55 protein-coding genes, 1 other RNA gene and 1 pseudogene (2 of these 57 only partly in view) are annotated in these 56767 nt (G+C 55.8%); 21 read left to right on the top strand and 36 right to left on the bottom strand.

From position 1 onward, the window contains the following. Positions 1 to 718, bottom strand: partial view of a penicillin-binding protein activator gene (locus ACMYSO_RS11010; protein WP_434670524.1) — the 5' end (the start) only. The gene continues 1364 nt to the left of window position 1, outside the view; only the first 718 of its 2082 coding nucleotides appear in the window; its start codon is at positions 716 to 718; its stop codon lies beyond the left edge, outside the window. Between the two features lie 63 nt (positions 719 to 781). Here ACMYSO_RS11010 and rsmI point away from each other — a divergent pair, with 63 nt between their 5' ends. Continuing rightward, a complete protein-coding gene (rsmI, locus tag ACMYSO_RS11005; RefSeq protein WP_434670523.1) occupies positions 782 to 1645 on the top strand; it encodes a 16S rRNA (cytidine(1402)-2'-O)-methyltransferase in 864 nt (287 codons plus the stop codon). Positions 1646 to 1879: 234 nt separating this feature from the next. Here rsmI and ACMYSO_RS11000 read toward each other — a convergent pair whose 3' ends face one another. The 10 genes from ACMYSO_RS11000 to ACMYSO_RS10955 all read right to left on the bottom strand — a co-directional run bounded on the left by ACMYSO_RS11000 (position 1880) and on the right by ACMYSO_RS10955 (position 11517). Then, positions 1880 to 2653 carry a DeoR/GlpR family DNA-binding transcription regulator gene (locus ACMYSO_RS11000; RefSeq protein ID WP_434670522.1) on the bottom strand — a complete coding sequence of 258 codons (774 nt, stop codon included), beginning with the start codon at positions 2651 to 2653 and terminating at the stop codon, positions 1880 to 1882. Between the two features lie 110 nt (positions 2654 to 2763). Then, positions 2764 to 3807 (bottom strand): galactitol-1-phosphate 5-dehydrogenase, encoded by a 1044-nt coding sequence (gatD, locus tag ACMYSO_RS10995; RefSeq protein ID WP_434670521.1) that lies wholly within the window; start codon positions 3805 to 3807, stop codon positions 2764 to 2766. A 46-nt stretch (positions 3808 to 3853) separates the two neighbouring features. After that, complete coding sequence (locus tag ACMYSO_RS10990; RefSeq protein WP_434670520.1) at positions 3854 to 5227, bottom strand: galactitol-specific PTS transporter subunit IIC; 1374 nt, start codon at positions 5225 to 5227, stop codon at positions 3854 to 3856. Positions 5228 to 5232: 5 nt separating this feature from the next. Then, a complete protein-coding gene (gatB, locus tag ACMYSO_RS10985) occupies positions 5233 to 5517 on the bottom strand; it encodes a PTS galactitol transporter subunit IIB (protein WP_112213604.1) in 285 nt (94 codons plus the stop codon). 26 nt (positions 5518 to 5543) lie between these two features. Further along, positions 5544 to 6011, bottom strand: a complete 468-nt coding sequence (gene gatA / locus ACMYSO_RS10980; RefSeq protein ID WP_434670519.1) for a PTS galactitol transporter subunit IIA — start codon at positions 6009 to 6011, stop codon at positions 5544 to 5546. Between the two features lie 14 nt (positions 6012 to 6025). Next, positions 6026 to 7297, bottom strand: a complete 1272-nt coding sequence (gene gatZ, locus ACMYSO_RS10975) for a tagatose-bisphosphate aldolase subunit GatZ (protein WP_434670518.1) — start codon at positions 7295 to 7297, stop codon at positions 6026 to 6028. A gap of 177 nt (positions 7298 to 7474) precedes the next feature. Further along, complete coding sequence (locus ACMYSO_RS10970) at positions 7475 to 8290, bottom strand: HPr family phosphocarrier protein (RefSeq protein WP_434670516.1); 816 nt, start codon at positions 8288 to 8290, stop codon at positions 7475 to 7477. A 10-nt stretch (positions 8291 to 8300) separates the two neighbouring features. Then, positions 8301 to 9713, bottom strand: coding sequence for a PTS fructose transporter subunit IIC (locus ACMYSO_RS10965; RefSeq protein ID WP_434670515.1), 1413 nt, complete (start codon positions 9711 to 9713; stop codon positions 8301 to 8303). A 10-nt stretch (positions 9714 to 9723) separates the two neighbouring features. Next, a complete protein-coding gene (gene pfkB / locus ACMYSO_RS10960; protein ID WP_434670514.1) occupies positions 9724 to 10638 on the bottom strand; it encodes a 1-phosphofructokinase in 915 nt (304 codons plus the stop codon). Between the two features lie 24 nt (positions 10639 to 10662). Further along, entirely contained in the window at positions 10663 to 11517 is an 855-nt protein-coding gene (locus tag ACMYSO_RS10955; RefSeq protein ID WP_123756361.1) for a tagatose bisphosphate family class II aldolase, read from the bottom strand. A gap of 315 nt (positions 11518 to 11832) precedes the next feature. Here ACMYSO_RS10955 and ACMYSO_RS10950 point away from each other — a divergent pair, with 315 nt between their 5' ends. Then, positions 11833 to 12663, top strand: coding sequence for a DeoR/GlpR family DNA-binding transcription regulator (locus tag ACMYSO_RS10950; RefSeq protein ID WP_434670513.1), 831 nt, complete (start codon positions 11833 to 11835; stop codon positions 12661 to 12663). Between the two features lie 10 nt (positions 12664 to 12673). Then, complete coding sequence (locus ACMYSO_RS10945) at positions 12674 to 13621, top strand: sugar kinase (protein WP_434670512.1); 948 nt, start codon at positions 12674 to 12676, stop codon at positions 13619 to 13621. Between the two features lie 52 nt (positions 13622 to 13673). On the opposite strand, the gene garD is transcribed toward ACMYSO_RS10945, so the two are convergent. Then, complete coding sequence (gene garD, locus ACMYSO_RS10940; RefSeq protein WP_434670511.1) at positions 13674 to 15245, bottom strand: galactarate dehydratase; 1572 nt, start codon at positions 15243 to 15245, stop codon at positions 13674 to 13676. 394 nt (positions 15246 to 15639) lie between these two features. Here garD and garP point away from each other — a divergent pair, with 394 nt between their 5' ends. The 6 genes and pseudogenes from garP to mscS all read left to right on the top strand — a co-directional run bounded on the left by garP (position 15640) and on the right by mscS (position 21658). Then, positions 15640 to 16974, top strand: coding sequence for a galactarate/glucarate/glycerate transporter GarP (gene garP / locus ACMYSO_RS10935; protein ID WP_123756365.1), 1335 nt, complete (start codon positions 15640 to 15642; stop codon positions 16972 to 16974). A 28-nt stretch (positions 16975 to 17002) separates the two neighbouring features. Then, positions 17003 to 17773: a 2-dehydro-3-deoxyglucarate aldolase gene (garL, locus tag ACMYSO_RS10930; RefSeq protein WP_434582956.1), complete on the top strand. Its 771-nt coding sequence runs from the start codon at positions 17003 to 17005 to the stop codon at positions 17771 to 17773. A gap of 28 nt (positions 17774 to 17801) precedes the next feature. Continuing rightward, positions 17802 to 18692, top strand: a complete 891-nt coding sequence (garR, locus tag ACMYSO_RS10925; protein ID WP_123756367.1) for a 2-hydroxy-3-oxopropionate reductase — start codon at positions 17802 to 17804, stop codon at positions 18690 to 18692. A 65-nt stretch (positions 18693 to 18757) separates the two neighbouring features. After that, positions 18758 to 19903: a glycerate 2-kinase gene (gene garK, locus ACMYSO_RS10920; protein ID WP_434670509.1), complete on the top strand. Its 1146-nt coding sequence runs from the start codon at positions 18758 to 18760 to the stop codon at positions 19901 to 19903. Between the two features lie 32 nt (positions 19904 to 19935). Next, an RNA gene (gene rnpB / locus ACMYSO_RS10915) (RNase P RNA component class A) lies at positions 19936 to 20314 on the top strand. A gap of 471 nt (positions 20315 to 20785) precedes the next feature. After that, positions 20786 to 21658, top strand: a pseudogene (gene mscS, locus ACMYSO_RS10910) (small-conductance mechanosensitive channel MscS). A 44-nt stretch (positions 21659 to 21702) separates the two neighbouring features. Here the strand turns inward: mscS and ACMYSO_RS10905 are convergent. Both ACMYSO_RS10905 and ACMYSO_RS10900 read right to left on the bottom strand, forming a co-directional pair. Then, the gene (locus ACMYSO_RS10905) at positions 21703 to 21876 is read right to left on the bottom strand and encodes a hypothetical protein (protein WP_434587109.1); all 174 of its coding nucleotides are present in this window, start codon (positions 21874 to 21876) and stop codon (positions 21703 to 21705) included. Between the two features lie 18 nt (positions 21877 to 21894). Beyond that, on the bottom strand, positions 21895 to 22596 hold the full coding sequence (locus ACMYSO_RS10900; RefSeq protein ID WP_123756370.1) for a pirin family protein: 702 nt from the start codon (positions 22594 to 22596) through the stop codon (positions 21895 to 21897). A 104-nt stretch (positions 22597 to 22700) separates the two neighbouring features. Here ACMYSO_RS10900 and ACMYSO_RS10895 point away from each other — a divergent pair, with 104 nt between their 5' ends. Beyond that, complete coding sequence (locus ACMYSO_RS10895; protein WP_434670508.1) at positions 22701 to 23597, top strand: LysR family transcriptional regulator; 897 nt, start codon at positions 22701 to 22703, stop codon at positions 23595 to 23597. A gap of 38 nt (positions 23598 to 23635) precedes the next feature. Here the strand turns inward: ACMYSO_RS10895 and ACMYSO_RS10890 are convergent, their stop codons facing one another. The 11 genes from ACMYSO_RS10890 to ACMYSO_RS10840 all read right to left on the bottom strand — a co-directional run bounded on the left by ACMYSO_RS10890 (position 23636) and on the right by ACMYSO_RS10840 (position 30992). Next, positions 23636 to 24004, bottom strand: a complete 369-nt coding sequence (locus ACMYSO_RS10890) for a DUF805 domain-containing protein (protein WP_123756372.1) — start codon at positions 24002 to 24004, stop codon at positions 23636 to 23638. Positions 24005 to 24132: 128 nt separating this feature from the next. After that, complete coding sequence (locus tag ACMYSO_RS10885; RefSeq protein ID WP_434670507.1) at positions 24133 to 25119, bottom strand: glutathione S-transferase family protein; 987 nt, start codon at positions 25117 to 25119, stop codon at positions 24133 to 24135. Between the two features lie 77 nt (positions 25120 to 25196). Continuing rightward, positions 25197 to 25589 (bottom strand): DoxX family protein, encoded by a 393-nt coding sequence (locus ACMYSO_RS10880; protein ID WP_004867955.1) that lies wholly within the window; start codon positions 25587 to 25589, stop codon positions 25197 to 25199. A 252-nt stretch (positions 25590 to 25841) separates the two neighbouring features. Next, on the bottom strand, positions 25842 to 26138 hold the full coding sequence (locus ACMYSO_RS10875) for a YqjK-like family protein (RefSeq protein WP_434582966.1): 297 nt from the start codon (positions 26136 to 26138) through the stop codon (positions 25842 to 25844). Further along, on the bottom strand, positions 26135 to 26533 hold the full coding sequence (locus tag ACMYSO_RS10870; protein ID WP_434670506.1) for a phage holin family protein: 399 nt from the start codon (positions 26531 to 26533) through the stop codon (positions 26135 to 26137). Before ACMYSO_RS10870 ends, ACMYSO_RS10875 begins: the two co-directional genes overlap by 4 nt. A 1-nt stretch (position 26534) precedes the next feature. Continuing rightward, a complete protein-coding gene (locus ACMYSO_RS10865) occupies positions 26535 to 26840 on the bottom strand; it encodes a DUF883 family protein (protein ID WP_123756376.1) in 306 nt (101 codons plus the stop codon). Between the two features lie 45 nt (positions 26841 to 26885). Then, complete coding sequence (locus ACMYSO_RS10860) at positions 26886 to 27254, bottom strand: DUF1090 domain-containing protein (RefSeq protein ID WP_434670505.1); 369 nt, start codon at positions 27252 to 27254, stop codon at positions 26886 to 26888. 149 nt (positions 27255 to 27403) lie between these two features. Next, positions 27404 to 27787, bottom strand: a complete 384-nt coding sequence (mzrA, locus tag ACMYSO_RS10855; RefSeq protein WP_434670788.1) for an EnvZ/OmpR regulon moderator MzrA — start codon at positions 27785 to 27787, stop codon at positions 27404 to 27406. Positions 27788 to 27789: 2 nt separating this feature from the next. Continuing rightward, positions 27790 to 28452, bottom strand: a complete 663-nt coding sequence (yqjA, locus tag ACMYSO_RS10850; protein ID WP_123756378.1) for a DedA family general envelope maintenance protein YqjA — start codon at positions 28450 to 28452, stop codon at positions 27790 to 27792. A gap of 332 nt (positions 28453 to 28784) precedes the next feature. Next, positions 28785 to 29561: a transcriptional regulator ExuR gene (exuR, locus tag ACMYSO_RS10845; RefSeq protein WP_434670503.1), complete on the bottom strand. Its 777-nt coding sequence runs from the start codon at positions 29559 to 29561 to the stop codon at positions 28785 to 28787. A gap of 129 nt (positions 29562 to 29690) precedes the next feature. Then, positions 29691 to 30992 (bottom strand): MFS transporter, encoded by a 1302-nt coding sequence (locus ACMYSO_RS10840; protein WP_434670502.1) that lies wholly within the window; start codon positions 30990 to 30992, stop codon positions 29691 to 29693. Between the two features lie 482 nt (positions 30993 to 31474). On the opposite strand from ACMYSO_RS10840, the gene uxaC reads away from it, so the two are divergent. The 3 genes from uxaC to ACMYSO_RS10825 all read left to right on the top strand — a co-directional run bounded on the left by uxaC (position 31475) and on the right by ACMYSO_RS10825 (position 35041). Further along, a complete protein-coding gene (gene uxaC / locus ACMYSO_RS10835) occupies positions 31475 to 32887 on the top strand; it encodes a glucuronate isomerase (RefSeq protein WP_123756381.1) in 1413 nt (470 codons plus the stop codon). Positions 32888 to 32905: 18 nt separating this feature from the next. After that, positions 32906 to 34393 (top strand): UxaA family hydrolase, encoded by a 1488-nt coding sequence (locus tag ACMYSO_RS10830; RefSeq protein ID WP_434670500.1) that lies wholly within the window; start codon positions 32906 to 32908, stop codon positions 34391 to 34393. 93 nt (positions 34394 to 34486) lie between these two features. Beyond that, positions 34487 to 35041 carry a YgjV family protein gene (locus tag ACMYSO_RS10825; RefSeq protein WP_434670499.1) on the top strand — a complete coding sequence of 185 codons (555 nt, stop codon included), beginning with the start codon at positions 34487 to 34489 and terminating at the stop codon, positions 35039 to 35041. Between the two features lie 18 nt (positions 35042 to 35059). Here the strand turns inward: ACMYSO_RS10825 and sstT are convergent, their stop codons facing one another. From sstT to ACMYSO_RS10805, 4 genes are all read right to left on the bottom strand, one after another. Then, positions 35060 to 36307, bottom strand: a complete 1248-nt coding sequence (gene sstT, locus ACMYSO_RS10820) for a serine/threonine transporter SstT (protein WP_434670498.1) — start codon at positions 36305 to 36307, stop codon at positions 35060 to 35062. Positions 36308 to 36560: 253 nt separating this feature from the next. Next, positions 36561 to 37529, bottom strand: a complete 969-nt coding sequence (locus ACMYSO_RS10815) for a TerC family protein (RefSeq protein ID WP_434670496.1) — start codon at positions 37527 to 37529, stop codon at positions 36561 to 36563. Positions 37530 to 37809: 280 nt separating this feature from the next. Next, entirely contained in the window at positions 37810 to 38799 is a 990-nt protein-coding gene (locus ACMYSO_RS10810; protein ID WP_434670495.1) for a Gfo/Idh/MocA family protein, read from the bottom strand. Positions 38800 to 38872: 73 nt separating this feature from the next. Then, on the bottom strand, positions 38873 to 39373 hold the full coding sequence (locus tag ACMYSO_RS10805) for a M48 metallopeptidase family protein (RefSeq protein ID WP_123756387.1): 501 nt from the start codon (positions 39371 to 39373) through the stop codon (positions 38873 to 38875). 136 nt (positions 39374 to 39509) lie between these two features. On the opposite strand from ACMYSO_RS10805, the gene rlmG reads away from it, so the two are divergent. Beyond that, positions 39510 to 40646 (top strand): 23S rRNA (guanine(1835)-N(2))-methyltransferase RlmG, encoded by a 1137-nt coding sequence (rlmG, locus tag ACMYSO_RS10800; RefSeq protein ID WP_434670493.1) that lies wholly within the window; start codon positions 39510 to 39512, stop codon positions 40644 to 40646. 60 nt (positions 40647 to 40706) lie between these two features. Here the strand turns inward: rlmG and ACMYSO_RS10795 are convergent, their stop codons facing one another. From ACMYSO_RS10795 to lsrR, 3 genes are all read right to left on the bottom strand, one after another. Beyond that, positions 40707 to 42728 carry an FAD-dependent oxidoreductase gene (locus tag ACMYSO_RS10795; protein ID WP_434670492.1) on the bottom strand — a complete coding sequence of 674 codons (2022 nt, stop codon included), beginning with the start codon at positions 42726 to 42728 and terminating at the stop codon, positions 40707 to 40709. A gap of 312 nt (positions 42729 to 43040) precedes the next feature. Next, positions 43041 to 44630 (bottom strand): autoinducer-2 kinase, encoded by a 1590-nt coding sequence (lsrK, locus tag ACMYSO_RS10790; protein WP_434670491.1) that lies wholly within the window; start codon positions 44628 to 44630, stop codon positions 43041 to 43043. Positions 44631 to 44667: 37 nt separating this feature from the next. Then, positions 44668 to 45639 carry a transcriptional regulator LsrR gene (gene lsrR, locus ACMYSO_RS10785; protein ID WP_434670490.1) on the bottom strand — a complete coding sequence of 324 codons (972 nt, stop codon included), beginning with the start codon at positions 45637 to 45639 and terminating at the stop codon, positions 44668 to 44670. A gap of 217 nt (positions 45640 to 45856) precedes the next feature. Here lsrR and lsrA point away from each other — a divergent pair, with 217 nt between their 5' ends. Genes lsrA through lsrG form a run of 6 tightly spaced genes read left to right on the top strand, consistent with a single transcriptional unit; the run spans position 45857 to position 51582 of the window. After that, the gene (gene lsrA / locus ACMYSO_RS10780) at positions 45857 to 47344 is read left to right on the top strand and encodes an autoinducer 2 ABC transporter ATP-binding protein LsrA (protein WP_434670489.1); all 1488 of its coding nucleotides are present in this window, start codon (positions 45857 to 45859) and stop codon (positions 47342 to 47344) included. Then, positions 47341 to 48375, top strand: coding sequence for an autoinducer 2 ABC transporter permease LsrC (gene lsrC / locus ACMYSO_RS10775; protein ID WP_434670488.1), 1035 nt, complete (start codon positions 47341 to 47343; stop codon positions 48373 to 48375). Before lsrA ends, lsrC begins: the two co-directional genes overlap by 4 nt. Continuing rightward, positions 48376 to 49380, top strand: coding sequence for an autoinducer 2 ABC transporter permease LsrD (gene lsrD, locus ACMYSO_RS10770; RefSeq protein ID WP_434582989.1), 1005 nt, complete (start codon positions 48376 to 48378; stop codon positions 49378 to 49380). It abuts the gene before it with no gap. Beyond that, on the top strand, positions 49377 to 50390 hold the full coding sequence (gene lsrB, locus ACMYSO_RS10765) for an autoinducer 2 ABC transporter substrate-binding protein LsrB (protein ID WP_434670487.1): 1014 nt from the start codon (positions 49377 to 49379) through the stop codon (positions 50388 to 50390). Before lsrD ends, lsrB begins: the two co-directional genes overlap by 4 nt. Positions 50391 to 50401: 11 nt before the next feature. Further along, positions 50402 to 51289 carry a 3-hydroxy-5-phosphonooxypentane-2,4-dione thiolase gene (gene lsrF / locus ACMYSO_RS10760; RefSeq protein ID WP_434670485.1) on the top strand — a complete coding sequence of 296 codons (888 nt, stop codon included), beginning with the start codon at positions 50402 to 50404 and terminating at the stop codon, positions 51287 to 51289. Next, a complete protein-coding gene (gene lsrG, locus ACMYSO_RS10755) occupies positions 51286 to 51582 on the top strand; it encodes a (4S)-4-hydroxy-5-phosphonooxypentane-2,3-dione isomerase (protein WP_434670484.1) in 297 nt (98 codons plus the stop codon). Before lsrF ends, lsrG begins: the two co-directional genes overlap by 4 nt. 57 nt (positions 51583 to 51639) lie before the next feature. Here the strand turns inward: lsrG and ygjG are convergent, their stop codons facing one another. After that, complete coding sequence (ygjG, locus tag ACMYSO_RS10750) at positions 51640 to 53019, bottom strand: putrescine aminotransferase (RefSeq protein ID WP_434583004.1); 1380 nt, start codon at positions 53017 to 53019, stop codon at positions 51640 to 51642. A gap of 246 nt (positions 53020 to 53265) precedes the next feature. Then, positions 53266 to 53841, bottom strand: coding sequence for a PadR family transcriptional regulator (locus tag ACMYSO_RS10745; protein ID WP_123756399.1), 576 nt, complete (start codon positions 53839 to 53841; stop codon positions 53266 to 53268). Positions 53842 to 54078: 237 nt separating this feature from the next. On the opposite strand from ACMYSO_RS10745, the gene ACMYSO_RS10740 reads away from it, so the two are divergent. Beyond that, positions 54079 to 54855 (top strand): siderophore-interacting protein, encoded by a 777-nt coding sequence (locus tag ACMYSO_RS10740; RefSeq protein WP_434670483.1) that lies wholly within the window; start codon positions 54079 to 54081, stop codon positions 54853 to 54855. Positions 54856 to 54925: 70 nt separating this feature from the next. Here the strand turns inward: ACMYSO_RS10740 and dhaM are convergent, their stop codons facing one another. Beyond that, entirely contained in the window at positions 54926 to 56347 is a 1422-nt protein-coding gene (gene dhaM, locus ACMYSO_RS10735) for a dihydroxyacetone kinase phosphoryl donor subunit DhaM (protein WP_434670482.1), read from the bottom strand. 10 nt (positions 56348 to 56357) lie between these two features. Then, positions 56358 to 56767 carry the 3' portion of a dihydroxyacetone kinase subunit DhaL gene (gene dhaL, locus ACMYSO_RS10730; protein WP_123756401.1) on the bottom strand. The gene runs 223 nt beyond the window's last position, so 410 of the gene's 633 nt are visible here — the last part of the coding sequence; its start codon lies off the right edge, out of view; its stop codon occupies positions 56358 to 56360.

Genomic DNA, 56767 nt, shown 5'->3' with positions numbered 1-56767 from the left:
TGGCGCCTGGGTTCTGCGGATAGCGGGTCTGCCAGTCTTTCACACCGGCTTTGAGCATGGTGGGATCGTTGCGGTTATCGAACCACATACGCTGCAGATCCAGCCACCCTTGCAGGACGTTTTCATCCGCGTTGATCACCAGCGCGTTGGCCTGATCCTGGGTCATGGTGGTGAGCGCTTTCCAGGTGGCATCGATATTCTGCTGCTGCTGTTTCGGCTGAGTCAGCAGCGGCTGCTGAGCAATGAGCGCTCGTAGCAGCGAAATAGACGGGCGGCCCTGGCTGGCATCGATTTGCGCCTGCCAGTAACGCGACTGCTGATATTGCTCCAGGCTGGCCGGATCAAGCTTATCCAGCAGCGTCTGGGCGCCCTGGAAATCGTTCATCGCCAGTTTTACTTCCACGGCCAGTAGGGACTGCTCCCGGGCCTGTGCGGCGTTGAGATTTGACGGTAGCTGGTTGAACAGGTCAACGGCCTGCTGTTTTTTACCTTCCTGTAGCAGCGCATGAATGGCGAGTAATTGCCAGTTGGTCTTGCTATCATTCGAGCTTTGCTGCATTTGTTGCAGGTAATAACTGGAATCTGCCTGTGCTGTACCCTGTAAAAACGCCGTGCTTTGATCCGGGGTATGGGTGCCGCAGCCAGCAAAGATCAGAGCGGCCAGCAGTACGGGCAGACAACGCACGGGTTTAGAACGAAGAAATGTTGACGGTACCATATGTATCCAGTGATATTTTTTTGGCTCAATGCTCAATATTAATTCGGCAATACGGACGAGACAATGAAACAACACGAATCAGCAGATAATTCTCAGGGACAGCTCTATATTGTGCCCACTCCGATAGGAAATCTGTCTGATATCACGCAACGTGCCCTGGAAGTGTTGCAAGCTGTTGATTTAATTGCGGCAGAAGACACCCGTCATACCGGTTTGTTGCTCCAGCATTTTGCGATTAACGCCCGTTTATTTGCGTTGCACGACCATAATGAGCAGCAAAAAGCTGAAACACTTCTGGCGAAATTGAAAGACGGACAGAACATTGCGTTGGTTTCGGACGCCGGGACGCCGCTGATCAACGATCCGGGCTATCACCTGGTACGCACCTGCCGTGAGGCGAATATTCGCGTAGTTCCGCTACCGGGGCCGTGTGCGGCAATCGCGGCGCTGAGCGCAGCAGGCTTGCCCTCGGATCGTTTTTGCTACGAAGGCTTCCTGCCCGCCAAATCAAAAGGCCGTCGCGATACGTTGAAGGCGCTGGAAGAAGAGCCGCGCACCATTATCTTTTATGAATCAACGCACCGCCTGCTGGAAAGCCTGGAAGATATCTGTACGGTACTGGGCGAATCCCGCTATGTGGTACTGGCGCGCGAGCTGACCAAAACCTGGGAATCGATCCACGGCGCACCGATTGGCGAGCTGCTGGCGTGGGTGAAAGAGGATGAAAACCGTCGTAAAGGCGAAATGGTGCTGATCGTCGAAGGGTTTAAAGTGCAGGAAGAAGCGCTTCCCGCCGATGCGCTGCGTACCCTGGCGCTGCTGCAGGCGGAACTGCCGTTGAAGAAAGCCGCCGCTCTGGCCGCCGAAATTCATGGCGTGAAGAAAAACGCGCTGTATAAATATGCCCTGGAGCAGCAGGGGGAGTAACCGTATCAGGAAGTCAGGAATGCCATGTTGGCATATGAAAAAATGGTGGAATGGGGCACTCAGCTACGCTGTCGGAAGAAAAGGTGATGGCTCAGGATATCAATGTTTCCGCCAGAACCGTTGAACGGTATCTGAAGACATTACAGTAGAAGGGGCGATTACAGCGCACGGGGGCAAAGAAAGGGAGAGCCTGGCAAATTCTCTAGCCTGCTCACCCTGGCCGACGCCTTATTGCTATACGACGTGCAACTCAATCGCCGTACTTTGCAATGCATGACGATACTCTTCAGTTATCCCGCTATCGGTAATCACGCAGTGGATTTTCTCCATCGGCAGAACCTGGTTGAACCCGCGACGGTTAAATTTGCTGGCGTCTAACACGGCAACCACTTTATGCGCCGCGGCGGCCATGACGCTGCTGATGGAGTAGCCTTCATTAAAGGTGGTGATGCCGTTGGTGGTGTCGATACCGTCGGCGCCGACAAACATCAGATCGGCGCTGATGCCCTGAAGCGAACGCTCGGCGATGGTGCCATGCATGGAGTGCGTTTTGTGGCGCACGGTGCCGCCGCACACCACCAGGGTGATATCTTTATTTTCCGACAGAGTGAAGGCCGCGGGCAGACTGTTGGTGATCACCGTGATATTGGTCATGCGCACCAGCGCTTCGGCAATCAGCAGGGTTGTACTGCCGCTATCGAGGATAACCGTCATGCCCTCGCTAATCATCGCCGCGGCGGCCTGGGCAATCCGCTTCTTAGGATCGCTGGCCAGCAAATAACGATCTTCGAGTATGACCTCCAGGCTATCTCCCTCGGTCAAATTACTGCCCGTTCTGGCGGCACCGCCGTGAAAACGGGTGAGTAACCCTTTTTCTTCCAGCAACCGGAGGTCGGCCCGAATCGTGACTTCGGAGATGCCAAAAAGGTTCGAAAGGTCCAGCACCAATACGCTACCCTGCGCGTTGACCATTTCGACGATTTTGTTCCTTCGCTCAAATGAGTTCATATTAATTTGCCTGATAATTAACTGAACTTAGTGTAATCGAAGGGTAACGAAAGGTGAACGATAATTTTCGAAAGGTTATGTGAGCCAGCTCTGATTGCTGGCTCTGGCGGTCACGAGAGCTTAAGCAGAATTTTCCCCTGCATCGGTGCGCCATTGAGCGCCTGGACTTCGCGAGCAAAGCTTTCGGCATCGCCGATGTGGGCAATCAGCGGGGTGAGCTGAATGCGCTTTTCGGTCAGCAGGCGCGCCGCCGTTTGCCACTCTTCACCCGGCCACGGTCCGGAGTAGTTCATCCAGCTGCCGATGATACTGAGCTCTTTACGCAGGATGTATCCGAAAGTTGCGGAAGGCAGGGTTAAGTCGTGGTGTAGCGTACCCACCAGCGCCAGCTGCGCGCGCGGTCCGGCAACCTCAATCCCCAGCGCGACCGTTTGTGGCGTTCCGGCGGTTTCAAGTACCAGCTGGTCGAACTGAATTTCTTCCAGTGCCGTCTGAATCTCTTTGCCGCTCATCTCCCTGCTGTTAAAGACACGGGTGGCGCCGAGGGTTTTGGCCAGTTCCAGCTTCTGCGGGTTGATGTCGATGGCGGTGATGCTTTTGGCTCCCAGTTCACGGGCGCACTGCATTGCCAGCAAGCCAATGGTGCCTGCGCCAATAATAATGACGTTTTTTCCTTCGCAGCCCTGTGCCAGGTGAAAGGCGTGAAGGCCCACCGTAATCGGCTCGATAAATGCGCCGTCGTCAATCGGCATCTGGTCCGGCAGACGGAACAGGTTGGCACGTTTAACCACCACGTACTGAGCATTTCCGCCTTCGCTGCGCGAGCCGACAAACTGGTACTGCTTGCACAACGAGAAATAGTTGCGCTGACACTGCGGGCAATCAAAGCAGGGGAGCAGTGGCACACAGGCTACAGCATCGCCCGGCTGCAGATCGGTTACCGCAGAACCGTACGATTCAACATAACCGCTGAACTCGTGGCCCAGCGTAATGGGATAGTAGTGTGCACCTTTGGCAAAGATGCGCGGGATATCAGAACCGCACAATCCGGAGCTGACGACTTTTACCAGCACATCGTTTTCCGTCTGTAGCGTCGGGATTGGGCGCTCTTCAACGCGCACGGTCCCCTCAGCATGGATGACCACTGATTGCATAATATTCTCCAGAAATGTCCGGGGGAGCGAGTGCTCCCCCTTGAGATTAAGAAACGGTGGGGTTTTGTTGCGCTACGGTTGCTTTCTCCGCAGCTGCAAAGTTGCGCGCCCGACGCCACGTCAGCAATACGCCGGCAATATAAATGACGCCGATGACGGCAAAGCCGACCACATTTTGCCAGGTGAAAAGCTGGATGAGCAGCCAGGTAATCGGCGAACCGCCCTGGTCCATGGAGGCCACCAGGCCACCCGCTTTCAAAGCGCCAGCATTAGCTGCCAGTTGGGTATGCAGGCCGATGGTCTGTGTTGCAATCCAAAGCGTAATTCCCATCAGGATGATCCCGGAAATCAGCGTACGGAACAGGTTACCCTGATGCACTGCAACCGCCATGGCCACGAAGAAACCGATGGTGGCCAGGTCACCGAACGGCAGTACCTGGTTGCCCGGTACCACGACCGCAATAAGGATGCTCAGCGGAATGAAGATCAGGCTGGCGGAGACTACCGAGGTGTGACCAAGCAGCAGCGCCGGGTCGAGGCCAATCAGGAAATCCTGTCCACCGAATTTCGCCTGCAGACGTTTACGCGCCTGTTTGGCTATCGGGTTCAGACCATCCATGATCGGTTTGATCACCCGCGGCATCAGCAGCATCACGGCACCGGTTTTGACCGCCAGTTGCAGAATGCCCTTCAGGTCGTAGCCTGCCAGCGCACCAATGACCAGACCCATCACGAAGCCGACGGTGACTGGCTCGCCGAACGGACCGAAGCGTTTCTGGATGTCGTCAGCGCTGAAGTGAATGCGATTCAGGCCGGGGATTTTTTCGATAATCGTATCGACCAGCACCGCGATTGGCCCTAAATACGCCGAACTGCCGTGTGGAATGGCAATGCCGTCGAGGCCGAAAAAGTCGCGGGTATCTTTCGCAAACCAGTCGCCGAGTTTGTAAACGAAAGCCGCGTGTACCACGACGCCGAGAATACCAATCCAGTAAGAACCGGTGGCGATATGCAGCATCGCGCCGGTAAAGGTCATATGCCAGATATTCCAGATATCGACGTTCACGACGCGGGTCATTCGGGTGACCAGCATGATGATATTGACCGCGATAGCGATAGGAATCGCCACCAGCGCGATTTGCGACGCCCAGGTCATCGGTGACGACCCTGGCCAGCCAATATCAATTACGTGCAGGTTAATCTGGAAATGTTCAGCCATTGCTTTCGCGGCGGGGCCGATAGAGTCGAGCATCAGACCGATGACCAGACCGATACCGACGAAGCCAATCCCGATGTGCAGGCCTGATTTAAAGCAATCCCCGAGCTTCATCCCCAGCAGTTTGGAGAAGATAATGATCACGATCGGCAGCATGACCGTCGGACCAAGATCGAGGATATAGCGCATGATTTCGCTAAACATGGACGTTACTCCGCAAGGATGTTCAGGATTTTTTGCTGCAGCTCTTCAATACCTACCCCGGAAATGAAAGGCATGCCGTGCACTACCGGAATGTCGCCAAAGGTTCTGTCGACCCGGGCGGTGGTACAGATGAGGTGGGCGCCGTCCATATAGGTTTCGATTTCATTCACGCGACACTGCACCAGGTCCAACTCGATGTTGTGGTCTGCGCACAGGTCTTTGATCTCTTCTGCGGCCATGGTGGAGGTGGCAACGGCGCCACCACAGGCTACGATGACTTTACGTTTCATAGGGTACCCCTTTTATTATCAGTATTTTATAAAGCCTGAACGCTGGGTTCTGACTCAAGGATCGCGTGCTGAAACAGCGCTGGCAGCTGTGCTTCCGGGGCCGCCAGTAATGCTTCAAGCGTGGTCGGGTTTTGTAGCTCACTAAATAACCGGCGCAGCAGTTGGAGCTGTGCGGTCGGATTTTCAACAATCAGCGCGATAATCAGCGAAACGTCGATGTCACCGTCGTCATCTGCACGCTGGAAGGGAACCGGGCTATCTGGTCGGATCAAATAGATAGCCGGAGACTTTGCATGCACCGCCTCGCAGTGAGGAATCGCCACCGCATGCTGCTCCAGCGCGATGCCCGTGGGGAAGGTTGCTTCTCGCTCGAGCAGCGCCAGCGGGTAGCTATCGTGCACCACGCCGCGTGCCAGCATCTCTTTGCCGATGTGTTCCAGCGCCTGTTGGCTGGAGCTGAAATGAATGCCGGTACGCACAAATAATTGACTCATAAATCCTCTTTGCTTCAGGCGGTTTCAGATGAACAGCCGTAACGGTAAGCACGCAGCACATCCTGAATCTTGTCGAGGATGAGGTCGTGCGGCGCGGCGGCAAGTTGGTTTAACGACAGTCGTTCGAACTGTACCGGCATATACTGGCTGATAAGGCCCAGCGGCAGTGTAGTCTCGGTCAGGTTTGCAATTAATTTCTCAACGCTTTGACGGATTCGCGGGTGCGGCCAGTAGTAACGAATGCGATCGGACAGGCTGAAGTGGATATCCACCATGGCCTGGCTCCAGGTCGGGCGGTAGTACTTCTTCCAGTAACCCGGTTCGTTAAGCATCACTTCGTCAATCACTTCCATCACCCGGCTGCGGGACTCCGGAGCGACCAGTTCATTCTCCATTTGGGCGAGGGCGAAAATGGCTTCGCGTAAGGCGAAGGTCAACGCCGGTCCGACTTTCAGGATGGCGTAGTGATCGCGGACCAGCGCACGATAGGCCTGACGCGACTGATAGTCCGTGGAGTGCGCTTCGTAGACCATCGGCGTGCGTTCAATCCACGCGGACAGGTCTTTGGCGGCTTCCGGCTGATAATGGATGATTTGCGTATGATCGAACTCGACGCCAGGCTGCACCACAATTGCAATAACCCGCTCCAGAGCCGCTTCCAGGCCCAGCTTACGGAATGCCCCTTCATGAGTTTCCAGCGTGGCTGCCGCATCCTGTGCACGGGTCACGTGGACGCTGCCAATTGTGCTGGCTTCACCGCCCGGTACCGGGACCTCGGTGCCGATTACATAGGTCAGATGGCGTTTCAGTTCATCGCTTGCCGTCTCTTCTGCGGCCTGGCACAGACGGGCCGCACGTTCGGCGACGACGGCAGGGTCCAGCGGCACCGGGTCATCGGCACAGGACATCGAGGCATCAAGATGGATTTTGCTGAAGCCGGCGGCGACATAGGCTTTTATCAGATCGACCGATTTCTCCATCGCATCGGCAGCAGGTTCGCCTTGCCAGCAGTTTGGACCAAGGTGATCGCCGCCGAGAATGATACGCTCTGACGGAAAACCGACATGTTGGGCGATGTTATTCACAAAATCACGAAAGTCTGCAGGCTGCATACCGGTGTAGCCGCCAAACTGGTTAACCTGGTTAGATGTCGCTTCGATCAGCACCTTGTTGTTGGTATGCAGATCGAAACGTAACGCCGCTTCAATAACCAGCGGATGTGCGGAACAAACTGAACAGATGCCGATGTGTTCGCCTGCTTTGTGGCGGGAAATAATTTCTTTCATTTTAATCCTCCGTTTCCTTTCGAATATATTCGTTATGTTTTGTTTGTGTCGCAAACTCCTTTGTTTTGATTTGTGATCTAACCCGAAAAAAAGAAAGATAAAACGTAATATTGCGAAAGTTACGGATAAAAAAAACGCTCTGGCGACGACGACAGAGCGTTGTTAATTGATTGAAATTCAACTAAATATTCGTGAAATCCAGCTTCGTTTGGGCTTTTCAACTGGCTGAACGGTTTGCCGGGGTTGAGCGGCGATTTCACCCAATCCGGCATTAAAGGCATCACTAATGGCATCCAGCGCCTGGTGGGCATCTTCTCCGCTGGCCATAAAGTGCAGACGATGTCCCTGTTTTGCGCCGAGAGAGACCACCCGCATCAGGTTTTTGGCATCGACAATCGCGGAACGCGTGTCGAGATTTTCCACCCGAATTTGTGATTGCCACTGTTTAACCGCTTTGACCAGCACGGCGCTTGGTCTGGCGTGCAACCCGTGGGGGTTGCGTAGGGTAAACGTCGCCTCTTCGTCAAACTCCGGGGGCGGCACGATTTCCTCCCCTTCAGCGGGAAAAATATGACCCGCCAGAATGTCCAGCACCGCCTGTGGACTCTCGGCGCGCGATAGCGCGCCAGGTACGCGATCGTCACTCAGGGAGTGCGTGAGCTGGCGCAGAATATCGAGGTGTTCATTATCCTGGGCGGCGATGCCGACAATCAGATAGGCCGTCTGCTCCTCTCCCCAGTCCACCCCCTGCGGGCAGGCCAGCACCTTCACGCCGGTTTTCGATACCGCATCGCGGCTCTGCGGCGTACCGTGGGGAATGGCAATACCGTTACCGAGATAGGTGCTGATTTGTCCTTCGCGCTCGCGCATACCGTTCAGATAGGCGGGCGTGGTATGCCCGGCTTCGGTTAAACGCCTGACGACGTGCTGCAGCGCCTCATCTTTCGTTTTGACCTCATGGTCGAAATAGATATCTGCGGAAGTCAGTTGCATAACATGTTCCTTATTTAATGGCTCCGGCAAGGGCCGTCGCTTCCTGGGTTCGTTTTTGCCATAGTCTCCAGCAACCCAGCATGACTGCCCCGCAGGCGGAACCGGCAAGAATACACAGCACCCACATCAGCGGTTTGCTCACCAGCGGCAGGATCAGGAAGCCACCGTGCGGCGCAGGAACCTGGATATGCAAGCTATAGCTCAGCACTGCTGAAATGGATGAAGCAATCATCATCATAGGAATGACGCGTAAAGGGTCTTTGGCTGCGAAGGGAATGGCGCCTTCAGTGATATGGGTACAGCCGAGGATGTAGTTGACCATCCCGGCGGCACGCTCTTCTTCACTGAATCCTTTCGGGAAAAAGGTGGTAGCAAGGGCAATCACCAGCGGTGGCGTGATACAAGCAGCGGAAACGCCAGCCATGAAGAAGTAGTTACCTTGGCCAAGCAGCAGGGTGCCGGTGACATAGGCGGCTTTATTCACCGGGCCACCGAAGTCAAAGGAGCACATCGCGCCGACCACGATACCCAACAGAATCGGGTTCGCTTCCTGCAATGAGCTCAACCAGCTCATCATGGCATTGTTGATGGCGGCGACCGGTTGCCCCAGCAGTACCATCATTACGCCAATCACCAGCACGCCAACGAGCGGCATAATGAAGATAGACTTCAGGCCCTCATACTGACGCGGCAGACCGTTGAGCATATTGCGGATGAGCAACATAAAGTAGCCGGCGGCGAAGCCGGCGATAATCCCGCCGAGAAAGCCAGCTCCAGTCGCGTTGGCCAGCAGTCCGCCAACGAAGCCGGCTACCATCCCGGGGCGCCCGGAGATAGACCAGGCAATATAGGCCGTGAATATCGGTACCATGATGGAGAAGGCCTGCTGACCTACTTTCATCAAGGTAGCGGCGATAACATTGTATTGTGGTGAATTTGGGTCGGCGGAGTAGATGCCCCATAAGAAGGAGATGGCAATCAAAATCCCTCCGGCGACGACAAACGGCAGCATGTTAGACACGCCGCTCATCAGGTGCTTATAGACCTGGCGACCGAAAGATTCTTGCTCGTATTTCTCCGTCGACTCCTGAGAAGACGATATACCCTGACGAAGCGTCGCCTGACCGTTGATCACTTTATTAATTAAATCGGCCGGATGATGAATGGCCTCTTTTACCGGTACTTCAATTACCGGAAGACCATTAAAGCGCTCAACATTAACATCTTTATCTGCGGCGATAATCACGCCGTAAATATTTTTGAGATCTTCTGGAGTAATGGCGTTTTCAACGCCAGAAGCCCCATTGGTTTCAACTTTAATATCGATATTTAATTTCTTTGCTGCGGTTTTTAAGGCTTCTTCAGCCATAAACGTATGGGCAATACCTGTAGGGCAGCCGGTAACTGCTATAATTTTTTTCATAATCGGACCTTTATAATTGGACGACCTGAATTTGCTGTAATAATTCTTCTGTGCGTTGTAACGTTCCTAATCCAGCGGATGCGGCAACATCAGCCCCGGTCGCGCTGGCTAATGCCAGCGCATGAGCGACATCTTCTTTGTTAAGCCAGCGACTGAGAAAAGCACCCAGCGCGGCATCACCGGCACAGGCCGAGCTCACCAGTTCAATTTTCGGTGCGGAACAGAACCACACCCCTTTACCGTTAGAGAAATAGAGCCCTTCAGCCCCCATCGTCAGCAGAACGTTGCGGGCGCCCAGCTGGTGAAGCGCTTGCATCGCCGCCTCTACCTGCTTAGGGTTACTGACTTCCAGGTCAAAGATTTCCCTCAATTCATCATCATTGGGTTTGATCAGTAACGGCTGTAATTCCAGGAGCTGGCGCAGGATCGGATGGCTGATATCGAGAATAACTTCACACCCTTTCTGCTGGCAGAGTTCGATTATTTCGCCATAAAACCGGCTTTCCATTCCTGGCGGTAAACTACCGCTGATCACTAAATAATCTCCAGGCGCGATGCATTGCAGGTGATAAATAATCTGCTGCTTGCAGTCATCATCTATTTTCGCTCCGGGGTTAACAAGCTTATATTCTTCCACTCCATCGTTAATAAAAATATTAATTCTGGTAGGTTCTGAGACCCATGCCGGCGTCACTTTAATTTTCTTCTGACGTAGCTCTTCAACAATATAACGACCCGTAAAGCCACCGAAAATTCCCATAACATGGGTGGGTTGCTGATAATGATTTAATATCAGAGAGACGTTGACCCCTTTGCCGTTTGGGCAATATTCCGTGCGCTGGGTTCGATTAACCACAGAAGGCTGCAACGGATCGCAAAAGATATTCATATCGATCGCTGTATTGAGAGTCAGGGTATGGATCACGACATTGCTCCTTTGATCCGAAAGTTACAGTTGCCCTTCGCAGCCGCAAACGTGAATGACTTTGCGCACAACATCTTTCATCGCCGCTTTAGCCGGCTTCATGTAATGGCGGGGATCGTTGGCGCCAGGGTTTTCCGCGAAGTACTGTTTTAGCGCATCAGAAAAGGCGATTTTCAGTTCTGTGGCGACATTGACTTTACAGACGCCCAGCGAGATTGCCCGGCGGATATCGCTATCCGGAAGGCCTGATGCGCCATGTAATACCAGCGGCACGTCAACACAATCGCGTATGGCGGCAAGGCGCTCAAAATCGAGTTTTGGTTCCGCAGCGTACAGACCGTGTGCGGTACCGATAGCCACTGCCAGCGAGTCGATGCCGGTACGTGCTACAAATTCGCGAGCCTGCTCCGGGTTGGTATACAGCGCATCTTTGGCATCAACAACCAGATCGTCTTCCACACCGCCCAGACGGCCGAGCTCGGCTTCTACGCTTGCATCATAGCGGTGGCTTAGTTCGACCACGCTCTTGACCAACGCCACGTTTTCTTCAAAAGGAGAGTGTGAACCATCGATCATGACGGAGCGGATCCCGGCCTGCACTTTACGAGTGATATCGCCGAGATCTTCATGGTGATCGAGATGCACCGCCAACGGTAGATCCCAGAGTTTTGCCAGATCGCGAGCGATCGCCACAACGTTACCGGTTCCCGCATAGCTGTAGGTTCCTGGGGTACCGGCAAGGATCAGAGGGGAACGTAGTTCCGCAGCAGTTTCAACCACAACCTGCATCGTCTCAAGGTTGTGAATGTTAAAGGCTGGCACGGCGTAGCCGAGGCGTTGGGCTTTCGACAGCATATTTTTCGTGGAGATGATGTACATTTATACCTCTATTTTCATATTGTAAGTTAACTTATGTATTTAACCTTCGTTTTGAAAGTAATGTAGCGATCGTCTCGGCGAATTGTTGTGATCAACTGCACACAACAATCATGTCTGTTTAAAAATGAAAGTTATTCGATCTTGTTTGTTTTCTTTTTTAAAAGTATCTTAAACAGACTTGTTGTTTTTAATTAGTTGAATTTAATGGTTTTAATTTTAAAGGCAGTGCCTTGTGGCAGCGTGGCGTTTGACAATGTGATGGGGAAATTTAAAAATGAAAGTTATTCCGGGAGATCATTAAGAAGGCGCAACACTGTGGCAAAACCGTCAACCAGCCTGCTGAAAAGGCGTTTAGACATCGCGGAGATCGTGCGCAAAAACGGAGAGATTAAGGTCGACGATCTGGCTGAAATGCTGGCTGTCTCCGGGGTGACGATTCGTAACGACCTGAATTACCTTGAACAGCAGGGCTACCTGAAACGTTCTTTTGGCGGTGCTATATACACTTCTCAGGCAGGGGCTCCGGTCGCCCGGACTCCGGAAACCTCAGTGGTAACCGATAAGGCGCTGGAAACTGAAATGGCTCGCCAGATTGCCGCGCAAATCGAAAATAGCGAGACGCTTTTTCTGGGGCAGGGATCGATCTTACGCAAAGTGATCCCCTTCCTTGCAGGCTATGACGAACTCTGTTTGCTATTAAACGATCTGGCGCATGTGCCACTGGCACAGGAGTTTCTTAATGGTGAAACCGTGCTGCTTGGCGGTGTGCTGGGGAATACCGGCAAAATAGTTGAAGGCGAACTGGCGTTGAGTGCGTTGGGCCATTATCGCCCTTCACGCGCGTTGATTGCCGTCGACCATATTGCCGACGATGGCACCTTAAGCGTCAGACAAGAGGCCAGCGCCCGTCTGCTGAGTGAAGCGGTGACTCAAAGTGAGCGGGTTATTGCGGTGGTGGCGAACCGTCCGGTCTATGGCGACAAGCGATACGCGATTGGTGAATTGCGGCAGATGAGCGGCATCGTGACGCCACAGGTAGTGGCGGCGGAATATCATTCCCGTCTTCTCGCGGCCGGATTGACTAACAGCTATACCAATAATGAGTGCCTGACATGGCTCAACCCTGCTTTGCAAAAGGCAAAGTGAAGGAGTGGTAATGAACGTGACCATTTGCACCATCGGCGAACTGCTGGTGGAGTTTCTGGCGAAAGAAGAGAACCAGGGGTTTTCTCGCCCGGGAGAGTTTTGGGGGCCATATCCCAGCGGTGCGCCGGCAATTTTTGCCGACCAGGTGGCCAGGCTGGGTTTTGGTTCAGTTCTTTTTAGCTGCGTGGGTAATGATGCATTTGGTGAAATGAATATTGCGCGGCTGGATGCTGATGGCGTCAACGTCAACGGTATCGCTATACTGCAAAAAGCAACGACCGGTAGCGCTTTCGTCAGCTATCGGAGCCAGGCGCAGCGCGATTTTATTTTTAATATGCCGAACAGCGCCTGCGGCCTGTTAACGGCCGACCATATTGATGACCACCTGCTTAACCAGTGCAACCATTTTCACATTATGGGCTCATCACTGTTTTCGTTTCGCATGATCGATGCGATACGCAAAGCGATAGAAAATATCAAAGCGCGAAACGGGACGGTGTCGTTCGATCCGAATATCCGCAAAGAGATGCTCAACATCCCTGAAATGTTGCAGGCCTTTGAATATATTCTTGATTATACGGATATCTTTCTGCCAAGCGACGGCGAACTGGATTACTTTGGTCTCAATCCAGGCCGGGATGAACAGGTGCTGGTGGATAAACTGCAAAAGCGCGGTGTAAAGCATGTGGTCATTAAACGCGGCCCGCGTGGCGCAAGCTATTTCAGCGCTGAGGAAACGCATCATGTTGCCGGTTTTAATGTTCCGGTAGTGGATCCAACGGGGGCGGGCGACTGCTTTGGTGCGACTTTTGTCAGCCTGTTCCTGTCAGGCGTATCGCCGCAGGAGGCGCTGAGATGGGCCAACGCCAGCGGTTCTCTGGCGATTGCCCAACGTGGGCCAATGGAAGGGACTTCGACAAAGTTGCAGATAGAGGCCTTTCTTAACGACCATCAATAAGATGGGAGATCCCGCTCGACATGCTTCGAGCGGGTCAGACTTTTTTCGCCGATCAGGTCACCGGCGCCGGGTTAAACACTGCCAACTGATTATGCAGGCCCCAGCGGTCAGAGAAGGTCTTCTTGCGACCGCTCGCCACATCAAGAATAAACTCAAACAGCTTCAGGCCGACATCTTCGATGGTCTCTTCGCCAGTGGCGATGGTCCCGGCGTTGATGTCCATTAAGTCATACCAGCGGTTTGCCAGCTCGGTGCGCGTTGCCATCTTGATGACCGGCACCGCCACCAGACCGTATGGCGTGCCGCGCCCGGTGGTAAACACCTGCACGGTAATTCCTGAGGCCACCTGCTGGGTGCCGCAGACAAAATCGCTGGCCGGGGTGGCGGCGAAGATCAGGCCGCGTTTCGTCGGGCGCTGGCCCGGAGACAACACCTCGGCAATCGCGCTTTTGCCCGATTTGGCGATAGAGCCCAGCGCTTTTTCCACCACGTTTGCCAGACCACCTTTTTTATTGCCCGGAGATGGGTTGGCGCTGCGGTCGGTTTTCCCCTGGTCGAGGTAGTTATCGTACCAGGCCATCTCTTCGAGCAGACGCTTACCAACCTCTTCGTTGATCGCCCGCGGCGTCAGCAGATGAATGGCGTCGCGAACCTCGGTGACCTCAGAGAACATGACGGTTGCGCCGCAGCGAACCAACAGGTCGGAGGCATAGCCTACGGCCGGGTTGGCGGTCACGCCGGAGAAGGCATCGCTGCCGCCACACTGCATACCGACCACCAGTTCAGAGGCCGGGCAGGTTTCGCGCTGGCGGGCGTTCAGTTTCGCCAGATGACGCTCGGCGACCTGCAGGATATCTTCCACCATCGATTCAAAACCGACGTGATGTTCATCCTGTAAACGCACGATGCTGGCGCTGTCGACGGCAATCGGCTGAACATCTTCGGTTCCCTGCAACAGGCGTTCTGGCTGAAGTTTTTCACAGCCGAGGCCCACGACCATGACTTCGCCACCAAAGTTTGGGTTCAGCGAAATATTATGGATGGTGCGGATAGGGATCACCGCGGCGGGGGCATTGATCGCAACGCCGCAGCCATACAGATGGTTAAGGCCAACCACACCGTCGACATTCGGATATTTTGGCAGCAGGTCACGTTCAATAATTTTCACGACATAATCCACAACCCCAGCCACGCAGTGAACGCTGGTGGTGATCCCTAGCAGGTTCTTGGTGCCGACGCTGCCATCCGCATTGCGGTAGCCCTCAAAGGTGTAGCCGGTAAGCGGCGGGAGAGGCTCCGGCACTTTTGTCGCCAGTGGCAGCGTGTTTAATGGCGGCGCGCTCGGGAGCTCAACCATGGACTCGTCAATCCAGCTGCCGCGCACGATATCGCGTACGGCGTAACCAATCACCTCGCCGTAGCGGATGATTTCGCCGTGGGCAGGAATATCGACCAGCGCCACTTTGTGGCCTTGCGGGATATGCTCGATCAACGTCAGCCCATCAGGGAAACGCGTTCCGGCCGTTAAACCTCGATCGTTAACAATAATCGCCACATTATCGGTATCGTGTACTTTTATATAAAACGCCGTCGGCGATTCTTGTCTAATTTCAATGTCAGCCATTGTCCAGTATTCTCCAGCAAGGTGCGAATAATTAAATAAATAGGTTATTCAAAGGGTGCCACTGTGATTTGTTAAATAAAGAATGTCAGGTGTTCATGATTTAAAATGTGATCTAAATCACTCATTGTGGCGAGAGCCAACGCGACAGTAAGGGAAAACGCCGGAACTGTGCATCAGCGCCCATTTGTTATTGCGTTTGCACAGTAATAACTGGTTTTTGTCGTTGTTTATGGGTTATATGCACAGTGTTCAATGAGCGCCGGCTGATTATACTGAATCATGCTTGCAATGCACCGGATGAGTAAATCGAGGAAGTTTAATATCGATTTCTGAATAATTAAAAATCACACCAAAAATAAATAATGGTAGGTGTGCTGTACCTGAGGAATATTAAATGAGTCTGGATGCAACGATAGAACAAAGAAAAGGTATACCAACCCGGTATTTAATTCTACTTATTATATTTATTGTTACCGCCGTTAACTATGCCGACCGTGCAACATTATCTATTGCCGGCACGGAAGTGGCAAAAGAGCTGCAGCTCAGCGCCGTATCAATGGGCTATATTTTCTCCGCTTTCGGCTGGGCCTACCTGCTGATGCAGATCCCCGGCGGCTGGCTGCTGGATAAATTCGGCTCGAAGAAAGTCTACACCTACAGCCTGTTCTTCTGGTCACTGTTCACCTTCCTGCAGGGCTTTGTGGATATGTTCCCGCTGGCCTGGGCGGGTATCTCCATGTTTATCATGCGTTTTATGCTGGGCTTCTCGGAAGCGCCTTCCTTCCCGGCAAACGCCCGTATCGTAGCGGCCTGGTTCCCGACCAAAGAACGCGGCACCGCTTCGGCTATCTTTAACTCCGCGCAGTACTTTTCCCTCGCGCTGTTCTCACCGCTGCTGGGCTGGCTGACCTTTGCCTGGGGCTGGGAGCATGTCTTTACCGTGATGGGCGCTATCGGCTTCGTACTGACCGGTCTGTGGGTCAAACTGATCCATAACCCGACTGACCACCCGCGTATGAGCAAAGAAGAGCTGAAGTTCATCTCCGATAACGGCGCAGTGGTCGATATGGACCATAAAAAGCCGGGCAGCGCGGCGGCCAGCGGTCCTAAACTTCACTATATCAAGCAGCTGTTGAGCAACCGCATGATGCTGGGCGTGTTCTTCGGCCAATATTTTATCAACACCATCACCTGGTTCTTCCTCACCTGGTTCCCGATTTACCTGGTGCAGGAAAAAGGGATGTCGATTCTGAAAGTGGGTCTGGTGGCCTCAATCCCGGCGCTGTGTGGTTTTGCCGGTGGTGTACTGGGCGGCGTGTTCTCTGACGCTTTGATTAAACGCGGTTTTTCTCTCACCGTGGCGCGTAAATTGCCGATTGTTCTCGGCATGCTGCTGGCCTCAACCATTATTCTGTGTAACTACACCGACAACACGGCGCTGGTTGTGACGCTGATGGCGCTGGCGTTCTTTGGTAAAGGGTTTGGCGCACTCGGCTGGCCGGTGATTTCAGATACCGCGCCGAAAGAGATCGTCGGTCTGTGCGGCGGGGTCTTCAACGTCTTCGGCAACGTTGCCTCCATTGTGACCCCGCTGGTTATCGGGTACCTGGTGAGCGAGCTGCACTCATTCAACGCTGCGCTGGTCTTCGTCGGCTGCTCTGCTCTGATGGCGATGGTTTGCTATCTGTTTATTGTCGGCGACATCAAGCGTATGGAACTGCAGAAATAATTAACGGTTAAGTGACAAGGTATAAGCGATGAACAACGATATCTTCCCGAACAAATTTAAGGCTGCTCTGGCAGCACATCAGATTCAGATTGGCTGCTGGTCAGCGCTGACCAGCCCGATTAGCACCGAAGTTTTAGGTCTGGCCGGTTTCGACTGGTTGGTGCTGGACGGCGAACATGCGCCGAACGACATCTCAACCTTTATCCCTCAGCTGATGGCGCTGAAAGGCAGCACCAGCGCGCCAGTGGTGCGCGTACCGACCAACGAGCCGGTCAATATTAAACGCCTGCTGGATATCGGCTTTTATAACTTCCTGATCCCGTTCGTTGAGAGCAAAGAAGAGGCGGTCAATGCGGTGGCTTCCACCCGCTATCCGCCGGAAGGCATCCGCGGCGTGTCCGTGTCGCACCGCGCCAATATGTTTGGCACCGTGCCGGATTACTTCGCGCAATCGAACAAAAACATCACCATCCTGGTGCAAATCGAGAGCCAGCAAGGGGTGGATAACGTGGATGCGATTGCCGCCACCGAAGGCGTCGACGGCATTTTTGTCGGTCCAAGCGATCTGGCTGCTGCGTTAGGTCATCTGGGCAACGCGTCGCATCCGGAAGTGCAGAAAGCGATCCAGCACATCTTTGCCAGCGCGAAAAAGCACGGTAAACCCAGCGGCATTCTGGCTCCAGTAGAAGCAGATGCACGCCGTTATCTGGAGTGGGGCGCGACATTTGTGGCCGTTGGCAGCGACCTTGGCGTATTCCGCTCAGCGACGCAGAAATTAGCTGATTCCTTTAAAAAATAATCACCATCGATACGAGAGAGAAAACGTTATGACAATGAAAGTTGGTTTTATTGGCCTGGGCATCATGGGTAAACCAATGAGTAAAAACCTCCTGAAGGCGGGTTACTCGTTGGTGGTTACCGACCGTAATATGGAAGCGATTGCTGATGTGATTGCCGCTGGCGCGGAAACCGCCACCTCGGCGAAGGCGATTGCTGAGCAGTGTGACGTGATCATCACCATGCTGCCGAACTCACCGCACGTCAAAGAAGTGGCGCTGGGTGAAGGCGGTATTATCGAAGGTGCGAAGCCGGGAACGGTGCTGATCGACATGAGCTCAATCGCTCCGTTGGCAAGCCGCGAAATCAGCGACGCCCTGAAAGCCAAAGGTGTGGATATGCTGGACGCGCCGGTCAGCGGCGGTGAACCGAAGGCCATTGACGGCACCTTGTCAGTGATGGTGGGTGGTGATAAAGCGATTTTTGACAAGTACTACGACCTGCTGAAAGCCATGGCGGGCTCCGTGGTGCATACCGGCGATATTGGCGCGGGCAACGTGACCAAACTGGCCAACCAGGTGATTGTGGCGCTGAACATTGCCGCGATGTCTGAAGCACTGACTCTGGCGACGAAAGCCGGCGTTAACCCGGATCTGGTGTATCAGGCCATTCGTGGCGGTCTGGCCGGCAGTACCGTGCTGGATGCCAAAGCCCCGATGGTGATGGATCGCAACTTCAAACCGGGCTTCCGTATCGATCTGCATATCAAAGATCTGGCCAATGCGCTGGATACCTCCCATGGCGTGGGCGCACAGCTGCCGCTGACCGCCGCAGTGATGGAGATGATGCAGGCACTGCGTGCCGACGGTCTGGGTACTGCCGACCATAGTGCGCTTGCGTGCTACTACGAAAAACTGGCGAAAGTGGAAGTCACTCGCTAACAAGAAGGGCGCGGGCGCGCGCCCTGTAATTCTTGCCTTGCGCGGCACTGTCAGGCTACATAACTATGAAAATCGTAATCGCCCCAGACTCTTATAAAGAAAGCCTCTCGGCGACTGAGGTTGCACAGGCTATTGAAAAAGGTTTTCGGGAAATTTTCCCCGATGCGCAGTACGTGAAGGTTCCTCTTGCCGACGGCGGCGAGGGGACCGTTGAAGCGATGATCGCCGCGACCCAGGGAACCGAGATGAGCGCCTGTGTGACGGGGCCATTAGGGGTTCCTGTTGATGCCTGCTGGGGGCTTTCCGGCGACGGTAACACGGCGTTTATTGAAATGGCGGCGGCCAGTGGCCTGGCGCTGGTGCCACCGGCACAGCGCAATCCATTATTGACGACGTCGCGAGGTACCGGCGAGCTGATTTTGCAGGCGCTGGATCACGGGGCGAAAAATATCATTATTGGCATTGGCGGCAGCGCGACCAATGACGGTGGCGCGGGGATGGTACAGGCGCTGGGCGCGCGTCTTTGCGATGCCGCAGGTGCCGAAATTGGCCACGGCGGCGGCAGCCTGTGCTATCTCAATTCGATCGACGTTTCCGGCCTTGATGCCCGTCTGCGAGATTGCGCGATCCGCGTGGCCTGCGATGTGACTAACCCACTGATTGGCGACAGCGGTGCGTCGCGGATATTTGGGCCGCAGAAAGGGGCTACCGAAGCGATGATCCGCGAACTGGACGATAATCTGGCGCATTACGCGCAGATCATTCAGGCCGACCTGCAGGTAGATGTGAAGCAGGTGGCTGGTGCGGGGGCCGCTGGCGGGATGGGGGCGGCGTTGATGGCGTTCCTGCATGCCGAGTTACGCAGTGGGATCGAAATAGTGACCCAGGCGTTGAATCTCGAAGAGCATATCCTCGATTGCTCACTGGTGGTGACCGGTGAAGGCCGGTTGGATAGTCAGAGTATTAACGGCAAGGTTCCGGTTGGCGTGGCGAGCGTCGCGAAAAAATACCATAAGCCGGTGATTGGTATTGCTGGCAGCCTGACCAGCGATGTGGGCATCGTTCACCAGCATGGTATTGATGCAGTGTTCAGTGTGCTGACCGGTATTACGACGCTGGAAGAGGCATTTCGTGGTGCGTCGGACAATATTTACCATGCGTCGCGGAATATTGCGGCGACATTGCAGGTGGGGATGGCGACGGAGGGATGACAACCGGGTGCAAACCCTCTATACTGCGCGCCGAAGCTGACCAGACAGTCGCCGCTTCGTCGTCGTCCTCTTCGGAGGAGACAGGCGGAGGGGAGGAAAGTCCGGGCTCCATAGGGCAGGGTGCCAGGTAACGCCTGGGGGGCGCAAGCCCACGACTAGTGCAACAGAGAGCAAACCGCCGATGGCCCACGCAAGTGGGATCAGGTAAGGGTGAAAGGGTGCGGTAAGAGCGCACCGCGCGTCTGGTAACAGTTCGCGGCACGGTAAACTCCACCCGGAGCAAGGCCAAATAGGGGTTCATAAGGTACGGCCCGTACTGAACCCGGGTAGGCTGCTTGAGCCAGTGAGCGATTGCTGGCCTAGATGAATGACTGTCCACGACAGAACCCGGCTTAACGGTCAGCTTCACCATTCAAAGAAAACCCCGCCTTGGCGGGGTTTTTGCTTTCTGATGTCAGGTAAACAATGTCAGGTGGATAAAAGCAGATGAATGACTGCCCACGACGCGATACCCACAAGAAAGCGGCTTAACGATCAGCTTCACCATTCAAAGAAAACCCCGCTTCGGCGGGGTTTTTGCTTTAATAGCCTTGGAGTAACCGCTGGTATCGGTGTGTTTTTGCTTTAACGTGTACGCTCAGCCGTTAAGAAAAATGTTCCTGCAGCTTTATCTTTTATTCCCAAATATTCACCCGCACCAGCCAATGTATAAATTTAAACGTTTTTTGGGCTGTGTTTAACTGCACTCTCAGCGATACTGTCAAAATAAGTGTTGGTCTGTTCTATCCGTTGTGCGCAATGATTTCTGGAATGAATTCTGCCGTATTACAGGTTAATGGATAGTATTTTTATTCTTTGCCGCCAGGCAGGAGCGTGGATGATATGAAAAATTTTGTTTTATTTCCACAAGTGAAATTTGCCATTGAATGGTTGAAAGGTCATGGTGATACTATTTTTCAATTCGGCTGAAATATTGCTGCGGCAATAATACTGCTGTTTGTCGGCAAGATAATATCTAAGCTAATATCCAGGGCCATTGAGAAAATTCTGCTGCGACGAAATGTCGACGCCACGGTAGTGCATTTCTTTGCGGCAATTGTGCGTTATATCACTATGGCATTTGCGATCGTTGCTGCTCTGGGGCGGGTCGGGATTGAAACCTCATCGATCATCGCCGTCATTGGTGCCGCTGGCTTAGCGATTGGCCTGGCGCTGCAGGGTTCACTCTCAAACTTTGCCGCCGGCGTGCTGCTGGTGACGCTGCGTCCTTTCCGTGCCGGTAATTTTGTTGAAGTAGGCGCCGTCTCCGGGGTCGTACAAACGGTGCATGTCTTCTCGACAACCTTGTTGACGGTAGATAACAAAGAAGTGGTGATTCCCAATGGGAAAATTATTGCCGACAGTATCGTCAACTATTCACGTCACCCGTGGCGGCGTATCGATCTGCTATTAGGCGTGGCTTATCAAAGCCGTATCAGTGAAGTGAAAGCGGTTATTCAGGATATTATTGATAATGAGCGGCGAATCGATAAATCTCGCGGCACCACGGTACGACTGATTGAGCTTGGACCATCAACGCTGAATTTCACCGTGCGCGTGTGGGTGAAAAACAGTGAATACTGGGAGACCTATTTCGATTTACTGGAAAATATTAAAGACTCGTTAGATGAGCACCAGATCCTGTTGCCAGGGCCACGCATGGACGTGCGTTTGATGGGCCCGGCGGGAAGTCCCCTGATCCAGCCTCACGGCTAGACCTGGCGACACAATCGGCCCCTTCTGGGGCCGAAACTAGTGTATCAGGCGGCGTTTTCTTCATCCTGAAGCCGCGTGGCGGCTTCTGCAACGATAGCTTCCAGTTCACTGAGCATCTCGTCATAGCCAAAACTGGCGACCTTCGGTGCGTCTTGCTGCAGAGGTTGAGACGACGGTACGGCTTTTGCTGCTTTCTTCTTATGCTTACTCACTGACAGACTCCATCACTCCTGTAATTACACTGGTAAATCTATCAGTAAAGCGCGCAAAGGCGTATCGGCAACAAGGGTAATGTTAGCTTCGTCACGAATAAATGCGCCGTCGCCGCAGGTCAGTGCCTGCTTCTCTTCTTCACGGGCAACGGCATGTACCGTGCCATGAATCGATTGCAGATAGGCTCGTGGCCCGTGCAGTTGTACATTAATATGTTCGCCGGCAGCGAGATCGAGCTGATGGATCCAGACCTGCTGACGTAGCTGCAAACTATTCTGCGCGCCGTCCGGGGACGCGAGCAACTGGTATGGGGCATCGGCGATGGCCAGCTTTTGTATCAGCGGGTTTTCCCGCTGCGGGCACGCATCCAACCAGAGCTGCATCCGGGTCAGGGACCCTTCTTTACTCAGGTTATGCTCGCTGTAACTGATTCCTGGCTGAGTCGATATCAGCAGCGCTTCACCGGCCTTTGCCTGCACATGGTTGCCGTCACTGTCGCGATATTCCGCTTCCCCTTCCAGAATCAGGTTCAGAATATCGACTTTCGGGTAGGTCCGCGGCTGAAACGACGCGCCGGGGGCCAGAACTTCCTGGTTGAGCACGCGCAGGGAGGCGTATCCTAACAGTTTAGGGTCAAAGTAGTGTCCAAAGGAAAAGGTGTAGCGGGCCTGCAGCCAGCCGAAATCTGCTTGTCCACATTGTTTGGCTGTTCGGGTAGTAATCATTTTCTTGACCTCTCTTTACACTAAATCAATGGTAAAGGTATGGACGCTGTATTGTTAGCCAGATATTCTGCCTGGTATGTTCAAATTTCCTGAATGAGAGTGCTATGGCTAAAGAGAGAGCATTAACGCTGGAAGCGTTACGTGTAATGGACGCTATCGACAGACGCGGGAGCTTCGCTGCTGCGGCTGACGAGCTCGGTCGGGTGCCCTCAGCCCTTAGCTACACGATGCAAAAGCTGGAAGAGGAACTGGATGTGGTGCTGTTTGACCGCTCAGGTCATCGGACAAAATTCACTAATGTTGGCCGCATGTTGCTGGAGCGCGGTCGCGTGCTGCTGGAAGCGGCGGATAAGCTCACTACCGATGCCGAAGCTCTCTCTCGCGGCTGGGAAACGCATCTGACCATCGTGACTGAAGCGCTGGTCCCGACGCAGGATTTCTTCCCGCTGATTGAAAAGCTGGCGACCAAATCCAATACTCAGCTGTCGGTCATTACCGAAGTGCTGGCCGGTGCATGGGAGCGTCTGGAGCAGGGACGGGCGGATATTGTCGTCGCGCCGGATATGCATTTTCGCTCCTCATCGGAGATTAACTCCCGCAAGCTCTATTCGGTGATGAACGTCTACGTTGCCGCGCCGGATCACCCGATCCACCATGAGCCTGAACCGCTTTCTGAAGTCACTCGGGTTAAGTATCGTGGCGTCGCAGTGGCGGATACCGCCCGTGAACGTCCGGTCCTGACGGTGCAGTTACTCGATAAGCAGCCGCGTCTGACGGTCAGTACCATTGAAGATAAGCGGCAGGCGCTGTTGGCCGGTTTAGGCGTGGCGACGATGCCCTATCCGTTGGTTGAGCAGGACATTGCTGAAGGGCGTTTACGGGTGGTCAGCCCGGAATATACCAATGAGATCGACATTATCATGGCGTGGCGCCGCGATAGCATGGGCGAAGCGAAATCATGGTGTCTGCGGGAGATCCCGAAGCTGTTTGCCAGGAAGTAAATTGACGGTGCGCTCCTGCCGCAGAAGGAGCGCAGTCATTATAAGGATGAGGTTTTGGGTTCCGGCCCGAAACGGTTAGCTCCTGGCGTGCCGTTTTGGCAGTTGAACACCAGGATCACCAGCCAGCCAATGACCGGAATCAGCATCAACAATAGCCACCACGCTGAGCGATCGGTGTCGTGCAAACGGCGAAACTGCACCGCCCACCACGGCAGAAAGACCAGCACGCCATAAATCGTCGTCAGGATGCCTTCCCCACCCGCGCGCTGCCAGCCTAACATCTTATCGATGATGCCCAGCACAACGGTCAGAATGATGTTGACCAGAATAAACATCCAGTACTCTTTGCGCCGAGCGCGGCCACCAAATCCAATATAGTTTTTCAGTACTTTTAAATACCAGTCCATTTCTACGCCTCGATTATCGGTCAATCACTTGTTTTTTAAGCGATCGAAATAAGAATAGCCGTGAATGGAAGGCGGGTAAATATATTCACCAGATGAAATATCAGGCGCCGCTGCGGGCGCCTGAATGCTTAGCCGAAGAGACGATCCCGGCCGTGGGGTTCGCTGAGATCCTGCTGCGGGCCGACGGAGATAATTCCGGTGGGGTTGATCGTTTTATGGCTGCGATAGTAGTGGTTGCGGATATGGGCAAAATTCACCGTCTCTGCGATGCCCGGCATCTGGTAGATATCGCGCAGGAAACCATACAGATTGGGGTAATCGCTGATGCGATGTTTATCGCACTTAAAGTGGGTTACGTAGACTGGATCGAAACGCACGAGGGTGGTCCACAGACGAATATCGGCTTCCGTGAGCTGGTTGCCGGTCAGGTAGCGGTGCTCGCCAAGGATCTTTTCCAGGCGATCGAGTGATACAAATACCGCCGTTACTGCCTCATCGTACGCCTGCTGGCTGGTGGCAAATCCGGCTTTGTAGACCCCATTATTGACGTTGTCGTAGATCCAACCGTTCAGCTCATCGATAGTTTCACGCAGGGCTGGCGGGTAGTAATCGCCGGCTGTGGCCCCCAGCGCGTCGAAAGCGCCATTGAACATACGGATGATATCCGCAGATTCGTTGCTGACGATGGTGTTCTGCTTTTTATCCCACAATACCGGCACCGTCACGCGCCCGGTATAGTGCGGATCGGCGTGCAGATAGAGCTGATAGAGAAAGTCGTGTTGATACAGTGAATCGCCGGTCGCGTCGGGGAAATCGTGAGCGAAGGTCCAGCCGTTTTCCAGCATCAAGGGGTGAACCACCGAGACGGAAATAAACGGATCCAGTCCTTTGAGCTTACGCATGATCAGCGTGCGGTGCGCCCACGGACAGGCAAGGGAAACGTACAGATGATAGCGGTCTTTTTCTGCAGCAAAGCCGCCGCTGCCGGAGAGTCCTGGTGCGCCATCGGCGGTCAGCCAGTTGCGAAATGCCGACACCGAGCGCTTGAAACGTCCGCCGGTGGATGCGGTGTCATACCAGGTATCCTGCCAGACACCATCGATTAATTGTCCCATTCTCTCCTCCTTCAGACTTCAGATAGCAAAAGCGAGGAGATGTCTCCTCGCTTTGTTCGTTACTCAGTATAGTGCGTTTACCACTTTTTATTTAGCACGCGGTCGATGCTGAATGCGCCTGGACCGGTGATAGCCAGCAGCAGGAAGCCGCCTGCAATTGTCAGGTTTTTCATGAACATCAGCGAGTTCACGCCTTCAGCAAAGTTGCTGTGGAACAGGAACGCGGTCAGCAGAGTAAAGCCTGCGGTGAACAGCGCGGTGGTACGGGTCAGGAAACCGAACAGGATTGCCAGACCGCCGCCGAACTCCAGAAGAATGGTTAACGGCAGCAGTGCGCCCGGTACGCCCATGGCTTCCATATACTGCTGCGTGCCCGCATAACCGGTAATTTTTCCCCACCCTGCGGTGATGAACAGGATTGGCATCAGAATACGCGCTACCAGTACACCAACATCTTCTAATTTTTTCATTTCTTACTCCAGTAAACCCAAAGGGCGGCGATTTTGTTTTTTAGTGCAATCCTGCATAGTTACGCGGGCTTGCTGTCGATGGAGTGAATATTAGCGAGGCTCTGGAGTAATTGTTAGCAAGGAAAACTGTAGATCTTTTTCAAAGAATCTGAGCAAGTGCAAGGGAGGAGAAATGAACGTATCTGTACGCAGCGGCGGCCCGCTGGCACAGAGAAAGAACGTCAGGAATCTTGAGGTGTATCAGAAAGGGGATCAGTGAGCGGATGGCTGGCGTAGCAGGCGTTTGACCATACGCCAGGTGCTCCAGAGGCCGACACCGCGTTTAGTCCAGCGCAGTAAAAACCGCGGATGGCGCACTGACCATACCGCCATGATCCCACTGCCGACCATCGCCCATGAGCGAAGATGCTGGAACGTCTGCCAGCCGCGATCGAGCGGTGCGGTGGCCTCAAGCCAGTCACGACGGCTGGCGATTAAATCCAGCCGTTGTTGTTGGATCTGGCGTAGCAGCAGCGCTTTTTGCCGTTCACGTTCCTGCTTATTGCTCATGTGCGATCGTCCTCCAGCAGAGCCCGGTCTTCCGCCAGCTCTTTGCGCGTCATGCGCAGGAGCGTTGAACGACGAGCTTTGCGTAGCGTCCAGATCCCGCCTATTAACGAGCTGAGCAGCAGTACGGCGGTGGTGGCAATCATGACGTTCAGTCGGTATTGCGGATCGATGGCCCAGATAATCAGTACCAGCAGGCTCATCAGGCCAAATGCAGCAAACAGTAGCGTCAGTCCCAGCATCAGAAACAGCTGGAAGAGATTGGCTTTCTCTTCTTCCAGCTCCACGACCACCAGGCGCAGGCGCGTTTCCAGCATTTCGACCAGCAGGCTAATTATCCGCTGACCAATACCGAAAACGCTCTTACCCGGGCCTTGCGTGTGTTGAGTATCCGCCATATTAACGACGCGTCAGCAGGACACCCAGCACCAGCCCGACGGCTGCGCCAATCCCGACACCGGTCCACGGATTTTCGCGGACATAGTCGTCGGCACGAGCAGCGGTTTCACGAGTTTGTCTGACAATGGCATCACTGGTTTCACCCAGGCGAACGCGGCTCTCTTTCAGCGCGCTTTCGGCTTTACTGCGCAGTTTGCCCACTTCTTCTTTTGACTTATCCGCTGAGGAGTTCAGCACTTCTTCCAGGGTATCCGCCAGCGTTTTCAGTTCGGCACGCAGATCGTCTGCAACGTTGTCTTTAGGCATCTTTCTCTCCTGTAGAGTGGTTCCATATACGTAAGAAATTACGGATTAATAATCACGCGACTCCAGCGTTTTCAGCTCTTGTTGCGCTTCATCAAGCTTGCTCTGACGCTTGCTGATTTTATCCTTATCACCTTTCTGCCGGGCTTCCTGCAGGTCGCGCTGGCGTTCGGCCACTTCTTCCCGCTGTTTGGCGATTTTTTGCTGATGATCGGCCTTGAGCTGGCCGTCATTGCAGTGGGCTTTGACTTCACGCAGCGCCTTGTTCAGACCGTCAATGCGGCTCTGATTGTGGTGTTTTTCAGCGTAGGTGATCTCACGCTGGATATCCTGTTCTTTTTCCTGACACGGGGAGTTGGCAAAGGCGCTGGCGCTAAGCGAGCCCATCACCAGCAGCAGAACGACGTGGTATTTCATGAATGCTACCTTCCATTGTGTAAGGGCATATCCGGGAGATATGCCCGATCCAGTCGATAAACGTCAGCCCGGCGGCTCCCGCAATCTTAAGCATAGTAAGTAAAACGAGATTTCACCAAACTGCGTGAAAATATTCAGAATTTTGGTAATTATCCGAATCGATGAGGGACGTCACGCAGGCGAGAGAGCCATGCTGTTGGCGTATTTTCATCCTCAAGCAAAGCAATAATATAACCGTGCGGCAGGGCGCGGCCCAGAACTTCTTTTGCCGCGATGCTCTGCTCGCTGGAGTCAAACTTAATCAACAGACCGTCTTTTTGCGGGGTAATGCTTTTAAAGCGAATACCGTTGGCGTCGAGATGATGCCAGACGGAAAAACCGTCCGGCATGCCAATACCCTGGGTGACAGGGTGGATCGCCAGGGTGGACTCCTGCTGCTGGACGGCAAGCCAGAGCCAGAACAGGGCGCACAGAAGCACGGAGCCGCCCAGCATCCAGCCAATCTGGCGCAGAGAGAGGCTTTTTTTGACCATCTTCATCCCCGACTACTGTGTTTTTTCTTCCACAGGACAACTAACGAACCGACCAGGCCAAATACCAGCAGCACCACCGGCAGCAGCATCAGGCAGGACATCAGCTGATCCTCATACTTCAGGAAGACCGGCGTTTTACCCAGCAGATAGCCCAGCGTGGTGAGAATCAGTACCCACAGCAGGCCACTCATCCAGTTAAAGAACTGAAAACGGGCATTATTCAGACCGGACAGCCCGGCGATGGTGGGCAGCAATGTACGTACGAACGCAATAAAGCGGCCAATCAACAGCGCAGAGAGCCCGTGTTTATGGAACAGGTGATGCGCACGCTGGTGGTAGTGCGACGGCAAATGTGACAGCCAGTTTTGTACTATCCGCGTGTTGCCGAGCCAGCGGCCCTGGATATAGCTGAGCCAACAGCCCAGGCTGGCGGCGGTGGTCAGGAGCAGTAATGTTTCCGGAAAACCCATTGCCCCTTTGGCAATCAGCACACCGACCAGCACCAGCAGGCTGTCGCCGGGTAAGAAGGCGGCGGGTAGCAGGCCGTTCTCAAGGAACAAAATCATAAATAAGACAAAATACAGCATGCCAATCATGGAGGGATTGGCGAGGGTTTCGTAATCCTGGCTCCACAGAGCATTCAATAATTGGGTTAATAGTTCCATTCACGATTCCTGGTACATCGGTTAACGATATGTCTGAACGCGATAGCGACATAGATTCTTATTAGATTATGGCCGCTGCTCATGCGTTCTGAACGGTTCCTTGTTCAAAATTGAAGCCAGCAAAAGCTAACTCTCAGAGCGACAAAATGCATCTAATTGTAACAAAGGCACCGACTTTTCGTCAGAAAAATTGCAGTTTGTTGCGTATTGATTTTGCTGATTGCAATGGCGGGTGGCGAGTGTCTTTACACAGGCTGACACTATAGATGTTTGCTTACCCAAAAGAGGGAACAGGCAGGCGCAGATGGCCTGCCTGACAGGCGGATAATTGCTTATTTTACGCCGTTGGTCGCGGTATCGAGGTGAACGACAGGATTATCGGCAAACAGGTAACGATCGGCGTTGAATTCAAAATCATCGCTGGTTTCGTTGAACAGCATCTGCTTGGTGTTTTCCAGATGCTGCCACATCGCCAGTTTTGCCGCGTGCGGATCTTTGCGAATCAAGGCCTTGAGGATTTCGTCATGATCGTCACACCAGTTATCCACGGTGCGCAGGTCGATATGGTCATGCAGCTTTTTCCAGTACGGGTTATGTACGCGCTGGGTCCACATTTTTTCGACGATAGCAGCGAGAGCGGTATTCTGCGTCGCCAGCGCAACCTGAACATGAAACAGCAGGTCCCACTCAGAATCACGGTAAGACTTCTCTTTGCGCGATTTTTCCTGGATCTCCATCAGTTTCATAATGTCCTGCTTGGTCACCTGGGTGGCGGCGAACTCAGCGATATTACTTTCAATCAACTGACGCGCCTGCAGCAGCTCAAACGGACCATAGCTGGCGAACTCGAGGTTCTCATCAATGGCCTGCTGGTATTTCGGGTGGTTGGAGATAACGTGGATGCCTGAGCCTTTACGGACTTCAACATAGCCTTCCACTTCCAGCATGATAATGGCTTCGCGAACCACGGTGCGGCTGACGCTTTTCTCGTCGGCGATAAACCGTTCTGCGGGCAGCTTATCGCCCACAAGGTAGACGCCTTGCTCAATACGCGCCTTGAGCTCAGCGGCAAGCTGCTGATACAAACGACGCGGTTCTGTGATTTCCATATTCACTCCCGGAAGATGGCGATAATATTGGATTTGTTATACCACTTTTACGCTCGTCCCACCACTGTAAGACATGAAAAAGCCGCCTGTAATAAGGCGGCCTGGTAAACAACTCAATCAGTATGACAACTAGCTCTGCGTCGCCGGTTTACTCGTTTTGAGTGATGGCGAGTCGTCATCGGCGGGTTTGTTCTTCAGCACGGTCCAGATGACCACGGCGCCCAGCAGGTCGAAGACCGCCAGCACGGCAAACAGCGGGCTGAAACCAATGGTATCGGCCAGTGCACCCACTACCAGTGCAAACATGGTACTTGCCATCCATGCCGCCATACCGGTCAGACCGTTAGCGGTTGCCACTTCGTTACGACCAAACACGTCGGAAGAGAGCGTAATCAGTGCACCGGACAGAGCCTGGTGAGCGAAGCCCCCGATGCACAGCAGGGCGATAGCCACGAACGGGCTGGTGAACAGGCCGATCATCCCAGGGCCAATCATCAGCAGGGCACCCATGGTGACCACCATTTTACGGGAGACAATCAGGTTCACACCAAACCAGCGCTGGAACAGCGGCGGCAGGTAACCCCCGATGATGCAGCCCAGGTCAGCAAACAGCATCGGCATCCAGGCAAACATCGCGATTTCTTTCAGGTTAAAGCCGTAGACTTTAAACATGAACAGCGGGATCCAGGCGTTAAAGGTACCCCAGGCTGGTTCAGCCAGGAAACGCGGCAGGGCGATGCCCCAGAACTGGCGGTTGCGCAGAATCTGCCACGGAGACATTTTCTTGCCGTTATTGGTCTGATGCTGAGATTCCTGGCCACCAATAATGTAGTCACGTTCTTCGGTGGTTAATTTTTTCTGGTCGCGCGGGTGTTTGTAGAATACCAGCCATGCCATCGCCCAGATAAAGCTCAAGACACCGGAAATAATAAACGCCATCTGCCAGCTGTGCATCACGATAGCCCAGACCACCAGCGGCGGAGCAATCATTGCGCCGATAGAAGAGCCGACGTTGAAGTAGCCTACGGCAATAGAGCGTTCTTTTGCCGGGAACCACTCAGAGCTGGCCTTCAGGCCTGCCGGGATCATCGCGGCTTCAGCCGCACCGACGGCGCCGCGTGCCAACGCTAATCCACCCCAGCTGCCCGCCAGCGCCGTGGAGCCACAGAAAATAGCCCAGGCAATGGCGAAGAAGGCGTAACCGATTTTCGTCCCCAGGACATCAAGAACGTAGCCCGCAACGGGCTGCATGACGGTATAAGCAGCTGAGTAAGCTGCGATGATATAGGAATACTGTTGGGTGGAGATGTGTAACTCTTCCATCAGAGTCGGCGCAGCCGCAGCCACAGTGTTACGCGTCAGGTAGCCCAGCACGGTGCCCATGGTCACCAGTGCAATCATATACCAACGTAACCCTTTAATTTTACGCATGTAAAACCTCATCGTTTGTTTTATCTCCGCAGCGAGTGCGGCCATCTTCAAACCCTGTCACCGGGGTTGAGAAGGAGAAACGGAGGGCTCAGGGGGATTAACCCATATGGCCCGAACCTTGCCATCAGTTGTTTTGCTTAATTCGGTATCCATACCGGTCAATGCGATGTGAAAAATCATCGCGAAATCATTCCAACGGTTTATATGTTGCGACGGCAGAACGATAACTTGTCATACAACTTTAAAAGTTGAGTGCTGTCACAAAAGTGGGAAAGTTTATGGGGGTATTATTCCCTGCGACAGAAGCCAGTACTGGCGCGGCTTGCAGCGGTGTTTACTCCGGAGTGAGTACTTTTTTTGTCAGCGTTTATTGATCTAACTCACGAAAAAGATTTCGGCCTGTAGAAATTGGTGTGATAACTTTGTCAGCATATAGTCAATCATCTGAACGGCTCCTCAAGGGGAGCGAAGAGGAAATGAAAATGACAGCGTTTATGACCGAAGATTTTCTGCTTGATACCGAGTTTGCTCGTCGTCTGTACCATGATTACGCCAAAGATCAGCCGATTTTCGACTATCATTGCCACCTTCCGCCGCAGCAGATTGCCGACGATTACCGTTTTAAAAACCTGTATGACATCTGGCTGAAAGGCGACCACTACAAGTGGCGCGCGATGCGCACCAACGGCGTGGCTGAGCGCCTGTGTACCGGCGATGCCTCGGACCGCGAGAAGTTTGACGCCTGGGCCGCCACCGTACCGCATACCATCGGCAACCCGCTGTATCACTGGACGCACCTGGAACTGCGCCGTCCGTTTGGTATTACCGGTCAGCTGTTATCGCCGCAAACTGCGGGTGCTATCTGGGATCAGTGCAACGACCTGCTGGCTCAGGACCGCTTCTCTGCCCGCGGGATCATGACCCAGATGAACGTCAAAATGGTCGGTACCACCGACGATCCGATCGATTCACTGGAACATCATGCGGCGGTGGCCAAAGTGACCACCTTCAAAACCAAAGTGCTGCCAAGCTGGCGCCCGGATAAAGCCTTCAACATCGAACAGGCGACGTTCAACGACTACATGGCGAAGCTGGGTGAAGTGTCTGATACCGACATTCGCCGCTTTGCCGATCTGCAGTCCGCGCTGACGAAACGTCTGGATCACTTCGCCGCTCACGGCTGTAAAGTGTCTGACCACGCGCTCGACGTGGTGCTGTTTGCTGAAGCCAGCGAAGCGGAGCTGGACAGCATTCTGGCCCGTCGCCTCTCCGGCGCGGCGCTGAACGAACAGGAAGTGGCGCAGTTTAAAACGGCGGTGCTGGTCTTCCTCGGAGCTGAATATGCCCGTCGCGGCTGGGTGCAGCAGTACCATATCGGCGCACTGCGCAACAATAACCTGCGTCAGTTCAAACTGCTGGGGCCAGATGTGGGCTTTGACTCCATCAACGACCGCCCGATGGCGGAAGAGCTGTCGAAGCTGCTGAGCAAGCAGAATGAAGAGAACCTGCTGCCGAAAACCATTCTTTACTGTCTGAACCCGCGCGATAACGAAGTGCTGGGCACCATGATCGGCAACTTCCAGGGCGAAGGGATGCCGGGCAAGATGCAGTTCGGCTCCGGCTGGTGGTTCAACGATCAGAAAGACGGGATGGAACGTCAGATGACCCAACTGGCACAGCTCGGCCTGCTGAGCCGTTTCGTCGGGATGTTAACCGACAGCCGCAGCTTCCTGTCCTACACCCGTCATGAATATTTCCGTCGCATTCTGTGCCAGATGATTGGCCGCTGGGTTGAAGCCGGCGAAGCGCCAGCGGATATCCAGCTGTTGGGTGAGATGGTGAAAAATATCTGCTTTAACAATGCGCGTGATTACTTCGCTATTGAACTGAACTAAGACCAGAGGCCGGTTGATATGCAATACATTAAAATCCATTCGCAGGATAACGTTGCTGTCGCGTTAGCTGACATGGCTGTGGGGACTCAGGTCACCATCGACGGTGATACGGTCACCCTCAGCCAGGACGTTGTACGCGGTCATAAGTTTGCATTACGCGCGATTGCGAAGGGAGAAAACGTCATTAAGTATGGTCTGCCTATTGGTCATGCGCTGGCGGATATCGCGCCAGGGGAGCATATTCATGCCCATAACACGCGGACCAACCTGAGCGACCTTGACGAGTATAGCTATCAGCCGGAACTGATCGAGCCCTCGGCACAGCCGGAAGACCGCGATGTCCAGCTTTACCGTCGTGCTAATGGTGATGTCGGGGTGCGCAATGAATTGTGGATCCTGCCGACCGTGGGCTGCGTGAACGGTATCGCTCGTCAGATTCAGAACCGCTTCCTGAAAGAGACTCAGGATGCGGAAGGCATCGATGGCGTGTTCCTCTTCAGCCATACCTACGGCTGCTCGCAGCTGGGGGATGACCACGTGAACACCCGCACCATGCTGCAAAACATGGTGCGTCACCCGAACGCTGGGGCGGTGCTGGTGATTGGTCTTGGTTGTGAGAACAACCAGGTGGATGCCTTCCGTGAAACCCTGGGTGATTTCGACCCTGAGCGCGTCCACTTTATGGTCTGCCAGAAGCAGGACGACGAAGTGGAGGCCGGACTTGAGCATCTGCATCAGCTGTATGAAGTGATGCGCCATGATAAGCGTGAGCCAGGTAAACTGAGCGAGCTGAAGTTTGGCCTGGAGTGCGGCGGATCCGACGGTCTGTCCGGGATCACCGCGAATCCGATGTTGGGCCGTTTCTCAGATTACCTGATCGCCAACGGCGGAACCACCGTGCTGACCGAAGTGCCGGAAATGTTTGGTGCCGAACAGCTCCTGATGAGCCACTGTCGTGACGAAGAGACCTTCGGCAAGCTGGTCACTATGGTCAACGACTTTAAACAGTACTTCATCGCGCATAACCAGCCGATCTACGAGAACCCATCGCCAGGCAACAAAGCGGGGGGCATCACCACGCTGGAAGATAAATCATTAGGCTGCACCCAGAAAGCGGGGTCTAGCCAGGTGGTGGACGTTCTGCGCTACGGTGAACGTCTGAAGGTGCATGGTCTCAATCTGTTGAGCGCGCCGGGTAATGATGCGGTCGCCACCAGCGCGCTGGCCGGTGCAGGTTGTCATATGGTGCTGTTCAGCACAGGTCGCGGTACCCCGTACGGCGGTTTTGTACCGACGGTAAAAATTGCCACCAACAGCGAACTGGCGGCGAAGAAGAAACACTGGATCGACTTCGATGCCGGGCAGTTGATTCATGGCAAAGCCATGCCGCAGTTGCTGGAAGAGTTTGTCGATACGTTGGTTGAGTTCGTCAATGGCAAACCAACCTGCAATGAGCGCAATGATTTCCGCGAGCTGGCGATCTTCAAGAGCGGCGTCACCTTGTAGGTACGAGAAGGATCCCGGTCTTTGTCGTTAACGTGAAAACGGCGCTCCTTCACAGGAACGCCGTTTTTTTATTTTTGTTGAACAGGATCTGTCATGACTGCGTATTGGGTTGCCCAGGGCGTCGGTGTCATCGCCTTTTTTATCGGTATTACCACCTTTGTGCACCGCGACGAGGGTCGCTTTAAACGTCAGCTGGCGCTGTACAGCGGGATCATCGGCCTGCACTTTATCCTGATGGGGGCGATACCGGCTGGCATGAGTGCCGGGCTCAATGCCGTACGCACCTTGATATCATTGCGTACCCGTAGCCTGTGGGTGATGACGATTTTTATTGTTCTGACTCTGGTGCTGGGGCTGGGGAAACTACAGCATCCGATGGAACTGCTGCCGGTCGTGGGCACCGTCGCCAGCACCTGGGCCCTGTTCCGCTGTAAAGGGCTGACCATTCGCTGCGTAATGTGGTGCTCTACCGCCTGCTGGGTGACGCATAACCTGTGGCTGGGGTCGATTGGCGGAACGCTGATTGAAGGCAGCTTTTTGATCGTCAACGGTCTGAATATTATCCGTTTCCGGCGCATGATAAAGCGGGGGATCGATCCGTTTAAACAGGAAGTGGTGGAGATGCAAGAAACCCCCTCCGCACGCTAGCGGAGGGGGTCGGCAGGATTAATCGCGCAGCGCGTTTTTCGCCAGCTGATCGTCTTCAGCCATACAGGCCGCGGCGGTGAACAGCACGTCGGTAGAGGAGTTCAGTGCCGTTTCGCAGGAGTCCTGCAGTACGCCGATGATGAAGCCCACAGCAACCACCTGCATGGCGACATCGTTCGGAATGCCAAACATGTTACAGGCCAGCGGGATCAACAGCAGAGAACCACCGGCGACACCGGAAGCACCACAGGCACACAGCGATGCCACGACGCTCAGCAACAGGGCGGTCGGCAGATCCACCGGAATGCCCAGGGTATGGACGGCGGCCAGCGTCAGCACCGTAATGGTAATGGCGGCCCCGGCCATATTGATAGTGGCACCCAGCGGGATGGAGACTGAGTAGGTATCGCGATCGAGGTTCAGTTTTTCGCTCAACGCCATATTCACCGGGATGTTGGCGGCTGAGCTACGGGTAAAGAAGGCGTACACACCGCTTTCACGCAGGCAGGTCAGCACCAGCGGATACGGGTTGCGACGGATCTTCCAGAACACCAGCAGCGGGTTAATCACCAGCGCCACCAGCAGCATACAGCCAACAAGCACAACCAGCAGCTGCGCATAACCCCACAGGGTAGAGAAACCGGTGGTCGCCAGGGTGGATGAGACGAGGCCGAAAATCCCAAGTGGCGCAAAACGAATCACCATTTTCACAATAAAGGTCACCGCATGGGACACATCGTTGATCAGGTTTTTGGTCGTCTCATTACCGTGACGCAGTGCAAAACCCAGGCCAACGGCCCAGACCAGGATCCCGATATAGTTGGCGTTCAGCAACGCATCAATAGGGTTCGACACCATGCTCATCAGCAGCCCGCGCAGGACTTCGACAATCCCCGATGGCGGAGTGATATCGCCGGCGGCAGCATTCAGATGCAGCGTAGAAGGGAAGATAAAGCTAAACAGCACGGCGGTTAATGCGGCGCTGAAGGTCCCCAGCAGGTAAAGGAACAGAATCGGACGGATGCTGGTTTTCTGCCCCTGCTGGTGGTTAGCGATTGATGCCATGACCAGCATCAATACGAGTACCGGCGCGACAGCTTTCAATGCGCCGACAAACAGCGTACCGAGCAGGCCAGCAGCAATGGCCGCCGGTTTTGACACCAGCGCTAACAGCACGCCAAGAATCAGCCCCACTAAAATTTGTTTAACCAGACTGCCCTGAGTAAGGCGCCGTAGCAGGCCTGATGAAGGCGTTTGTGTCGTCATAATGCATTCCTTGTTGTGATGTTGCTGTCCGTCTCTGTACGTACTCTTTGTTACGCTTATGTCCGGATGTAAGTAAATGTTTGCCTGGTTGAGTATACGGAAAGCATGGCGGGTAGGAAGCGTAAAATGCTGCTTATTTCGTCCAGATCTTGTTTTTTAACTATATATTAACGAATGTGTGACATAGGGAGGGATAATGCGTGGCGCCTGTTGCTGGCCGGGCGAAAACCCTCTTCATCCGGCCGCTTATGGCTTATTGCTGTAATTTTTTCTTGTCGTTCTGCATATTGACCCAGGCGTTAATCAACAAGGTCAGGGTTAAAATACCGCCCACCACGCCGAGCGAAATGCCAATCGGGATGTGGTAGAAATCGACGATGAGCATCTTGATACCGATAAACACCAGGATTACCGACAGGCCATATTTCAGCATCGAGAAGCGCTCCGCCACGCCCGCCAGCAGGAAGTACATGGCGCGCAGGCCAAGGATCGCGAACAAGTTTGAGGTCAGCACGATGAACGGATCGGTGGTCACGGCGAAAATCGCCGGGATGCTATCGACCGCGAAAATAACGTCGCTTAACTCCACCAGGATCAGCACCAGCAGCAGCGGAGTGGCAAACAGGACACCGTTTTGCCGTGTGAAGAAGCGTTCATTTTCAATTTTATCGGTCATCCGCAGGTGACTACGGATCCAGCGTACCAGCGGTTTGTCGCCGATGCCGGAATCATCTTCCTTCGCCAGCGCCATTTTCACACCGGTAAACAGCAGGAACGCGCCGAAGATATAGAGCAGCCACTCGAACTGGGAAATAAGCCAGCTTCCGGCGAAGATCATCACCGTACGCAGCACGATAGCCCCAAGAACCCCGTAAACCAGTACCCGACGCTGTAGCGCAGGCGGGACCGCGAAGTAGCTGAACAACATCAGCCAGACGAAGACGTTATCAACGGCCAGCGCTTTCTCAATGAGATAGCCGGTAAGGAAAGCCAGCGCCTGAGGATCGGCAACCGCGCGGCCCTGGGTTTGTGCCAGGTACCACCAGAAAGCGGCGTTAAAGAGAAGGGAGAGGGTGACCCAAAGCATCGACCAGCCTGCAGCCTGCTTGATGGTCATGCCATGCGCACCACGCCGACCCTGAAGAAACAGATCGATGGCCAGCATGATCACCACGACCACGGCGAATCCACCCCACAACAACGGTGTGCCGACAGTATTCATTACTCGATTCCTTACATAAAAACAAAACGGCTGACGTCGGAAGACGGCAGCCGTTGCGTGTTTATGCATAGACCTCGCCTTCCGGCAAGGTCTCACTTACAACAACCAAAACACCGCGCACTGAAGGCGAACGCTTTGGTTATTGCCCGGCGACCGGATGCGGTTTTGCACGCATCGTAATGACGATCCACCGGCAAGGAAGTTACTCCCCTTTGCACGTAACAAAATATTACAAGTCATAAGAGGCGTCAATGGTCGATGACGGCCTCTTTACACTCTTTTACGCCACCTGTGGATTATCCGCCGGGAATACCACACCGGTCTGACGGCGAATTTCACTGAGCAGTTTGGCCGTAATCCGGCTGACTTCCAGACCCGGGTGATTCACCTGATTGGCCTCGACCAGATTCGCGAAAACGTCCGCCTCATACAGCATAGTATTGATGTGCTGGGGCTGCGTCAGATCCTGCGCTTTGCCGCCGCGGGGGATGAACGCGACCTTCTGGCACTCCGAGATTTTCTCGATCACCAGCGCACCGGCTTCGCCCTGGATTTCACTTGGCAACGTAGAATCGCTCACTTTTGAGTGGTGCAGCGTGACGTTAAAATCTGCATAGCTCAGTACCACGGTACCCTGGGCATCAACGCCGCTGTCCAGCAGGCTGGCGCTGGCGTGCACGGCACGCGGTTCACCCCACAGCGCGACGGCTGAGGCCAGGCAGTAAAAGCCGATATCCATGATCGAACCGTTGGAGAACGCCGGGTTGAAGGTGTTCGGGTTCTCGCCATCGAGATAGCGCTGATAGCGTGAGGAGTACTGGCAGTAATTGATAAAGGCTTTATGCAGTTTGCCCACTTTACTGAGCGACTGCTGCAGCAGCAGGAAATTCGGCAGGCTGGCGGTTTTGAAGGCTTCGAACAGCACCACCTGATTTTCCTGGGCGCTGCGGATGGCGGCTTCAACTTCCTGAATGTTGGAGGCCAGCGGCTTTTCACAAATCACATGCTTTTTATGGCTCAGGAACAGCTGCGTTTGCGGGAAGTGCAGGGAGTTCGGGCTGGCAATATACACGGCGTCGACGGCATCGCTCTGCGCCAGATCCTCCAGCGACGTGAACAGATGGTCGACGGGATAATCGCGCGCAAAGGCCTGGGCTTGTTCAAGGCTGCGAGAGTAAATTGCGGTGAGTTTATACTTGCCAGTTTCATGGGCGGCATCGACAAACTGTTTGGTTATCCAGTTTGTACCAACAACAGCGAAACGTATCATAAACGTTGACGAACTCCGTTAAAGGGGACCTTTTGCCACTCTACCATGCCAGCATGACAAAACCAGTGCGCCATTATGCAGAACGATTTAACGAAAGATGCGTTAGCCACAGGCGAGTATCGAACTCCAGTTGGTGGTACTGAGGTTCCATATAACAGCACAGCTGATAGAAGGCTTTGTTGTGATCTTTCTCTTTGAGATGCGCCAGCTCATGGACCACAATCATACGCAGAAAGGCCTCCGGCGCATCGCGGAATACCGTCGCCACCCGGATTTCAGCTTTGGCCTTCAGCTTGCCGCCCTGAACACGCGAAATGGCGGTATGCAGGCCGAGCGCGTTATTCAGCACGTGAATTTTGTTGTCGTACATGACCTTATTGATCGGCGCCGCGCCGCGCAGATAGCGGGACTTCAGATCCTGGGTGTACTGATACAGCGCCTTATCGTTATTGACGTCGTGGCCTTCGGGGTAGCGTTTATTCAACACCGCGCCCAGACGTTGTTCGGCGATTAGCGTACGGACCTGAGAAAGTAAATGCTCCGGGTAGCCCTGCAGGTATGTCAGTTGGCTCATCAATGCTCCAGACGGAAGAACGTCACATCCTCTTTCAGGTGGCTTCGGCGCATCCTGAATGATTTTGTGTGCAAAAAGGGTATACTCACGCACCCTTTCAGGGATAACACCGAAATTTTACCACTCAGGAGGGCCGATGAGCCACTTAGACAACGGTTTCCGTTCACTGACATTGAAACGTTTTCCGGAAACGGACGACGTCAACCCGCTCCAGGCGTGGGAAGCGGCGGATGAATATCTGCTGCAGCAGTTAGATGACACGGAGATTAACGGCCCGGTCCTGATTCTGAATGATACCTTTGGCGCATTGAGCTGCGCCCTGGCGGAGCATACCCCGTTCAGCATCGGCGACTCCTATTTAACCGAACTTGCCACCCGTGAGAATTTACGCCATAACGCGATCGAAGAATCCAGCGTCAAGTTCCTCGACAGCACGGCAGAGTACCCGCAAGCGCCGGGAATCGTGCTGATCAAAGTGCCGAAAACCATGGCCCTGCTGGAGCAACAGCTGCGCGCATTGCGCCTGGTGGTGACGCCGGAAACCCGCATCATTGCCGGGGCAAAAGCCCGTGACATCCATACCTCGACCCTTGAGCTGTTTGAAAAAGTGCTGGGGCCGACCACCACGACGCTGGCCTGGAAAAAGGCCCGTCTGATCAACTGTACCTTTAGCGCGCCGGCTCTTGCCGATGCGCCGCAGACTTTAAGCTGGAAGCTGGAAGGGACCGATTGGACTATCCACAACCACGCGAACGTGTTTTCACGTACCGGGCTGGATATTGGTGCGCGTTTCTTTATCGAACATCTTCCTTCAGACCTTGAAGGCGAAATCGTCGATCTGGGCTGCGGCAACGGGGTGGTTGGGTTGACGCTGCTGGAGCAAAACCCGCTGGCCAGCGTGGTGTTTGTTGATGAGTCGCCGATGGCCGTTGCCTCCAGCCGCCTGAATGTCGAAACCAACATGCCGGACGCGCTGGATCGTTGCGAGTTTATGATCAACAACGCCCTGTCAGGCGTCGAGCCGTTCCGCTTTAACGCCGTGCTGTGCAACCCGCCGTTCCACCAGAAACATGCGTTGACGGACAATATCGCGTGGGAGATGTTCCACCACGCGCGCCGCTGCCTGAAGATCAACGGCGAGCTGTACATCGTGGCGAACCGTCACCTCGACTATTTCCACAAGCTGAAGAAGATTTTCGGCAACTGCACCACCGTCGCCACCAATAATAAATTCGTGGTGTTGAAAGCGGTGAAAATGCGCAAGCTGCGCTGATCGCCAACCGTCAGCCGGGCTACTCATCTCAAGTAGCCCGGGCAATTGGGGTAAATTTCGTTAAATCTCCAGCGCCAGCTTCGTGCCCTGGGCGATGGCGCGGCGGGCATCCAGCTCCATCGCCACATCGCACCCGCCAATCAGATGCACGACTTTCCCTGCCGCACGCAACGGATCCGCCAGCTCGCGGCGCGGTTCCTGCCCGGCACAGATAATCACCCGATCGACGCGCAACACCTGCGGCTCTCCGCCGATCGTGACATGCAGCCCCTCATCATCGATCTTCTGGTAGCTTACGGCCGGGATCATCTTAACGCCGCGCGCCAGCAAGGTTGCCCGGTGGATCCAGCCAGTGGTTTTACCTAAACCGTCGCCAGGCTTACTGGCCTTGCGCTGGAGCATCACAATGTTGCGTGGACTTTTCTCCAGCTGCGGCCCTTCCGGGCGCAGGCCGCCGGCTGTCTGCAGGCTGGTATCGATACCCCATTCTTTGCAGAATTCGGCGATATTCTGGCTGGTGGCGATGTCGGGTTGGCTCAGGAACATCGCGGTATCAAAACCGATCCCGCCGCAGCCAATAATCGCCACGTTATTGCCCACCGGCGCTTTGTCGCGCAGGACATCGAGATAGCTCAGCACTTTCGGGTGGGTGATGCCTTCGATCTCCGGCATCCGTGGGGCGATCCCGGTGGCGAGGATCACTTCATCAAACGCCGTCAGGCGATCCGCCGTCACCCGTTCGCCGATGCGTACGTTAACGCCGTGCCGATCCAGCATCCGACGGTAGTAGCGCAGCGTTTCGTAAAACTCCTCTTTGCCCGGGATCTGTTTGGCAATATTAAACTGGCCGCCGATCTCCTGCTGCGCGTCAAACAGGGTTACAGAATGGCCGCGCGCGGCAGCATTCACGGCAAACGCTAGCCCGGCCGGGCCCGCGCCGACCACCGCCAGACGTTTAGGTAGCGGTGCCGCGGTCACCGGCATCAGGGTCTCATGGCAGGCGCGCGGGTTGACCAGGCAGGAGGTGACTTTGCCGACGAAGATCCGATCCAGGCAGGCCTGATTGCAGCCGATGCAGGTGTTGATCTCATCTGCCCGTCCGTTTTGCGCTTTGCTCAGGAACTCGCCATCGGCGAGGAAGGGGCGGGCCATCGACACCATGTCGGCATCACCACGGGCGAGAATCGCGTCCGCAACGTCAGGATCGTTGATACGGTTGGTGGTCACCAGCGGGATCGACACGGCGCCTTTGAGTTTGCGGGTCACCCAACTGAAGGCGCCGCGCGGAACCGGGGTGGCGATGGTGGGAATGCGCGCTTCGTGCCAGCCGATACCGGTATTGATAATCGTGGCACCCGCCGCTTCGATGGCCTGCGCCAGCGTGGTAACTTCTTCCAGCGTGCTGCCGTCGGTCACCAGATCGAGCATCGACAGACGGTAGATAATAATAAAGTCATGGCCGGCCCGTTCGCGGACCGCGCGCACCACTTCCACGGCAAAGCGCATGCGCCGGGCATAATCGCCGCCCCACTCATCGCTACGCTGGTTGGTGCGGGTGGCGAGGAATTCGTTAATCAAATAACCCTCTGAGCCCATCACTTCAACGCCGTCGTAACCGGCCTCCCGGGCCAGCTGCGCGCAGCGGGCGAAATCGTCGATCAGCTTGAGGATCTCCTGATGGCTCAGCGCGTGCGGGGTAAAGCGGTTAATTGGCGCCTGTAACGCCGACGGGGCCACCAGCTGCGGCTGATAGCTGTAGCGCCCGGTATGCAGAATCTGCAGGGCGATTTTGCCGCCTTCGCGGTGTACGGCTTCGGTAATCTGCCGGTGGTGCGCCAGATGGTGGGCATCGTCGAGCACCGCGCCGCCTGCCATGGTGACCCCGGAGGCCGCAGGGGCCACGCCGCCGGTGACAATCAGCGCCACGCCGTGGCGGGCGCGTTCGGCGTAAAAGGCCGCCAGCCGCTCTGCGCCGTCGGCATGTTCTTCCAACCCGGTGTGCATGGAACCCATCAGCACGCGGTTTTTCAACTGGGTGAAACCCAGGTCGAGCGGGGCGAATAACGACGGGTAGTGGCTCATAATGGCTTCCAGTCTCTTATACCCGTCATACTTCAAGCTGCATATGTGTTGGCTGCGCCCGTTCACCCCAGTCACTTACTTATGTAAGCTCCTGGGAATTTACGGCCTTGCCGCCTTCATGCAGCTTGAATTATTTCGGGTATGTAACATTATTGTTATGTGGTCGGATGAGTTACTAATTTAGCCGTCGCGCGGAAAAAGGGAAAAAGAGAGTGCGGTGATTGTGATGGGATTCAAAGATCCTGCAGGCCAGTTGAACGGCGATGCTGGAGTCAGCATGCGCCGCCTGTGGTGTCGTCGGGGTGAGGCAGGTTACGGCGTCCGCGCCCGGACGGGCGGAACCAGCCCCGGCGCCTGCCACATCGAGGTGGTCAGGCCGCTGTCCACCAGCCCCAGTTGGTCAGCATAGACCGACTGCCATTTTTCCATCATCCCCTGATACAGCTCGCGGTGGGCCGGGTTCGGTGTAAAGACCCGATGCCAGCTCACCAGTTTTTCCCCGGCGGTCGCCATATCCTGGTACAGACCGGCACCGGTACCGGCGGCAATGGCGCAGCCCAGCGCGGTGGCTTCGCGCACCACCGGCACCCGCACCGGCAGGCCGGTGACGTCGCTGAGGATCTGGCTCCACAGCGCCCCTTTTGAGCCGCCGCCGGCGAATACCAGACTGTCAAATGTCACGCCGGAGAAGCGCGAGATTTGCGCCAGGTTGCAGGCGGAGACAATCGCCGCGTTCTCCTCCAGCGCGCGGAACAGCGTGGCCTTGTTGCATTTCTCCGGGTCGATGGAGAGGTTAATAAACGACGGTGCGGCGTGATACCACTGCTTGAAATGCATCGCATCGGAGAAAATCGGCATCACGCCGTGCGAGCCTGCTGGTACGCGGCTGGCCATCTCCTCAAGCAGGGAATAGGCATCCACCCCGAGGCGCTCGGCAACCAGTTTCTCTTCGGCGCAAAACGCATCGCGGAACCAGCGCATGGTCAGGCCAGTAAAGAAGCTGATGGATTCCGCCTGCGCCATGCCGGGAATGACGTGCGGGTTCACGCGGATGTTCATGTCCGGGTCGGTCCGCACTTCCGGCAGGTTGACCACCTGTTGCCAGAAGGTCCCGCCCAGCACGGCGCTTTGCCCGGCGCGCACCACCCCAAGGCCCAGGCAGCCGAGCTGAACATCGCCGCCGCCCATCACCACCGGCGTGCCGGCCCGCAGGCCGCACTGCTGCGCCGCCGCGTGGGTCACCGCGCCGAGCAGCGTCCCGGTCTCTTTGACCGGGGAGAGCATATCCGCGCGCAGTCCGGCCATGTCGAGCAGCGCCGGGCGCCAGTCGCGGCTGAACAGGTCGAGCATTCCGGTAGTACCGGCGTTTGACGGGTCGACGGCCAGCTCGGCGGAAAGTTTTGCCGCCAGCCAGTCACTAATCATGGTGATAGTCGCTGCCTTGCGGTAGATATCCGGGCGATGGTGGGCCAGCCACAGCAGGCGCGGCATGGCGCTGAGTGCCAGGGTCTGGCCGGAGACGTCATACACTTCGGATTCAAAATGAAAATCGTGGATCTCTTTGAGCTCCGCGACTTCGCGGCTGGCGCGGGCATCGACGTTGGCGCAGGCCCAGATGGCCTCGCCGTTACGATCGTACAACACGATGCCTTCGCGCATTGAACAGCAGGCCACGGACTGAATATCGGCCCCCTGAAGATGAGCGTTTGCCAGCGCCTGGCGAATGCACTGGCAGGCCAGCTGCCAGTTGGTGGTGAGGTCGAACTCCATTGAGCCGGGCACATTTTCGATACTCAGGTGCTTCCATTCCGCCTGGCCAACTGCCAGCTGGCGGCCGCTGAGATCGAAAATCACCGCCCGAATACTGCCGGTCCCGGCATCTAACGCTAACAGGTAACTCATGACATGCGCCTCGCGATTGTTGCGCGGCGCAGGGCCGTCAGGAGGCCAGCGTGAGCACCGCGCGTGCTGTTGTCTCTTCCGTTACCAGGCCATTGATGCGTTTGCCCACCAGGGCGGCATAAATCGCCTGCGCTTTTTCCGTCCCACCGGCAACGCCGACAATGGTCGGCAGCTGCGCCAGCTCGTCGAGGGTCACCCCGAGTAATTCCCGGTGAATTTCCAGCCCCTCAACCCGCTGACCGTCGGCCTGCAGGAAATACCCCAAAATGTCGCCCACTGCGCCTTTGCGGGCATACATCAGCTGCTCGCCTTCGCTGATATAGCCAGAACGCAGGATCGTGGCATCACGATGCTGGTCGATAGCGCCAATGCCCACGACCGCCGCATCTGCCGCCGTCGCCGCAAGGATCACGTCCCGGACGCTCGACTCCCGGCGTAAAATTTCTGCCACATCGGCAGAAGAGACCCGCAGCGGCGCCGGAATAATGCTGACGCGACAGGCGGCGTCCAGCTGACCGATGCCGGTCATATACGGGCCGACACCGCCGGAGAGTGTGACCAGGCGTACCTGCTGCGAGCTGATAAACCCGCTAAGGTGCTGCAGGCAGCTCATGGTCGCCTCACCAAAACCCACCGCCAGCAGCTGTCCCGGTTCGAGGACGCCCATCAGCGATTGCGCCGCGCCAATCCCCAGACGGGTGTTCATCGGTGGGGCGTTGAGCGCCGGCAGCACCCGGGCAATCTTTAAGCCAAAACGCTGTTGCAGTTCGGTTTCCAGCGCCAGGCACCCCTCGTAGCGGGAGTTGATCTGCACGCGGATCACTCCGGACTGGCGGCCCTTCTCCAGCAGGCGGGAGATCTTTAAGCGCGGCAGCCCCAGGCGCTCGCCAATATCGTTCTGCGTCAATCCATCGTGGTAGTAACACCAGGCCACGCGCGCCACCAGCTCCTCTTCGGCTAACGCCAGGCCAGCGTAGCGGCTCTCTTCCGTAATGCGTTTTTCGCTCATAAAGTGAACTCTTATAAAAATTTAGATCATATGTTCGCTCTTGCGCAGCCGGAAAGTGTGAGCCGACTGGCAAAACCGATCTTTCATGGTTCGGCGATTTTTTCCAAGGATCTAAAGCACCAAACTGTGATCTTTGCACGGTTGTAAATATAGTTCACCGTCTACGCTTTTGAACATTATTAAATTAAAAAATCATTTGTTCATATGAGGCGTGACAATGAAGCCATTGCTTGAAGCCCGCCAGATCCGCAAACAGTTCTCCGGCATCGCCGTGTTGAAGGGTATTGATTTCACGCTCTTTTCCGGCCAGGTGCATGCGCTGATGGGCGGCAATGGCGCGGGAAAATCAACGCTAATGAAGATTATCGCCGGCGTCGAAATGCCTGATGACGGTGAACTGACGCTCGGCGGACGTACATTTTCGCGTCTCAATCCGGCGTTGGCTCATCAACTGGGGATTTACCTGGTACCTCAGGAGCCGATGCTGTTTCCCAACCTGACGGTGCGCGAGAACATTCTTTTCCGTCTGCCCAGGCGACCCGAAAACGGCGGACGTTTGCAGGAGAAGCTGCAGCAGCTGAACTGCCAGATCAATCTGGAAGCGGCGGCCGGCACGCTGGAGGTGGCGGATCAACAAATGGTGGAGATCCTGCGCGGCCTGATGCGCGACGCGCAGATCCTGATCCTCGATGAACCGACGGCTTCGCTGACCCCGGGCGAGACGGATCGTCTGTTTCGTCAGATCCGCGCGCTACAGGATCTCGGCGTCGGAATCGTCTTTATCTCGCATAAGTTGCCGGAGATCCGCCAGATCGCCAGTCATATCTCGGTCATGCGGGATGGCGCGGTGGTGCTGAGCGGCGAAACGGCGGCACACAGCGACGCCCAGTTGATTAGCGCGATGACGCCGACCGACCGCCAGCACGATCTGAGCGATTCGCAGAAGCTGTGGCTGGCGCTTCCGGGCAACCGCCGTACCCAGCCGCAGGATTTCCCAGTGCTGCGGGTGGAGGATCTGACCGGCGAAGGGTTTATCGATCTCAGCCTGGAGATCCACGCCGGCGAGATCGTCGGCCTGGCCGGACTGGTGGGATCCGGGCGCACCGAATTTGCCGAAACGCTCTACGGGCTGCGCGCGCCGCGGGCCGGGCGCGTGTGGCTGGAGAACCGCGATATCAGCCGCGACAGCACGCGCCAGCGTCTGGCCAGCGGACTGGTCTATTTACCCGAGGACCGCCAGGTGTCCGGGCTGTTTCTCGATGCGCCGGTGCGCTGGAACACGGTGATGTTCAACCAGCCATCGTGGTGGCAGCAGCGCCAGCGCGAAGCAGCGGTGGTGGAGCGCTACCACCGGGCGCTGGGCATCAAACTGAATCATAGCGAGCAGACCGTGCGGACGCTCTCCGGTGGCAATCAGCAAAAGGTGCTGCTGGCCCGCTGCCTGGAGGCCAACCCGCTGCTGCTGATCGTCGATGAACCCACGCGCGGCGTCGACGTTTCCGCCCGGGCTGACATCTACCAACTGTTGAAGAGCGTCGCCGCACAAAACGTGGCGGTGCTGATGATATCGAGCGACCTCGATGAGTTTGTCGGGCTGGCCGACCGGGTACTGGTGATGCACCAGGGCCGGCAGAGCGGGGAACTGCTCAGGCCGGCGGTGACCGTCGATCGCATGATGACCCTGGCCTTTGGAGGAGAGTCATGAAAACGTTACTCAGAAACCGCGAGCTCAGCGCGTTGCTGGCGATCCTGGCGCTGTTTGCGCTGCTGATTGTCCTCAACCCGGCCTGGTTCAGCCTGCAAATTCTGGCGATGATCTTTGCCAGTTCGCAAATCCTGTGCCTGCTGGCGCTGGGGGCCACGCTGGTGATGCTGACCCGCAATATTGATGTTTCCGTCGGTTCGACCGTCGGCCTGAGCGCGATTGCGGTCGGTGCCGCGCTCAACGCCGGCTATGACCTGACGCTGGCCATCGGCTTTGCGCTGGCGGTTGGCGCCCTGGCCGGGGCGTTTAATGGCTTGCTGGTGGTGGGGCTGCGTATTCCGGCGATTGTCGCCACGCTGGGGACACTGGGATTGTATCGCGGGGTGATGCTGTTGTGGACCGGTGGCAAGTGGATCGAGGGTCTGCCCGATAGCCTGAAGTCGCTGTCAGAGCCGCTGTTTATCGGCGTCTCGCCGCTGGGCTGGTTGGTGCTGGGGCTCCTGCTGGTGGGGGCGTGGCTGCTGGCGCGCACCGCCTTTGGCCGCGATTTCTACGCCGTGGGCGACAACCTGGCCGCCGCGCGTCAGCTCGGCGTAGCGGTGAATCGCACACGCATGCTGGCGTTCACCCTGAACGGCATGCTGGCGGCCTGCGCCGGGATCGTTTTTGCGGCGCAGATCGGTTTTGTCCCTAACCAGACCGGCAGCGGGCTGGAGATGAAAGCCATTGCCGCCTGTGTGCTGGGCGGAATTTCTCTGCTTGGCGGAACCGGAACACTCGTCGGCGCCTTTCTCGGCGCCTTTTTCCTCACTCAAATCGACACCGTGCTGGTGCTGCTTCGGCTGCCGGCGTGGTGGAACGACTTTATCGCCGGCCTGGTGCTGCTGGGCGTACTGGTGCTCGACGGGCGGTTGCGCCAGGCGCTGGCGCGTCATCAGCGGGCGCTGAAGTACAGCCGCTTTCAGCCCGGTAACAAAGGGGGAAAGCATGTCACCCCGTTCACCAACCGCAAAAACAAAGAGGTGGCGTAGATGAAGCTCAACTGGGAGTGGGCGTTGCTGCTGTTACTGGTGCTGGAGATCCTGCTGTTTGGCGCGATCAACCCGCGGATGCTGGACATCAACATGCTGCTGTTCAGCACCAGCGATTTTATCTGTATCGGCATCGTCGCGCTGCCGTTGACCCTGGTGATCATCAGCGGCGGGATCGATATTTCACTGGGTTCCACCATTGGCCTGTGTGCGATTGCCCTCGGGGTGATGATGCAGGCGGGCTGGCCGATGGCGCTGGCGATCCCGCTGACTCTCGTGGTGGGTCTGCTGTGCGGTCTGCTGAATGCGGCACTGATCCACTACACCGGCATCAGCCCGCTGGTGATCACCCTCGGCACGCTGTACCTCTACGGCGGGGCTGCGCTGCTGCTTTCGGGGATGGCGGGGGCGACCGGTTATGAAGGGATTGGCGGCTTCCCGGACAGCTTTACCGCTTTCGCCAACCTGACGCTGCCCGGACTCCCGCTGCCGTTACCGCTGGTGCTGTTTGCGGTGTTGAGTTTTTTCTTCTGGCTGCTGGCCCACCGCGGGCGCTTTGGCCGCCATCTCTTTTTGCTGGGACAAAACCCCCGGGCCGCGCGCTACGCCGCGTTGTCGGTGAACGGCATGCCGTATGTGCTGTATGGCCTGGTGGGAGTCGCGTCGGCGATAGCGGCGCTGATTCTGGTCTCCTACTTCGGCTCGGCGCGCTCGGACCTCGGCCGCGACTTGCTGATGCCGGCCCTCACCGCCGCCGTACTCGGCGGGGCAAATATCTACGGTGGGTCCGGTTCGGTCCTGGGTACGGCACTGGCAGCACTGCTGGTGGGGTATCTGCAACAGGGTTTACAGATGGTCGGCATCCCCAACCAGGTGTCGAGCGCGCTGTCAGGGGCGCTGTTGGTTGTGGTGGTGATGGGGCGCTCGCTGAGTCTGCACCGTGAATGGGTGCGAATGGCCTGGCGACGTCTTTTCTCGCGAAGAACAATCGGAGCACAACAATGAAAGCAAAACGTATCCTGCAGGTCAGTGCGCTGGCGCTGGCGATGAGCGTTATCACCGCCCAGGCGGCAGACCGCATCGCTTTTATTCCTAAGCTGGTCGGCGTCGGCTTCTTTACCAGCGGCGGCAACGGCGCAAAAGAAGCTGGCAAAGCGCTCGGCGTGGATGTCACCTACGACGGCCCCACTGAACCCAGCGTCTCGGGCCAGGTGCAGCTTATCAATAACTTCGTCAACCAGGGCTACAACGCGATTATCGTCTCTGCGGTGTCGCCGGATGGCCTGTGCCCGGCGCTGAAGCGGGCGATGCAGCGCGGCGTGAAGGTGCTGACCTGGGATTCCGACACCAAACCAGAGTGCCGCAGTATCTATATCAACCAGGGGACACCGCAGCAGCTCGGTGGCCTGCTGGTGGAGATGGCCGGGAAGCAGGTGAGTAAACCGGCCGCTAAAGTGGCGTTTTTCTACTCCAGCCCCACGGTCACCGACCAGAACCAGTGGGTGAAAGAGGCCAAAGCCAAAATCGAAAAAGAGCACCCGGAGTGGCAAATCGTCACCACCCAGTTTGGCTATAACGATGCCACCCGTTCCCTGCAAACCGCTGAGGGGATCTTAAAAGCCTACCCGGATCTTGACGCCATTATTGCCCCGGACGCCAACGCGCTGCCGGCCGCCGCGCAGGCGGCAGAAAACCTCAAACGTCAGGGGGTTGCGATCGTTGGCTTCAGTACGCCGAACGTGATGCGCCCGTACGTGGAGCGCGGCACGGTGAAAGCCTTCGGCCTGTGGGACGTGGTGCAGCAGGGCAAAATTGCGGTGAACGTCGCCGATCGCTTACTTAAAAAAGGCGATCTTAACGTTGGTGACAGCGTGGAAGTGAAAGATCTCGGGGCGCTGAAGGTCGAGCCAAACAGCGTGCAGGGTTATCAGTATGAAGCGAAAGGCAACGGGATCGTGCTGCTGCCGGAGCGCGTGGTGTTCACCAAAGAGAACATCAATAACTACGACTTCTGAGGGAGGATGAGATGGCAGATTTAGACGATATCAAAGAGGGAAAAGACTTCGGTTTTGACCGGCCGCAGAAAAACACGCTCTATACGTTGAAAGGCTGCGGCTCGCTGGAGTGGGGGATGCAGTCCCGACTGGCGCGTATCTTTAATCCGCACAGCAACCGGACGGTGATGCTGGCTTTCGATCACGGCTACTTCCAGGGGCCGACCACCGGGCTGGAGCGGATCGACCTCTCTATTGCCCCGTTGTTTGATGAAACCGATGTGCTGATGTGTACCCGCGGCGTGCTGCGCAGCCAGGTCCCGGCAGCGACCAACAAGCCGGTGGTGCTGCGGGCATCCGGCGGCAACTCTATCCTCAGCGAACTCTCCAATGAGTGCGTCGCCGTGGCGATGGAGGACGCACTGCGCTTAAACGTCTGCGCGGTGGCGGCTCAGGTTTATATCGGCAGCCCGCATGAGCATCAGTCGATCAACAATATCATCAGGCTGGTGGACGCCGGGAACCGCTACGGCATGCCGGTGCTGGCAGTCACCGGCGTGGGCAAAGAGATGACCCGTGACGCCCGCTATTTTTCGTTAGCCAGCAGGATTGCCGCTGAGATGGGGGCGCAGTTCGTGAAAACCTATTTCGTCGAGGAGGGGTTTGAAAAGGTCACCGCCAGCTGTCCGGTGCCGATCGTGATCGCCGGCGGGAAAAAACTGCCGGAGCTGGAAGCCCTTGAGATGTGCTGGCGCGCCATCGACCAGGGGGCATCTGGCGTGGACATGGGGCGCAATATCTTCCAGTCCAGCGCGCCGCGCGCCATGCTGCAAGCGGTGAAAAAAGTGGTCCATGAGAATATCAGCGCCCGTGAGGCGTACCAGTTCTGGCAGGAAGAGAAACAGGGAGAGCTAAAATGAACGTGACGCTGGTGGAGATTAATATCAAGCCGGAGCGGGTCGATGAGTTTCTCGATGTCTTTCGTGCCAACCACGAAGGGGCACTGCAGGAGCCGGGCAACCTGCGCTTCGACGTGTTGCAGGACCCGGAGGTGAAGACCCGTTTTTTTATCTATGAAGCCTATAAAGACGACGCGGCGGTGCTGGCGCATAAGAAAACCCCGCACTACCTGACCTGCGTGGAAAAACTGGAAGAGATGATGTCGCAGCCGCGGCAGAAGCGCAGTTTTGTGGGGTTATTGCCGGCAGATTAAGGGAGAACGGGTAGCGGTAAACCTGCCTCTCCGTGTGCGGAGAGGCAGGGGAGTCGATCAGGCTTCCTCAACTGAGACCCGCAGCGCAGCCAATGCGGTACGTGCCGCTTTAAGCACCTGCTCACACTGCTCAATCGTCAGCGTCAGCGGTGGCTCAATGCGGATGGTTTTGGCATTGTTGAGGGTCCCCGCCACCAGAATGCGCTGGCGGAACATCTCACTGGAGAAGCTGTAGCCGATTTCGTTATCCACGAACTCAATCGCCATCAGCATTCCTTTACCACGCACCTCATTCACCAGATCCGGGTACTCGCGGGACAGCTGACGGAAGCCATCCAGCAGCAGTTCGCCTTTCTGTTCCGCCTGTGCCGGGAGATTTTGCGTCAGCAGGACGTTGATCGTCGCCAGCGCCGCGGCACAGGCCAGCGGATTTCCACCGAAAGTGGTGGTATGCAGGAACGGATTGTCGAACAGTACCGAGAACACCTCTTCGGTGGCGACCGTCGCGCCGATTGGCATTACGCCGCCGCCGAGGGCTTTGGCAAGACACAGAATGTCCGGCTGAACGTTCTCGTGCTCACAGGCAAACATTTTGCCGGTGCGTCCCATGCCGGTCTGTACCTCGTCGAGGATCAGCAGTGCGCCAAACTCATCACACAGCTTACGTACCGCAGGCAGATAGCCTTGAGGTGGTAGGATCACGCCACCTTCGCCCTGGATCGGCTCAAGGATCACCGCCGCGACGTCATCACCGGTTTTCTTGCACTCGCTGAGTAGCGTGCGCATGGCGTTGATATCGCCAAACGGCACGTGACGGAAGCCCGGCAGCAGCGGCATAAAAGGCTTACGGAAGGTTGATTTGGCGGTAGCCGACAGTGCACCCAGCGATTTTCCATGGAACGCACCGCTGGTGGCCACGAAGGTAAATTTACCGCGTGGCGATTGATAGGCTTTAGCGAGCTTGAGTGCTGCTTCGACCGATTCCGTACCGCTGTTACTGAAGAAGCTGTATTTCAGTTTGCCGGGCGTTAATGCCGCCAGCGTTTTGGCCAGCATGGCCCGTAGCGGGTCCAGCAGTTCCTGACTATGAAGAGGTTGTTTAGCGAGCTGATGCTCTACGGCGGAAATCACAACTGGATTACGGTGCCCTACATTAAAAATCCCAAAACCACCCAGACAATCGACAAACTCTTGTCCTTGAGTGTCGACAAGCGTATTTAACCCTCCCGCCTGCCACTCTACGGCTCCGTAATCCCCGCCAGCGGTGACCGATTTTCGGTACTCTAAAAACCCTGGATTCACATGCTCTTTAAAGTATTCCCTGACCTCCTGGTTAAGTGCTTTCATCTCCTCATGATCAAGCGTTCGCTTCTCGATGAGATTCAGTGCGTGTGCGCTGCAGGCCAGAGCCGATGCGCTGGAAGGTAACCTGTTCAAAGTGAGCTCCTGGGGCGGGCGTATCACATGATACTGAATTAAGTATTGCAGGGATTACGCCACTTCGGTGGAGGCGCTGAAAATCGGGATAAACGCAGCGTGAAAGCGCATATGTGCGGAATTTAATCTCACGGCGATATTTTTGGCATGTTTTACTCCTGAACGGAGCTAATAACCTGCTGGCAGCTATACCGCCGCGTGCTTCGCGGCGGTGCAGGTTGCCCAATTTGAGGGCAGAAGGGAGGCTTAATCGAGCTGAGAAATTTCCATGGCCGCGCGGTCGATGACGGCAACGATCTGTTTGAGCTGCGCGTCGCTGGTGGGTTGCTGATTCACTTTCAGATCCAGTACGGCTTTAAAGTTCTCCAGCGCCCGTTTCATCTGCGGGTTTTTGCGCAGTTCACAGCCGACCATCCGCGCCTGTAAGCGCTCCTGAATTTGAGCCAGTTGCTCGAGATTTTCGGCGTGCAGCTGGCTGCCTTCTGCGGTAATGGCGATTTTCTTGCGGCCATTTTCCTCTTCAACGCTGATCAGACCCTGATCCTGCAGGAGATCGAGGGTGGGGTAGATCACGCCCGGACTAGGGCTATAGTTACCCTGAGTCAGGGTCTCAATCTCTTTAATCAGTTCGTAGCCGTGGCTGGCGTTGCGAGTCAGGATATCGAGGATAACCAGTCGCAGTTCGCCGTGACCAAAGAAACGCTGACGGCGTCCGCCGCCTCTGCGTTCGTGCTCGCCATGATCACCGCCTCTGTGGCCGTGTTCCCCACGTTCGCCGCGGTGCCCACGTGGCCCGCGCCCTTCTTCATGATGATGTCGCATCGTGTATTCCTCATTAGTTTTGATATATCTAATGTATATCTAAAAAATGACGGTTAGCAAGTATGAGATCTGATATTTTTTTAATATGTTGATTTTAAATGTTTTTGTTTATGGGTTTGGACTTTTTTGCTTTTTGTCACGACTATATCAAAAATAACTTGCATTCTTTTTAATGGCAATCATTATCATTTAGGTCATGTTTAGATATATCTATTTTTCACGAAGGCGATCGAATCGATGATGATAAAAACGAAAAACACTCAGTACCCGCAACGCGTTCGTAATGAGCTGCGTTTCCGTCAGTTAACCGTCCTGCGCGTAGAGCGTATCGGCGCGGCTTTTCAGCGCATTGTGCTGGGCGGAGACGCGCTGGACGGTTTTGTTTCCCAGGGGTTTGACGACCATACCAAACTGTTTTTCCCCGAAGCCGGCGCCGCGTTTACGCCGCCGCAGGTCACTGATGAAGGCATTAACTGGGGTGAGGGCGTTCGTCCGGCAACCCGCGACTATACGCCGCTGTACGATGCTGAGCACCATGAGCTGGCATACGACTTCTTTATCCACGACGGCGGGATTGCCAGCAGCTGGGCGCTGGCGGCCAAACCCGGCGATACCCTGGTGATTGGCGGGCCGCGCGGTTCACTGGTGGTGCCGGAAGATTATGCCTGGCAGCTGTATGTCTGTGATGAGTCCGGGATGCCGGCACTGCGCCGCCGTCTGCTGGGCCTCAGTCGTCTGCCCGTGCGCCCGCAGGTGACGGCGCTGGTCACGATCGGCGATGTCTCCTACCAGGATTATCTGGTGGACCTGCAGGGCTTTAATATTGAGTGGGTGGTGGGTCATCAGCCTTCCGTCGTGGCGGAGCGTCTGGCACAGGTGAACGTGCCGCCAGAGGATTACTTTATCTGGGTTACCGGTGAGGGTGCGGTCGTCAAATCGCTGCTTGGGCGCTTCGAGAACGATGAGATTGATCCACAGCTGGTACGCTCTCAGGCTTACTGGCACAGCAAGTAATCGCTGCTCCTGCGAGCGCTCCCCGGGTAACGATATAGACGCGTAGCCCGGGGCCTCTTCTACCTTACCTTTAGCTACGCATCACGCGCTTCCCGGCGACATCCAGCATCAGCGCGTCGCCGTCATGAAAACGGGTCAGCACCTCACTTTGCTGGCACAGAAAGGCGATACCGGCCTGGCGGGCGATAATCGCCCCATGCGAAACCTCGCTGCCTTCCTGCAGGCAGATGCCTTTTACCTGCCGGGGATCCAGCTGCACGACTGTGGAAGGAAAGATATCGTCGGCGATGAGGATCGTCGGTCCTTGCAGACGCAGCGGTTCCTCGTTGCGGCCCGCGAGATGGCGTAGCGTACGCTGCAGCAGATCGTCGATATCAATATAGCGTGCCTGCAGATAGGCATCGTCCAGAGAGCGGTATTGCTGGCTAAGATCAACCAGCACCTGATACCACGCCCAGGCCGCGCCGCAGTGCTCATTTCGCATGATTTCACAGGCGGTATCGTATAAATCAGGATCGTCGAGTAGCGTATGATGGCCGGAAAAGATCGCCGCGATATCCGCGGAATAACGATCTTCCGCCAGCGTGGTTAGCGCGGTGAGATCCGCCAGGGTCTGGTCGATAGCCTGCTTCAGGCGCTGCATCTCATCGGCAATATCTGCGCCGTTTTGCCGCTCAGGTTGGGCGTGAGGCCGCAGGTAGCGCATCGCGCTCCCCTGGACGCGGACGACAGCCGGCGCAGAAGGGGCGGGCATGGCGTCCGGCTGCTCGCCGAAGTTATCTGCCGCCAGCGCCTGAAATGCCGCCAGCGCCGCCTCGGCGTCCGGCCCGCGGGCCAGCAGCCGCAAGGTATCGTTGCAACGAACCTGGAGCAGGGCAATCTGGTTGATGCTGTCAGGCGACACGCATTTACCGCCTTTCTCCAGCACCAGATCCGCCTGGAACCCGGCCAGAGCCGCCACCAGACGCGATGCAGGGCGAACGTGCAACCCGTTGTGATTTTTGATCACCACCGAGACGGATTGCCCGCTCAGATCGTCATCACTGGGCGTTGCCTCAATGATCTCTGGCGCTAACGATGGTAACCCCAGCTGCACGCGCTTGGCTTCCAGGGCGTGCATGGCGTCGGCGATCACTTTATCGATATCCGATCCGGTGGCGGCGCTGACCGTGGCCGCCAGCGTGCCTTCGACCAGCGGGGCCGCGCACAGACGGACCTTGGCCGCGATGGCCGGATCGAGGAGATCCAGCGCGGTTTCCGCGCTGAGCAGGGCGCTGCCGATATCCATCATCACCAGCACGTGGTCGGTATCGGCCACGGACTCGATCGCTTCCATCACCTTCAGCGGGTCAGTGCCGATCGGATTCTCCGGATCGTCAATCCCGGCGGCGATCGCCAGCTTGCAGCCATCGCCAATTAACATCTGCCGGGCCAGTTCCCCGACGCCTTCGCCCAGCCGGGCGCTATGAGAAACAATCACCAGGTTTACCATCGCCTTATCCTTACGCTTTGGCGGCTGCCGCCAGTTCCTGAATCATCAACATCACCGAGGTTGCCCCCGGATCCTGATGCCCGATGCTGCGCTCACCGAGATAGCTGGCGCGGCCTTTGCGGGCCTGCATGGTGATGGTGGAACGAACGGCTTCCTCCGCCTGCTGCGCTGCGACGTCCAGCGCCTGTTGCACTGACAGGTGCTGTTCGCCGGACTGGCGCAGCGACTCGACCACCGGCAGCCAGACATCGCACATGGTTTTGTCGCCGGGTTCTGCTTTCCCACGGTTGACCACGCCCTCGGCCCCTTCGCGCATCATCTGATACAGTTCATCGAGGGTCAGGCTCTGGTGAGCCTGAGTTACCTGGGCTGCGCGAATAAAGAAGGTGCCGAACAGCGGCCCGCTGGCGCCGCCGACGT

Source organism: Klebsiella sp. B345 (genome assembly GCF_051131735.1).
GTDB lineage: Bacteria > Pseudomonadota > Gammaproteobacteria > Enterobacterales > Enterobacteriaceae > Klebsiella.
This window is presented reverse-complemented; position numbering and strand designations above follow the sequence as displayed.

Coding starts and splice junctions, on each gene's coding strand:
- rsmI (WP_434670523.1), top strand. CDS start 782: ATGAAACAACACGAATCAGCAGATAATTCTCAGGGACAGCTCTATATT.
- ACMYSO_RS11000 (WP_434670522.1), bottom strand. CDS start 2,653: ATGAACTCATTTGAGCGAAGGAACAAAATCGTCGAAATGGTCAACGCG.
- gatD (WP_434670521.1), bottom strand. CDS start 3,807: ATGCAATCAGTGGTCATCCATGCTGAGGGGACCGTGCGCGTTGAAGAG.
- ACMYSO_RS10990 (WP_434670520.1), bottom strand. CDS start 5,227: ATGTTTAGCGAAATCATGCGCTATATCCTCGATCTTGGTCCGACGGTC.
- gatB (WP_112213604.1), bottom strand. CDS start 5,517: ATGAAACGTAAAGTCATCGTAGCCTGTGGTGGCGCCGTTGCCACCTCC.
- gatA (WP_434670519.1), bottom strand. CDS start 6,011: ATGAGTCAATTATTTGTGCGTACCGGCATTCATTTCAGCTCCAGCCAA.
- gatZ (WP_434670518.1), bottom strand. CDS start 7,297: ATGAAAGAAATTATTTCCCGCCACAAAGCAGGCGAACACATCGGCATC.
- ACMYSO_RS10970 (WP_434670516.1), bottom strand. CDS start 8,290: ATGCAACTGACTTCCGCAGATATCTATTTCGACCATGAGGTCAAAACG.
- ACMYSO_RS10965 (WP_434670515.1), bottom strand. CDS start 9,713: ATGAAAAAAATTATAGCAGTTACCGGCTGCCCTACAGGTATTGCCCAT.
- ACMYSO_RS10955 (WP_123756361.1), bottom strand. CDS start 11,517: ATGTACATCATCTCCACGAAAAATATGCTGTCGAAAGCCCAACGCCTC.
- ACMYSO_RS10945 (WP_434670512.1), top strand. CDS start 12,674: ATGAACGTGACCATTTGCACCATCGGCGAACTGCTGGTGGAGTTTCTG.
- garD (WP_434670511.1), bottom strand. CDS start 15,245: ATGGCTGACATTGAAATTAGACAAGAATCGCCGACGGCGTTTTATATA.
- garP (WP_123756365.1), top strand. CDS start 15,640: ATGAGTCTGGATGCAACGATAGAACAAAGAAAAGGTATACCAACCCGG.
- garL (WP_434582956.1), top strand. CDS start 17,003: ATGAACAACGATATCTTCCCGAACAAATTTAAGGCTGCTCTGGCAGCA.
- garR (WP_123756367.1), top strand. CDS start 17,802: ATGACAATGAAAGTTGGTTTTATTGGCCTGGGCATCATGGGTAAACCA.
- garK (WP_434670509.1), top strand. CDS start 18,758: ATGAAAATCGTAATCGCCCCAGACTCTTATAAAGAAAGCCTCTCGGCG.
- ACMYSO_RS10900 (WP_123756370.1), bottom strand. CDS start 22,596: ATGATTACTACCCGAACAGCCAAACAATGTGGACAAGCAGATTTCGGC.
- ACMYSO_RS10895 (WP_434670508.1), top strand. CDS start 22,701: ATGGCTAAAGAGAGAGCATTAACGCTGGAAGCGTTACGTGTAATGGAC.
- ACMYSO_RS10890 (WP_123756372.1), bottom strand. CDS start 24,004: ATGGACTGGTATTTAAAAGTACTGAAAAACTATATTGGATTTGGTGGC.
- ACMYSO_RS10885 (WP_434670507.1), bottom strand. CDS start 25,119: ATGGGACAATTAATCGATGGTGTCTGGCAGGATACCTGGTATGACACC.
- ACMYSO_RS10880 (WP_004867955.1), bottom strand. CDS start 25,589: ATGAAAAAATTAGAAGATGTTGGTGTACTGGTAGCGCGTATTCTGATG.
- ACMYSO_RS10875 (WP_434582966.1), bottom strand. CDS start 26,138: ATGAGCAATAAGCAGGAACGTGAACGGCAAAAAGCGCTGCTGCTACGC.
- ACMYSO_RS10870 (WP_434670506.1), bottom strand. CDS start 26,533: ATGGCGGATACTCAACACACGCAAGGCCCGGGTAAGAGCGTTTTCGGT.
- ACMYSO_RS10865 (WP_123756376.1), bottom strand. CDS start 26,840: ATGCCTAAAGACAACGTTGCAGACGATCTGCGTGCCGAACTGAAAACG.
- ACMYSO_RS10860 (WP_434670505.1), bottom strand. CDS start 27,254: ATGAAATACCACGTCGTTCTGCTGCTGGTGATGGGCTCGCTTAGCGCC.
- mzrA (WP_434670788.1), bottom strand. CDS start 27,787: ATGGTCAAAAAAAGCCTCTCTCTGCGCCAGATTGGCTGGATGCTGGGC.
- yqjA (WP_123756378.1), bottom strand. CDS start 28,452: ATGGAACTATTAACCCAATTATTGAATGCTCTGTGGAGCCAGGATTAC.
- exuR (WP_434670503.1), bottom strand. CDS start 29,561: ATGGAAATCACAGAACCGCGTCGTTTGTATCAGCAGCTTGCCGCTGAG.
- ACMYSO_RS10840 (WP_434670502.1), bottom strand. CDS start 30,992: ATGCGTAAAATTAAAGGGTTACGTTGGTATATGATTGCACTGGTGACC.
- uxaC (WP_123756381.1), top strand. CDS start 31,475: ATGACAGCGTTTATGACCGAAGATTTTCTGCTTGATACCGAGTTTGCT.
- ACMYSO_RS10830 (WP_434670500.1), top strand. CDS start 32,906: ATGCAATACATTAAAATCCATTCGCAGGATAACGTTGCTGTCGCGTTA.
- ACMYSO_RS10825 (WP_434670499.1), top strand. CDS start 34,487: ATGACTGCGTATTGGGTTGCCCAGGGCGTCGGTGTCATCGCCTTTTTT.
- sstT (WP_434670498.1), bottom strand. CDS start 36,307: ATGACGACACAAACGCCTTCATCAGGCCTGCTACGGCGCCTTACTCAG.
- ACMYSO_RS10815 (WP_434670496.1), bottom strand. CDS start 37,529: ATGAATACTGTCGGCACACCGTTGTTGTGGGGTGGATTCGCCGTGGTC.
- ACMYSO_RS10810 (WP_434670495.1), bottom strand. CDS start 38,799: ATGATACGTTTCGCTGTTGTTGGTACAAACTGGATAACCAAACAGTTT.
- ACMYSO_RS10805 (WP_123756387.1), bottom strand. CDS start 39,373: ATGAGCCAACTGACATACCTGCAGGGCTACCCGGAGCATTTACTTTCT.
- rlmG (WP_434670493.1), top strand. CDS start 39,510: ATGAGCCACTTAGACAACGGTTTCCGTTCACTGACATTGAAACGTTTT.
- ACMYSO_RS10795 (WP_434670492.1), bottom strand. CDS start 42,728: ATGAGCCACTACCCGTCGTTATTCGCCCCGCTCGACCTGGGTTTCACC.
- lsrK (WP_434670491.1), bottom strand. CDS start 44,630: ATGAGTTACCTGTTAGCGTTAGATGCCGGGACCGGCAGTATTCGGGCG.
- lsrR (WP_434670490.1), bottom strand. CDS start 45,639: ATGAGCGAAAAACGCATTACGGAAGAGAGCCGCTACGCTGGCCTGGCG.
- lsrA (WP_434670489.1), top strand. CDS start 45,857: ATGAAGCCATTGCTTGAAGCCCGCCAGATCCGCAAACAGTTCTCCGGC.
- lsrC (WP_434670488.1), top strand. CDS start 47,341: ATGAAAACGTTACTCAGAAACCGCGAGCTCAGCGCGTTGCTGGCGATC.
- lsrD (WP_434582989.1), top strand. CDS start 48,376: ATGAAGCTCAACTGGGAGTGGGCGTTGCTGCTGTTACTGGTGCTGGAG.
- lsrB (WP_434670487.1), top strand. CDS start 49,377: ATGAAAGCAAAACGTATCCTGCAGGTCAGTGCGCTGGCGCTGGCGATG.
- lsrF (WP_434670485.1), top strand. CDS start 50,402: ATGGCAGATTTAGACGATATCAAAGAGGGAAAAGACTTCGGTTTTGAC.
- lsrG (WP_434670484.1), top strand. CDS start 51,286: ATGAACGTGACGCTGGTGGAGATTAATATCAAGCCGGAGCGGGTCGAT.
- ACMYSO_RS10745 (WP_123756399.1), bottom strand. CDS start 53,841: ATGCGACATCATCATGAAGAAGGGCGCGGGCCACGTGGGCACCGCGGC.
- ACMYSO_RS10740 (WP_434670483.1), top strand. CDS start 54,079: ATGATGATAAAAACGAAAAACACTCAGTACCCGCAACGCGTTCGTAAT.
- dhaM (WP_434670482.1), bottom strand. CDS start 56,347: ATGGTAAACCTGGTGATTGTTTCTCATAGCGCCCGGCTGGGCGAAGGC.